A 57,671-nucleotide genomic window follows, 5' to 3' on the forward strand; every position below is an offset into this window, starting at 1 on the left:
AGATGAGTGCTGCCATGGGGTTAACCCAGTAAGGTCACGGGCAGAACACCCGTTGATAGGCTGTAGATGGAAGTGTGGCAACACATGAAGTCGAGCAGTACTAACAGACCGAGGGCTTGACCTCACAGGTTCATGAGATGTGTTCAGTTTATCGGAAGATGACTTCATACTTGATTAATTTATGAGTTACTATGCAGCCTTCAGGGTTTCACCTTGTGTGTGAAGCTCTTACAAGTTTCCTGGTGTCTATGGCGATGTGGACCCACGCTCATCCATCCCGAACTGAGTGGTGAAACGCATCCGCGGCAACGATAGTTGGTGGGTAGCTGCCTGCAAAAATAGCTCGATGCCAGGGCTCTTTTCTAAACAAACAGAGGGAGAGAGGAATGACAGTTCATTGTCACTCTTCTCTCCCTCTCCCTTTGGGACTCGTATTTATTCTCCCTTTTGCTCATTTGCCACAAGTTTTGCGTGCTTGTTTGCTGAGCTGTACGTTTTGGTAGAGATAAAGAGACTAGATAGGCTTTTATCTTTATGCTTGACGAGAGGATTGTTAAAAAAACAATCGTGGTTTCGGTTGTAGCTAGGGATCGTTTTTAGACTGGAGTTAATGTGTTGGTGATTGGTTTAGGCTGAGGTTACTGAGCCGGAGCTCATGCATGAATAATGTTGCACTGTACGGTCAGGTCTTGGGTTTGAAAAGCCAACTTCATGAGTGTTGTTGTGCTTTGGAGCGATCGCACAGGGAATATTCAACAATCGCGCAGCTTTTGCAGGGGATTGTTGGCCATTCAACATTGGGGGTTGTGAGTGTATGGTTGCAAGAAAACGGCTCTTGGGTGCCTAGCTATGTTTCGCCAAGTGGTGAATTGATCTTTGGTTATCGCGATGTTGAGCTGTTGCAGGGTGATGCTTGGCGATCGCACATTTTGGAAGAAGACTGGCTGAGCGTGATAGAACCTGCGCTGGCAGCAGTTTTTGTCGACTTATTGTTGCAGCAACAAGTGACATATCGGTTTTTGCACCCAGATGGAAACGTACATTGGATGTTGGCGCAAATCGAGGCTAGGTGGGATGAGGCAAGCTATGGCTGGGCCGTTGACCTAACCAACATTGACATTAGTCAACTGATGCTTACCCAACAGGGTCTCACACAATCTGAACAACAATACCGCAGTTTGTTTGAGCAAAATCCCAATCCAATGTGGGTGGTAGAGCCCGTCGGTTTGACTATTTTGGCTGCGAATGAGGCCGTAACCCATCTATACGGGTATTCCCCTGAAGAAATGCAGGGTTTGAATTTGCTGAATTTGTCGCCGGTTGGGGAGCGCTCTCAGTTACTCGATTGGTTCCATCATGATTCTGAATTCGCCGAGCCGCCTGATCTGCCTGGTGTGAGTCGGGTTTGGTTGCATTGTGCTAGGGATGAGAATCAAATTTATGTGGATCTGGCAAAACGGGTGATTGTATGGAATGGAGAAACGGCTTGGCTTGTTCTGGCCACTAACGTAACCAAGCGGCAGCAAGCTGAGCAGGCTTTAGTTAGTCGGGAAGCCCAATTGCGAGCCTTAATTGATCATTTGCCCTTTGAAGTATGGGCAAAGGACTGCGAAAAACGAGTGACGCTGCAAAATACGGTTGAGCGGCAGCTTCGAGGGGACATGCTGGGTCAGCTTGAGGATTATGACGCGATTGTGCCAGCTTTGCGAGCGCAATGGGATGAACAAGATCGATGTGTGCTGAATGGAACTGCCATTCGAATAGAGGAGGTTCGGCAGGTTGAGGGTAGCTATCGCTGTTTTGACAAGATGATTGCGCCGATATGGGTGGGCAATCGGATTGAAGGTATGGTTGGCGTGAACATTGATATTACAGAGCGCAAACAGGCTGAGGCAGCGTTGCAGCAGAGCGAAGAGCGATTTCGTGAGATTGCCAATACGCTGCAACAACTGTTTTTTGTGTGTTCGGCCATTACGGGCGAGTATTACTACGTTAGTCCGGCGTATGAACGATTGTGGGGACGCTCCTGCCAGAGTTTGTATGATGACCCAACCTCATGGATGGAGCCCGTTCATCCCGATGATTTGGAACAGGTGATGCAACTGGTTCAGCAGCAAGCGGATAAGCAGGATAGCCATCTCGAATATCGCTTAGTAAGGCCGAATGGTTCGATTTGTTGGATTTCGGCGGATATTACTCCAATTCGCGATGAACATGGCCAGCTTCTGCGCTACGTGGGTATTGCTGAGGATATTACAATGCGGAAGATGGCCGAGGAGGCTCTGCAGCAGCTGAATGCTGAGCTGGAAGAGCGAGTGCGCGATCGCACTGAGGCTCTGCGCCAGAGTGAAGAACAGTTTCGCAATATTTTTGATGTGTCACCCGTTGGCATTGTGTTGGTTCATGTAGGCGATCGCCGAATTGAGCGCAGCAATGAGGCATTTTGCCATTTGTTGGGCTATGCAGAATTCAACGAGCAGCAGTTAGACGCCCTGATTTATCCGGCTGATGTCCCTAAACTGAACGAGATATTTACTCAGTTGCAGAATATTGGGACAACGCACGGCCAGCTTGAGCTTCGGGGCATTAGGCAAACGGGCGATCCCGTATGGATGACCCTGACGGCTACCCTATTAGATCGTGCTCAAGGCAGCAAGAACTACGCCATTGCCATGGTGGAGGATATTAGCAATCGCAAACAGGCAGAGTTGGTCTTGCGACAACAGGCGACTCGGGAACAGCTGCTTCGGGCGATCGCAGAGCGCATTCGACAATCCTTAGATTTGGACGCGATTGTAGAAGTGGCGGTAACGGAAGTTGGCCAAGCGTTAAATGCCGATCGCACACTCATTGTCCAGCTCTACCCAAATGGGGGTGGACGGGTGGTAAGAGAAGCGGCTCAGCCTAGCTATGAGGGAACTGAGGGTTTATATTTTGCGGACTTGGCGCTTTCAGAAGCGTGCTATACCTTTTATGCGCAAGGAAATGCGCGGCTTGTTGCCGATGCGCTGCAAGATCCGTGGGGGCAAGACTGGATTGAGCTGATGAGTGCGTTTCAAGTGCGCTCCAAGATCGTGGCTCCCATTGTGTGCCATACCAGTGATGATGCACGCTCTCTGTGGGGTTTGCTGATTGTGCATGCCTGTCGGGAGCAGCGGCAATGGCAAATGTCGGAGGTCAGTATTTTGCAGCAGATTGCTAGCCAACTGGCGATCGCCATTCAGCAGTCAGACTTATACCATCAGCTGCAAGCAGAGCTGGCTGAGCGCAACCGAATTGAGGCCCAACTACGAGCTTCGCTTCAAGAAAAAGAAGTTCTGCTGAAAGAGGTGCACCATCGTGTGAAAAACAACCTGCAAATGATTTCAAGCTTGCTCAGTTTGCAATCGCGCACGCTGCAATCTCCGGCTATGCTAGAACCGTTTGTAGAAAGTCAGCGACGTATTCAAGCGATCGCCCTCATCCACCAAAAGCTCTACAGCTCCGAAAACGTGGCAGACGTGAATATGGCTGACTATATTCACAACTTGGCAACCGATTTGTTTGGTGCATTCAAAGCAGCCCAAGTGCGTCTACAGCTTAGTATTGAGCCCGTCACTGTATCGATTGACGTGGCGATCGCGTGTGGCCTCATCATCAACGAACTGGTTTCCAATGCATTTAAACATGCATTTACCAACCAGCAAGCCGGAACGATTCAAATTCAGTTTCAAGCTCAAAATCTGCAGACACCCCTGTTTACCCTATCTATTCAAGACAATGGCATCGGCTTGAACACCGCGCTAGATCTCAGCCAAGTTCAGACCCTCGGCCTGCGCATTGTTCACGCAATGGTTCACAAACTGAGAGGAACATGGACCATTGATAATACCCAAGGTTGTTCGTTTACCATTGCCTTCTCAGGCTAACCGTCTCGGTTGGGCTGTGTTTTCGGTTTAGCATCCTGTTTCTACCACAACCAGCATCCGGGGTAATTCATGACGTCAACCAACATCCTGGTCGTCGAAGATGAGCTATTAATCGCCATGGATATTGCCGAGCGATTACAGAGTATGGGCTATAACGTGGCTGGGATTGCTGATTCGGCAGAGACTGCGTTGACCCTTGCAGCTCAAGCACGCCCCGATCTGGTGCTGATGGATATTCGCCTGCGAGATGATATGGATGGCATTGCCGCCGCCCAACTGCTGCGCGATCAATTTCGATTACCGGTCGTTTTTCTCACCTCTTATACCGATAAGTTAACGCTAGAGCGTGCAAAAACCGCTCAACCGTTTGGCTATATTACCAAGCCCATTCAAGACAAAGACTTAAGCACCACAATTGAAATTGCATTAGCTCGCTACCAGGTCGAACGGCAAACTCAGCAAACCCTAGAGCAACAAACCCAGCTGAATGAATTGAAATCTCGATTTATTGCCATTGTTTCTCACGAGTTTCGCAATCCGCTCAATAGCATTAAGTTTTCGGCAGAGTTGCTTAATCAACAGGGATCTGACCTCACGGAGGAACGTCGCGCGGCCTACTTTCAGCGAATTCGGTCTGCTGTGGAGCAAATGAACCAGTTGTTAGAGGAAGTATTGCTGCTGAGTGAGCATGAGATTGGGGCGGTAACGCTAAATTGTGTGCCCGTTGATGTGGTGTGGTTCTGCCGAGATTTGGTCGAAGAAATGCAGTTTCAAATTTCCCATCACATTTCCCTCACGTTTCTTCCTGCGGTGCCTGAGCCTCAAGCCATTTATTACCTGCTCGATACGCGGATGCTACGGCATATTTTGGTGAATTTATTGTCGAATGCGGTCAAGTATTCGCCCCATGGGGAATCGATTCAGTTTGAAGCTATCTGCGAGGCGGATCAGCTAACGTTTCGAATCATTGACCAGGGAATTGGGATTCCCGAAGAAGAACAGGAGCTGTTGTTTGAGCCGTTTTATCGAGCGAGTAATGTTGCTTTTATCGCTGGGACAGGATTGGGTTTGGTGATTGTCAAACAATGTGTGGAAGCATGCGGTGGAGAAATTTTGCTGGAGAGTTGTCTCAACCAAGGAACGACGGTGACAGTACGATTGCCGATTTCGCAGGAGGTGTTGGTGCCAGCTCAGCCGTTGGGGTCTTAATGCGGCCTCATGGATATAGACCTGGTGCATGAATCCTTGCGCGGCGGATCTGCAAAATGATTCATGTTGATAGGGGGTTGAATTTCTTTGGAACTTAACTCTAAATCGCAGAGTTGACCGTGCGCTCGTGGGATAGCGGGTTTAGCGCGATCGCCTAAAATCGAGAGAGTACGTGTGGCTTGCCCAGGTCGTTCATTCTCCGGTGTGGTTATGCCGTTGTTTATTATTCTTGCGCTGGCAATTGCTCTATTTGCGGTGCTATTTGCATTGCAAAATACGGCTCCAGTTACGATCGCATTTTTTGGGCTACAGTTTCGCGATCCGTTGGCCCTCATTTTGTTGATTACGCTGGTGCTGGGAGTGATTGTGGGATTGTTGTTGGCGGTGCCATCGGTCATTCGACGCAGCCTGATTATTGGTAGCCAAAAGCGCAAACTGCAAGAGCTGGAGTATGAACTTCACCAACGGGAGCAGGCGATCGCTACAGAGCGAGGCGTTGTGACCACAGTTCAGCAAAATTCTCAAGAGTTGCTGAGGGCGCTCACCATGACCGATGCCAGCACTGGTTTGTTGAAAGGGGAGGGAATGTTGCCTGCTGTGGGCTATTTGCTGGAGCGCAGAGCTGCAAATCCTGAGTTGGCCAGGGATGGGGCGGTATGTGTATATGTGTTGGAGGTTAGCCCTGCAGAGTCAATGCCACTGGATCAGGGGCTTCAGGTGCCGCTGTATCAGGCGATCGCCACTCGTCTCCAGCAAGATAGCGTACCCAGTAGCTGGCTATTTCATGATGGGGTGGGGCGCTTTGGCTGCGTGGTGGTTGGACTGACTGCGCGCGACGCATCGGACTTGGGAGAAACGCTGCGGGCGAGCTTTGCGAATACTCCACTAGAGCTAGAGGGGGGACTGGTGATGGCGGTAACGGTTGCCATTGGAGGGGCGATCGCTCCCTCTGCCAATTTTGACTGCTATACATTGCTACAGCAGGCAGAAGTTGCGCTCGACCAGGCCAAAAAGCGCGGCAGAAATCGATTCAAGCTGGTGGAAGCAACCGCTTAGATTTCTGAGTGAGCCACTAGGGTTGGCTAGATTTTGAAATATCAGGATCAAGGTCAGGATCGATGACGGCTTCGACTTCAACGGCGGGACTGGCACTGGCCCCAGAGTTGAGGTCAATGGATTCTTGAATGACTCGCATCGTTGGTGCGTCGGTGGGCGTCTCGCTGGGCTGCTCTTGGCCTTGGCTAGACGTTATCTGTTGAGATGCTTCTGCCAATTTTTCTTTACTCTGCTCAACGAGCTGCTGAGTTTTGTCGAAGATGCGATTCGCGATCGCCTGGGTACCTTGCAGCAGCCACGACATATCTTGCTTGGTGCGTTCCAAATCTGCCACCAGAAATGCCTGAGTTTGTTGGCGAATATTGCCAGAAAATAACCCCACATTTTCTACGGCAGATTGATGCACCATTAGCCGTCGGCTGCCCATGCTAACGATGGTTTGAGTGGGCAGTAGATAGGTGCCTTTAGCCAAGCCGCCCCAGTTGTCGTTAATGAATAAGTAGCCCACCACATCCCCCGTTTCTAGCTCCAGGCAAAAGTCTTGCACCTGCCCAATGCGATCGCCCCCCTCCGTCCATACTTCATGGCCCAGTACGGTTTCGGCTGTTTCGGGTTTATGCACCTCTACTCCATCTAGCACGCTCACCACAACCGCTTGCGCGCCAATGCTTTCAATTTGCGACCAGTTAAAGCTTTGCCGCTTCAACCCAAGCAGGCCCGATTCACACACCAAGCCCAAAATTTGGTGCTGCTTCACATCGACCCAAAAACCATCCACCTTGCCCAATTCTTCGGCGGTATTGCGGTTGAGCACGCGACGGCCTATGAGATCGCTCTGCCGAACAATCGAGGACTGGGGGGAATTAGGGGAATTGGTCATCGAAGCAACCTACCGTGGCGAACAGATTGAGAAATGTGGGAGAAAGCTTAAACAAGACTTACGCAGTTGACTGATGGTTGGAACGCTAAGCGTTCCAACCATCAGTCAACCCCCTGGTTTTTCGGATGACGTGCGTAAGTCCGATTAAATTTTAGAGCTGGCAAAGATGAATATTGTTAAGTTTTGAACAACGAAAATCTTTGTAGAAATGGCTCTAGCTGTATTGTGACGGGTCGTTCGTGGAATCGCAATGGCGATCGCAACGCTGGGTTCGTGCATTTGCTGGGCTGGAAGTGGGCACTCTGGAACTATTAACAGTCCTAAATGAATGACTACCTGACCTATGGCAGGAGTCAAGTGCCGAGTGTTTAAGGCTAGGTCGTATGTTGTCTGCCAACCGTTTCACCCCTGAACTTCCCCCTCCTGTGTGCCATCAGGCCAGCCGCGAGGTGCTGTATTTAGAGTCGACACTGGCGCAGCTTTCTCAGTACGAGTTTTCGGTGGATATGGCCTGTCTGGGCCGAGATGTCGCACAGCAGTTCGAAGCCCACCCGCATCTGCCAGGAGTGATTGTGCAGCAGCATGGCCAGTTTGTGGGTATGATTTCGCGGCAGCGACTGCTGGAATACCTGCTGCGGCCCCATGGAGTGGATCTTTTCTTATCGCAACCCTTGACGGTGTTGTATAGCTACGCCCGCACGACATCGCTCATCCTGCCGCAGCAAACGTCGATTGTATTGGCGGCTCAACAGGCCTTTCGGCGATCGCCCGAGCATCAGGCCGAGCCAATTGTGGTGCAGGTCGATGCGGATCATTTCCGCGTATTAGATGTGCATGAGCTACAAATTGCTTATTGGCAAATTCGCGGCATTGAAACCCAGGTGCGATACGAGCGAACCCAAGCCATGATGATTCAAAGTGAGAAGATGGCTGGATTGGGGCGCTTGGTGGATGGGGTCGCCCACGAAATTTTGGATCCGGTGGGATTTATTTGGGGAAACTTGGCCCATATCTCGACCTATACTGCGCAGGTGTTGGAGCTACTGGCGGCTTACGAGGCTCATGTGGTGCAGCCTCCGGCGGCGATCGCCCAACTTCAGCAAGAGATTGAGCTGGACTATGTGCGGCATGACCTGCCCCGAGCGATCGAGAGTGTGCGCGCTGGGGCTGATCGCCTTAAACGATTGGCCAGCAGCTTGCAAAACTTTTGCCACATTGACGATGTATATCCTAAGCCAGCCAATTTGCATGAATGCTTGGATAGTATTGTGCTGCTGCTGAAGGAACGCCTGACGGGGGAAATTGAGATTGTGCGGCACTATGGGCAGCTGCCGCCTGTGCAGTGCTACATTGGGCAGCTCAGTCAGGTGTTTATGAACATTTTGACAAATGCGATTGATGTATTGCTGAATCAAGCGGTGTACGAAAAGTGGACACGCGACTACCGCGATCGCGTTCAGGCTGATGGCATGGATGCGACGACCAACAAGCCGCAAATTACGATTACGACTCGGGTGCGATCGCTCACGTTGAATGCACCTCCGGTATCGCGTTGGGTGTCTATTTGTATTACCAATAATGGCCCTAGCCTATCCGAAGCCGAGCGGCAGCGGATTTTGGATTCCTTTACGGTGGAGCGTCGGGCCGAAAAGGAAACCAGCCTCGCAGTCAGCTACCAGATTATCACGGCAAAGCACGGGGGCAAATTCAACCTGCGATCGCCCGCCATCTTTATGCCCAGCGAAGAGAGCGTTGGCATGGGTACCGAATTCGAGATTTTGCTGCCTCTGCTTTAGGTTCCGTTGGTAAAGCGACGCGGAAACCAATTCAACAACTTCACACCGAATTTTTCTATCGGCTTGAATCGTTCACGATGGAATTCCCGTAAAAAAGCTCCCAGGAGTCTGACCTTGTTTCGACCCTGAGAGCTTTTTTGTATACTCCTCACACTTGAATACAAGAATAGCCACAACCCTTGGCAAGCTCGCGGCAATCAGTGACACTTCTATGGGTGGCATATTTCGGGAAATGCGGAGCAAGTCTCGGTTGCCACTGGATTGGTCCTCTTTTGCTGGCGCGAGTGTGAACAGCTATCAAGTCATTTACGAAGTGGTGCGGCAAATTCCTAGGGGCCAGGTCGCGACGTATGGCCAGGTGGCTGGATTAGCAGGCCTGTACGGCAAGGCGCGGCTGGTAGGCTATGCGCTGTATCGGGTGGTGGATGGGGATGATGTGCCGTGGCAGCGAGTGGTGAATGCCAAGGGCCAGGTATCGGAATCTCCGTTTCGCAATGGCAGTGATGATTTGCAGCGATCGCTCCTAGAAGCCGAAGGGGTTGTGTTCAGTGCAAATGGCACGATCGATCTCCGCCGCTATCGTTGGCAGCCTGATCCCACCCAGTTTTTGCCAGATATCCCTGTTGAAGGTTAGCTGGCTTCTTCTCAATGTTTTGAAGGTTTTTGAGATGCGCATGATACATCGGTTTCTAAACTTGAGGTGGCTGTTGAGCCTGCTGCTAGGAGCATGCTTGTGGGTGGCTGTGCTGCCTACCCCGGCCTATGCGGATGTTGCGACCTTGGAGGCTCCGGTTGCAGAAGCGGGGTATGAGTATCGCGCACTGCACAACCCCGACGGTATTGGTAAGTTTTACATGGGGCGCGAGATTGCTCAGGTGATGGGGCATCGCGGTGCGGCGTGGTTGGAGCGTCCTAGCCGCTTGCGAGAGGAGCAGCCAGATAAGTTGATTCAAGTGTTGCCGCTGCACCCCAATGATGTGGTGGCGGATATTGGTGCGGGAACGGGCTACATGACGTTTCGCCTGAGTGCGCGCGTGCCCCAGGGCAAGGTATACGCGGTGGATGTGCAGCGGGAAATGCTTGAGATGCTGTCGATGATTCAGCAACGGCTGCGGGTGGCAAATGTGGAGCCAGTTCTGGGCACGGAGACTGATCCTGGATTGAGCGATCGCACCATTGACCTCGCGTTGATGGTGGATGCCTATCACGAGTTTGAGTATCCCAAGGAGATGATGGAGCACTTAGTGGATGCGCTCAAACCGGGCGGCAAGGTCGCCCTGGTGGAATATCGCGGCGAGAATCCGCTGATCCTGATCAAGGGACTGCACAAAATGACGCAGCAGCAGGCGATTCGGGAGCTGGAAGCGGTGGGTTTGGTTTGGGATGAAACGCTGGATGTTTTGCCGCAACAACACATCATGTTGTTTCACAAGCCTGTCGTTTGAAATTCTGTCGCTTGAATCGAGGCGTGGCGATCGCCAATTAGAAGAGCAAATTCAGGAAGTACCATTGGTGTAAACGGCCTTCTAGAAAGGGGAACCATGGGCGCTTTGGGAGCCAATCTGGTTCGCTGAATAATTGATGATTATCACACCAGAGTTTTTTGTGATGACGGCTCAGGGACGGCACCGGGTTCGTCCGGCGAAGCCAATCACCATGCCAGCTCAGTAGATTATTAGGTGATGAGTTTGCGCGATTGCCAACTCATGTTAAACCTAACATTATCAAGGAGCTAGAAAAGAATACTAGGATCAGGACATGGAGATCGAGATTCTTTCGTCAGTAGAAGCGGTACGTCGTCGTCCTGTGCTATGGCTGGGTGACTTGAAGCGGGAGAATTTGTTTGAGGATTTAATTTTTGAAGCCCTTTGTCATGCACTTGATGAAGCGTTGGAGCATCGTTGCAGGCATATCCAGATTAGCATTGAACCCGCTGGAGAAGTGTTCCTTCAATACGATGCAGGAATTCCTTTAACCATTCACCCTAAAACAGGGAGACCTGCTGCTGATGTTTTCTTCACCGAGCTTTCAGCGTGTCACAATCTGAAAAAGCATATTGAAGTAGGCTCAAACTATTGCCAATATGGTTTAGCCGCTTTAAATGCAGTATGTTCTGAGTTTCGGGTAGATACGGTTTGTGATGGTCAGCACGGTAAGCAGGTATACATTCAAGGAAAGACAGCGCAGGACTTTATCATCTCTGCATCTAACGACAGAGATCAAACTCAGCTCCGCTTTATTTTTGACGAAGTGCTGCTTGGACATCATGAGATACAGCTCGCTCGTCTACTAGTTAAGGCTGAAAAGATCGAGCAGGATTTTGCAGTGAAGTTAGACATTGTTTATGGCTCAACTACGGTTTAACAAGTCCTCTGCACACTGACTGCTGAAGTTGCTCGGTTGATACAGACAGTATCTACGGCGGATGAGCGGTAGCGCTCTACCGCAATCCCAACGATGGAGACTACACCTGGGAGCAACGGCTTACGGCTGGCATCGTTTCACCGTTGGCATTTCCCGACATGGCTGTGGATGTTTCGCTATTTTTGGCTTAGAGATTCCTTTTAGGGTGGGCATTGCCCACCCTACGTTATGGTGCAGACTAATGGCTGTAGTCTTGCAAGGCTTTCACATCTAATGGTTGTGCTTGCAGGGAGCGGATAGCGGCAGCGGTGGCCTTGGCTCCGGCGATGGTGGTCACAACTGGGATCTTGTAGGCCAGGGCGGTGCGGCGAATAGCGCGATCGTCTTCCAACGCGGTTTCTCCCAAGGGGGTATTCACCACCAGTTGAATTTGCTGGTTCTTGATCGAGTCCATCACGTTGGGACGACCTTCGTGCACCTTCAGCACCAGCTCTACATCGACGCCGTTTTCTTTGAGAACTCGGCGCGTTCCCTCGGTGGCCACCACATGCAGCCCCAACGAAAGCAGATCTTGCACCACGGGAACGGCGGCTTGTTTATCGCGATCGTTCATCGACACAAACACGGTTCCTTTAAGGGGCAACTCTTGCGATGCTGCCAGTTCTGCTTTTGCAAAGGACTTTCCGAAGTCGGTATCGATGCCCATGACCTCACCGGTCGAGCGCATTTCGGGCCCGAGGATGATGTCGGTGCCGGGAAACTTGGAGAAGGGCAGCACGGCTTCCTTGACGGAAATGTGCTGAGGAATGACTTCTTCGGTGTAGTTGAGTTCAGGCAGGGTTTTGCCCGACATGACGCGGGAGGCAATTTTGGCCAATGGCTTGCCGATTGCCTTGGAGACAAACGGTACCGTACGCGAGGCGCGGGGGTTTGCTTCCAGGATATACACTTGGTCGCCCTGCTCGGTGCCCTGAATGGCGTACTGTACGTTCATGAGACCGATGACATTCAACGCTTTGGCCAGTTTGGTTGTCCAGGTGCGAATGGTTTCCAAGGTTTCGGGCGAGAGGGTGACCGTGGGAATGGAACAGGCCGAGTCGCCGGAGTGAATTCCGGCTTGCTCGATGTGCTCCATAATGCCGCCAATGACGACATTTCCGCTGGCATCGGCGATCGCATCCACATCCACCTCGATCGCATTTTCCAAATACTGATCCACTAGGATGGGGTGATCGGGCTCTACCTGCACGGCATAGGCCATGTAGCGCTCCAGGTCTTTGTCGGAGTAGACAATTTCCATGGCGCGGCCGCCCAGGACATAACTGGGACGCACCACGACGGGGTAGCCAATCTTTTTCGCTACATCGAGCGCTTCGGCGGTGCTGCGGGCAATGCCATTGGCGGGCTGACGGATATCCAGGTCGCGTAAGATCTTCTCAAACCGCTCGCGATCCTCCGCTGTGTCGATAGAGTCGGGTGAGGTGCCCCAGATTTTGGTTTCGGGCGAGTCGCAGATGGGCAGCGCCTTTTGCAGGGGGACTGCTAGTTTCAGCGGGGTTTGGCCGCCAAACTGAATGATGATGCCCACGGGAAATTCCGCCTCAATAATGTTGAGCACATCTTCTTTCGTCAAGGGTTCAAAGTAGAGGCGATCGCTCGTGTCGTAGTCGGTAGAGACGGTTTCTGGGTTGGAATTGACCATGATGGTTTCGTAGCCATCCTCACCCAGGGCAAACGAGGCGTGACAGCAGCAATAGTCAAACTCAATTCCCTGACCAATGCGGTTGGGGCCGCCACCCAAAATCATCACCTTGGGGCGGTCGGAGGCCAGAACTTCGGTTTCTGTGAGCGCCTCACCGGGGGACTGGGGCCGTGATCCCGGCTCTGTATTGCCCGCCAGTAAAATGATTTCCGACTCGTAGGCCGAGTAATAGTAAGGAGTCAGGGCCTCAAACTCGGCGGCGCACGTATCCACCGTTTTGTACACAGGCACTACATTAAGCGATTTGCGATAGGTGCGCACCTCGTCTTCGGTGGTTTTGGTGGCGTAGGCAATTTGGCGATCGCTAAATCCTTGCTGCTTCACGGCCAGCATTTGCTCGGCGCTTAGGCTGTTGAGTGGGGTGCGCTTGAGAAACTTTTCGGTTTCCAAAATGGCCTGCAGCTTATCGAGGAACCAGGGATCAATATTGGTAAGTTCGTAGATTTCTTCAACCGTCATGCCCATCAGCATGGCGTGACGCACGGTAAAGATGCGATCGGGATTTGGAGTGCGCAACCCTGAGCGAATTTGCTCCAGGCTGGGCAGCTTTTCGGAGCGATCGCAACCCCAGCCAAACCGCCCTGTTTCGAGCGATCGCAGCGCTTTCTGGAACGATTCCTGGAAAGTGCGGCCAATGGCCATGGCTTCGCCCACTGATTTCATTTGTGTGGTCAGGTAGGGTTTGGAGCCAGGGAATTTTTCAAACGCAAAGCGGGGAATCTTCGTCACCACATAATCAATCGTGGGTTCAAAGCTAGCGGGCGTTTTCTTCGTAATGTCGTTGGGGATCTCGTCCAGGCTGTAGCCCACGGCCAGTTTTGCCGCCATTTTGGCAATGGGGAATCCGGTTGCCTTGGAGGCCAGCGCCGAACTGCGAGAGACCCGTGGGTTCATCTCAATGACAATCAATTCCCCCGTCATGGGGTTCACCGCAAATTGGATATTGGAACCGCCAGTTTCAACCCCAATTTCACGAATGATCTTGATTGAGGCATCGCGTAGGCGTTGATATTCCTTGTCGGTCAAGGTTTGCGCCGGGGCCACAGTAATCGAGTCGCCCGTGTGAATGCCCATGGGGTCAAGGTTTTCGATGGAGCAGATGATGACCACGTTATCTGCCAGGTCGCGCATGACCTCCAGTTCGTACTCCTTCCACCCCAAAAGCGACTTCTCTACCAAAATTTGGGAAACGGGGCTGGCATCCAATCCAGACTGGGCGATTTCCTCGTATTCCTCCTGGTTGTAGGCGATGCCGCCGCCAGTACCCCCCATGGTGAAGGCTGGACGAATGATCAGCGGATAGGAGCCAATTTCCTGCGCGATCACCTTTGCTTCCTCCATGGTTTCGGCTAGCCCAGAGGGACAGACATCGACCCCAATTCGTTCCATCGCTTCTTTAAACAGTTTGCGATCTTCAGCCATTTCGATTGCGGGCAGCTTTGCGCCAATCAGCTCAACGCCATACTTCTCTAGCACGCCGTTTTTAGCCAGAGCCACGGCCAGGTTGAGTGCGGTTTGCCCACCCATGGTTGGCAACAGAGCATCGGGGCGCTCTTTTTCGATCACTTTTTCGACAATTTCGGGAGTTAGCGGCTCAATGTAGGTGCGATCCGCTGTTTCGGGATCGGTCATGATCGTGGCCGGGTTGGAATTGATGAGCACCACTTCGTAGCCCTCGTCGCGCAGGGCTTTGCACGCCTGTGTGCCGGAGTAGTCAAATTCGCAAGCTTGCCCAATTACGATCGGGCCAGAGCCAATCAACAGGATTTTGTGGAGGTCGTTACGGCGCGGCATAGCAGTTTGGATACGTGCAATTAAATCCAGACCATTTTAGAGTCAATTCTGCCAATCTTGTTGTGTCTTTATCATCAATGAACGAGTTTGCTGTAGGATGCTGAGAAATCGTTGCGATCGCCCTGACTGAAGCAACCGTTCAGTTGGTTTTAAGAACTTGGCCAAGTCTTGATCCCACATCAATGGGCACGATAAAGGGACACACAGAGACTTCGGTTCCAGCCAATTCTAGGAGTGCATGCGCCAAAAGTACCCATGAGAGTACCTGACAGAGTGCTCTCACTCCAGCACAATAATCACGGTGCCAGCCGCTGGTGCATCATGAGCGCTGAGAGCAACGTTTCGATGCTGGCACCTTTCTTAACCGATTGACGCAACGTTTGTGGGCAAGTCCCCAAACTCAGCATGACTCAGCATTGCCAAAGGCAGAAATCGCTTTGGCAATAAAGGATGAAGCTGAATAGCGGCTTATGGAACCGAAATCCGTAGCTGATTTTCAGTTTCGCCAACTTCGGTATTGGGGCGCAGAATCAACGTTTCGTAATTGATTGCCGCCGCTGCGGGACGCTCGTTCGCAGTGCGCGAATTAATGTTCTCCGAGACCTCGTTCAAATCAACGGTGTCGCCGCCGCCACCGCCCTCATCATCGGGTGGAAACAACCGCTGAAAGTCTTCGAACCCGCTGCGCTCTTCTGCGCCTTCTTGTAGCAGAGCGGCCGGGTCTTGCACTGGGTCTGCCTCTTGCGCATAGGTGGCGATCGCCCCCATGCTTGCCCCCATGACTACTAGCGAACCCGAAGCGATGATTACACGTGTTAGCTGAATCATAATTTTGCTCCTGCTATTTGCCTGAACACTCGTTTGCTAAAACTGTATGGATGAACTGGAGTGCACCACGATTCACGGGAGGCGTCACAAGCGACAAGACGATCGACAATTAGGGTTGGGACAATTAGGGTTAGGACTCTAGGACGAGATCGAGAAGCAAGGGCAAGCTGTAGGGCAACTTGTTTTATGGGCTAAACCTCAGGATCGATCCTTTCTCCTTTTTAAAGTAATGCGAGTTTTTGAGCTGTTGTGAAAAACACGGGAAAGGTTTTATGGGAAAAGTTTTCACAAGACGGTACACTCCTACCTAACTTCTCAGCTCTCATTAGTTCAACCGCAGTCCAACTGCATTGGGCCAACCTTGGATGACTCGGAGGGCGGCCGGCTCAGGCGGTGCTGCCTGTTGCTACCCGTAGCCTGCGTAAAATGAGTCCATCCGGCTGAAAGTTATTTAATCGTATTCATGAAGCATTGCCCCACAGCCTATGCGTGTTCTTTTTCTGCATAACAACTTTCCGGCCCAGTTTCGTGAACTGGCGCGTGCCCTAGCCCAAGATCCAAACAATGAGGTGGTATATGGGACAAAGCATACTGATCCGGTACAGTTGGCGGGAGTGCGCAAAGTTAACTACGCCCCAACTCGCGAGCCACATCCTGATGTGCATCATTATGTGCGCAGTTACGAGAGTGCGGTGCTGCATGGGCAAGCGGTTGTGAGAATGGCGCTTCAGCTGAAGCAGGCTGGATTTGAGCCGGACGTGGTATGCAGCCATTCTGGTTGGGGAAACGGCATGTTTATTAAAGATGTGTTTCCTAAAACCAAGCTGCTGTCTTACTTTGAGTGGTTTTGCAATGCCGAAGGGGCCGATGCTGATTTTGATCCGGCCTATCCGCTGAATATGGATGACTATTTGCGGATTCGGGCTAGCAATGCTCCGATGTTGGTGGATTTATATAGTAGCGATCGCGGTATTTCTCCCACATACTGGCAGCGATCGCAGTTCCCAACCGAATTTCACGACAAAATTACGGTGCTGCACGATGGGGTGGATACCAACTACTTTTATCCAGAACCAGGCGCCAAGCTGGTGCTGCCAGAGTACGGCTTGGACTTGTCTCACGTGGATGAACTGGTAACCTATGTGTCGCGAGGCATGGATGCTTATCGGGGATTTCCTCAATTTATGGAGGCGATCGCCCGTTTGACAGAACGCCGCCCCAACTGTCATGTGGTAATTGTAGCGGGCGATCGCGTCGCTTATGGTCCTGCCGCCCCCAAGGGCAACAGCTTCAAAGACATCATGCTCGAAAAGCTGCCCTCGCTGGATCTCAGCCGAGTTCACTTTGCTGGAACCATGCCCTACGGCCACTACAAACAAGTGCTGCGAGCCTCGAAGGTGCATGTTTACCTAACGCGACCCTTTGTGCTGTCGTGGTCGCTCATGGAGTCGCTTTCGTCGGGCTGTGTGGTGGTTGCTTCCGATACGGCTCCTGTTCGGGAAGTGATTCAAGATGGCGTGAATGGCTTTTTGGTTGACTTCTTCTCTCCAGACAAAATCGCTGATCGCATTGAAGACGCCCTGATTCACCAGACCGATCTCCAGCCAATGCGTGAAAAAGCACGGCAAACCGCGCTCGATCGCTATGCCCTGTCCACCCTGTTGCCGCAGCACATTCAACTTCTTGAGGAGTTAGCCGGGCCGATGAAGGACTCCCCTGCCAAAGTTACACAGCCGATTGCTAAATCAGCCAAACCAGCGAAACCAGCCAAATCCAAAAGTGCTCCCAGCAAGGGATTTGGTCGAGTTTAGCATCAAGCAAGCCGCCAAACTCTGGGCTTGCTAGAAGGGCCGGATTAGGCCCGCCATGACCAAAGATTTGCCCATGCACTGAACCCTGAACCCTACATAATTAGGAGCCTATGAGAGGGGCAGGATGTAACCTTCGTGCCTATCCCTTTTTGGGCATGGGCTTGACGAGATTGGGGCGCTTGGGAGGTGTTGTGCCTGGGAATAGGTTGGGGTCTAACACTGAGGTATGGGTTTGCGGAGGCGGATAGCTGGCATCGGGCGAGCTGCGCAATATGGATACGCTGGGGCTCGGCATTTTGGGCAGCAAATTCTCGGGGAGGATTGACTGCTGAGTGTGCAGTGCCTCATCAACCCGCAATGCCGATGGCATTAAAATGGTGGTGCCTTGCTGAGGAGTCATGGCCTGTAGGGTGTGATCTGGCAAGACGGATGTGCCTACTTGGGCAGACAAGGTTTCATTCACTGGAGTGGAACCACGAGGCGGCAGAGAATGGTCAGTATCCATAAGCAACAAACCTCCTGAGCGATCGCCCCTGGCAAGGGTTTGGCGAGAGGGCAGTAGAGCATTTGATCCCCAAATCCAGCGTCTCGATTGGCATGTTGAATGGATCAGCATGGGCGCGATTGGGGTGCGCGATCGTGAGCTGGGTGGAGATATAGCCCGAATGCCGCCGTGAAAATTCCTTACCGAACGGGATGTTTATTCACTATAGCTTTCAGGGTTCAAAAAGATTATTTCGTTTTCTAATGCAAATACTAAGACTGACGCAGCCTTAAGGCATGCCTGCCATAAGCTGACGCAGCTCGTCCTCGGTCATTGGCTCGTCAGTTTTAAGATAACGGGTGCCGCTCGGTGTAGAAACAACGCTCAGGTAATATTCCACCGCTTCATCTTTGGCCACAGCATAAACGCGCACACCAGTATCCAAGTTCAGCGCCAGGACTTCGGTGCTGTAGCCCTGAGCCGCTAAGGATTCCTCAAGTCCACGGGCTAGCGATCGCCACTGGGTATCGTCTGTTTGCCAGCAGTCTTCGCGGCTGGCGCATCCCTGAGTCGCTCCTTCCACATGGGGAAAAGAGATCTCATCTTCAGCTTTGGGAGACTCGGGCGTATTGGCCACAGTTTGAACCCGCTGATCCAGTTCTGTTTCCAGTGCTGTTGGAGTTTCGCTCGGTGCCGCTGGAGTTGCTTCTGGGGTGGGAACCACCGAAGCAGGCGACGCAGATGGGGTGGGAGTGGGGGTGGATGTCGCAACTGGGGACGGAGTGGGCGATGGCTGTATAACAGGCTGTTGTACATTGGGACGCTGCACAGTCGGTTGCGGCACCATAGGACGGGTTACAGGCATTTGCACGATAGGTTGCGAGGCGGGCCGGGGGGCTGTCACAGCAGATGGGGTGGGTTGTGGAGTCACCTGGGGCCGTGACCTGGGTGTACGTTGTGGGGTTGGGGCAATGGGGGTGAGCGAAACCCTTTCCTCGGGTGGGGGTAGGGGCTCTGGCTGGTTGGGCAGAATTGGCAACACCAAGACAACCCCATGCAGAATCAGCGAAACAAATAACCATGGCCGCAGCACAAACTGTACGGGTGCGGGCAAATTCTTCAAAAAGGTGGGCTGGAGCATGAGAGCGGGATCAGACAAAAACTGCGGATGCGGATGGGCGAACAATTAGGCGATGCTGAGCAACCTCAAGCCTTGGGCCATCGCCCCTAATCCAGGTTCTGGAATCCCTAGTGAGTGCATCTCAACACAGTTTGGGGATCAAGCTACCCAGTTGGGCTATGCATGGAGGGTTCGCTTGCGTTAGACCGTGGGCAACGCGGTCGGCTTATTCAGCTTATTGAAAATAATTTTAGCTGAGGTTAGGACATGCTGTGGTTCGCCTCAGGCGTTATCCTATTCTTTTTGATGGGCAAGGGATAGGTAAAAGGGCGGAAACGCTTTTATCACAAGATCTTGGGCGGTGGATGCTCCGATATCCTTGTCTTGTGATCGATTTCACAAAGTATAAGAAATGTCTATTAAAAGTTGAGAAATCTTGGCTAATTAAGAATTACTTTCAATAATGTACAATACTTCTGGCAACGGAACAGCTTCGCTGTTTTTCTGGGTAATGAAGCCTAGCCGATGCAATGGCCTGTGATAGAGCTGCGCTGTTGTGCGATCGCTCAGCAAGGCTTATCGGAATCATCATCTTTAGCGTGCTCTCTACGCTTCATGGAATCAGTGTTTAGGAGAAAAAACATGAGAAAAATGACTCGGCGCGTGTTTCTCGCATCGGGCGGGGCAATGGCTGCCGTGGCTGCTACCCAGCTGGGGCGATCGCAGCCCAGTCTGGCGCAAAATGCTCCGCGCTTTAATCGGCCTGGTCGTCCTTCCCGGAGCGGTGGCGTCGTCAACCTTTACTCGTCACGGCACTATGACACCGACGATGCGCTCTATCAGAGCTTTGCTGAGCAGACCGGGATTCGGGTGAACTTGGTTGAGGCTGAGGCCGATCAGCTGATTGAGCGGATCAAGAGCGAAGGTCAAAACAGTCCCGCCGATGTGTTGATTACGGTTGATGCTGGACGTTTGTGGCGCGCTGAGCAAGAAGATTTGTTTTTGCCTGTGTCGTCTGCAACGCTGGATTCTCGAATTCCTGCTAGCTTGCGGCATCCCGACGGGCTGTGGTTTGGCTTTACGCGTCGCGCCCGCGTGGTGATGTACCACAAAGATCGGGTGAACCCGGCTGAGCTGTCAACCTACGAAGACTTGGTTGATCCCAAATGGCGCGGCAGACTGCTGGTTCGCTCTTCGACCAATGTGTACAACCTGTCGTTGACGGGATCGATTCTAGAAGTGCATGGTGAGGCCGATACCGAAGAGTGGGCACGCGGTTTGGTGGCAAACTTTGCCCGTCCGCCCGAGGGTGGCGACACGCCCCAAATCTTGGCTGTCGCTTCTGGTGTGGGAGATATTGCAATTTCCAATACCTACTACCTGATTCGTCTGCTGAAGTCGGATAAGCCCGAAGAGCGCGAAGCGGCTGAAAAGATTGGTGTCTTTTTCCCCAACCAGCGCGATCGCGGTGCCCATGTGAACATTAGTGGGGGTGGCGTGCTGAAAACGGCACCCAACCAAGCAGCGGCCATTCAGTTTTTGGAATATCTTTCCAGCCCCGAAGCCCAGCAATACTTTGCCCAGGGCAATAACGAATATCCGGCTGTGGCAGGTGTGCCAGTCGATGAAACATTGGCCAGCTTTGGCACCGATGCAACCGGAGTGAAGTTCGATGACATGAATGCCAGCATTTACGGGCGCAACAATCCCGAAGCGCTGCGCATTATGGATCGCGCAGGTTGGAAGTAGAGACGTTCTGATCCAACGTCTCTACTCCGGTGTGGGGCGGGTGTTGCTAGCCTAAGGGATGCCCGCCTCAACCCCTTGAATTTATCTTAATTCCCTCCCGCGTTTTACTTGCCGCGTCGGCACTGCCAAGTTTGAAGTTGCCGACGCTGTTGAGTTGGCTCTTCGCAGGGCTAGGTTTCTGCCCATTTCCGCAGCAAGTTGGCATGGGTTTTGCTGAGCAAGTCAAATTCTGAGGTTTTACCGTGGGTTTCGAATAGGGTGTGGCGGACAGTGTCGAGGTCAAACAAGATTTCGCGATCGCCTGCATCTCTCACATAGCTTTGCACCCAGGTCACAGTCACGAGCCGCTCGCCAGTGGTGACGGGTTCTACGTGGTGCAAGGTGGTAGAGGGGTACACCACCATCGACCCGGCCTCTAGCTTAAAGGGATGACTGCCTAAGCTATCTTCAATGACCAGTTCTCCCCCTTCGTAGGTGTTGGGATCATTCAAGAAAAGAGTGAGCGATACATCGGTTCGCAAGTTGCCCATGAGGGCGTTGTCAACATGGGTGCCGTAGCTCATGCCGGGTGTATAGCGGCTAATCAGGGGCGATCGCACCAGTTTGGGGCGAACCGCCATTTGAAAAACTGAATTGTTCTGAATCGCATTCAAAATCATCTGTTTTAGCTCAGGGGCGATCGCTGCATCCTCTTTGAGCTGTGTATTGTGTTTCACTTGTCGAGCGTGCCAGCCAGCGGTTGTTTTGCCATCAACAAACGATGCAGCGGCCAGTGCATTGCACAGATAGCTAAGTTCTTCGGCGGTGAGAACGTTTCCGATGCAGAGAATCATGGGCCAAATACTTGAAACAATTGATGGGTCAGGTTTTGAGGAAATTCAAATCGAAATGGAACCGAGCTGAGACGGTTGGATGATGTGTCGTAGGCTGCCACACAACACATCATCTCAAGCTCGGATTGGGATTCTGCACGAGGTGTGTGAATCCTGTGGAATCTAAATTAGTCAAGCATGAGGAAGGAGCAAAATGAAGCGGAGCAGAAAAGTTTGGTTGGGAGTTGGCACTTATGTGGTGGCCAACATGGCTGGTGGGGCCGTGGCCCTTTCGACCGTGGAGGCTGCTGTTCCCGCCTACGCTGAAGAGGGCGTAGAGCTGCTGAGCCAGTCGAGTGTTCCAGACGGTGGCGAAGGCGGTGAAGGCGGTGAAGGCGGTGAAGGCGGTGAGGGCGGTGAAGGTGGTGAAGGCGGTGAGGGCGCTGGGCAGCCTACCTCTGTTGCCCCAATTTGCCGAGCGGTTGCTGTTGATGGCGGTGGTGAGGGGGGTGAAGGCGGGGCGGTGGCAACGCAGCCTGCGTCTACCATTCCTTCGATTAGAACTTATGTGTCGCAAGCTGACCAGGCAACTGCGGCGGCCGCCCAGTTTCGCGATCGCCAGATTCTCGTTGATTTTGTCGATCAGGTCATTGTTCCAACCTATCGATTATTGGGTCAAGAGGCAGAGAGCCTGTCGCAAGCTATTAATGCGCTGGCGGCCAATCCCACCGATGTAACGTTGCACAACGCCCAACAGGCTTGGCTGGATGCGCGATCGCCCTGGGAGCAAAGCGAAGCCTTTGCCTTTGGCCCTGCCGAATCGTTGGGTTACGATGCTGCCCTCGATGATTGGCCCGTAAATGAGGTCGATGTGCAAGCCGTTCTCAACAGCCAAGACACCCTGAATGCAGACTATTTGGGCAATCTGCAAACCACCCAAAAGGGATTTCACACGATTGAGCTTTTGCTGTTTGGCAACAACAACGATAGGGTACTGGCAGACTTTACCCCCCGTGACTTGACCTATTTGCAACTGCTGGGCTCGGCCTTTCAAGACACGGCCAATGCGCTACTCACCAGTTGGACTGAAGGCGTAGATGGGTATCCCCCGTTTCGTGATGAGTTTGTGAATGCGGGCAACGGCAGTACTACTTACCCAACCCAGCAAGCTGCCGCTGAGGAAATGGTGCAGGGAATTTTGGGAATTTTGGATGAGCTTGCCAATGCCAAAATTGGCGAACCGCTGGCTGCACAGAATCCCTTTTTGCTTGAGAGCCGATTTAGCAATAGCTCGCTGCGCGACTTTACCTATAACTTGGCGAGTGTGCGCAACACCTACTTGGGTCAAGTTGCCGATGCAGGAACTCAGGGCAAGGGGCTGAGTGCGTTTGTGGCAGCGGTGAATCCGGTGCTCGATGCTCAAATTCGTCAATACTTAACGGCAGCGAATTCCACGATCGCATCCATTCCAGGGCCAATTGAGCAGTCGTTGTGCGACAGCAGTGCCCGCGTTAAGATTACGGTCGCCCGTGATTCTGTGCTGACTCTGTTCACTCTATTTGAGCAGGAAGTTTTGCCCCTGGTGCAAGATTAGGGTCTGTTTTCAGGGTTGGATTTTTTGGGTGTGCAGCGCACGGAAAATCCAACCCTCGCTCCCACCGATTTGCTGTGCTATTGGGAAAAAGGTTGAGTATGAGTCTTATTCGGCGCAAACGCCATCAAGTTTGGGTGTTGGGAGCCATCGCCGCTTTGGCTGGTATTTGGCTCTCTCTGGGGTTACATACGCCGGTGCGATCGCAGACTGTACCGTTAGCTGGTGGCGATACAACCATTCGCAACCGTACCTCTACCGCCTATAGTCAGCCCGCACCCAACTTGGATGCCGATACCCTGGCGCTGCATTTAGAAGGCGATCGCGTGTTTGATTCGGTGTTTGTAACGCCGCCTGCGCCTGTAAATCCCGGCTTGGGGCCGTTATTTAACAATGCCTCTTGCACGGGATGCCATATCAAAGATGGGCGCGGGATGCCGACAAAAGGGCAACTGTTGGTGCGTGTGAGCCAGGCTCAGATGCCAGATTCTCCGCCTGCTGCCGAACCCCTGGTACTGCGCGAGCACTACCACCCAGAAGCAGCGGTGAGCTTGGGCGATGCAACCTCGGTTCCAGGAATTGGCACTCAAGTGCAAGAGCATGCGGTGTATGGCTTTGAGCCAGAGGCCCAGGTTCACATAAGCTGGCGGACTCACACGGGAATTTATGGAGACGGCACCTCATTTTCGTTGCGATCGCCCCAAATTGCGATTCGCCAGCGCAACGGCCAACCCCTTTCCAGCAGCGTCATGACCTCCCCTCGAATTCCTGCGCCTGTGTTTGGCCTGGGTTTACTAGAAGCGGTGCCAGAAGCCGATATTTTGCAACTGGCAGATCCCGACGATCGCGATGGGAACGGCATTTCTGGTAAGCCGAACTATGTGTGGGATGTGGAGAAACAGGCTGAGGTGCTGGGTCGCTTTGGCTGGAAGGCCAACAATCCTACGCTACTGCAGCAAAATGCCGCTGCCTATGTCAACGATATGGGGGTGACCAACCCTCTGTTTCCCGAACCGGATGGCAGTGTGGAAGTGAGCGATCGCGAACTCACAGCGGCAACTGTCTATGTGCAAACGTTGGGGGTTCCAGCCCGTACCCTGCTCGATAATTCGCAAGTGCAGCAGGGCGAACGACTGTTTGCCAATACCTGCGCGTCCTGCCACATTCCAACCTTGCAAACGGGAAACCATCCCATTGCGGCGCTGGCTCAACAAACCATTCATCCTTACACCGATCTGCTGTTGCACGATATGGGTACTGGCTTGGCCGATCAACGTCCCGACTTTCGTGCCACAGGTACCGAATGGCGCACTCCGCCCCTGTGGGGAATTGGCTTAACCCAAACGGTGCTACCCTATTCTGGCTTTTTGCACGATGGCCGCGCCCGCACGCTCGAAGAAGCTATTCTATGGCACGGGGGCGAAGCCGAAGCCGCCAAGGAACAGTTCCGCACGATGTCTCAAAGCGATCGCGCAGCCCTAATTCAATTTTTGCGATCGCTCTAACTATGGCTTTTTGTACTCAATAAACAAAACTGACGTTAAAAAAAAACAAAAAAAGAGCGTTCAGTGAACACTCTCAAGACTCATAAAACTACGCAAACACTACTGCATAGAACTAGTCAATGGAAACAGCTTTGACATCCACGGGCTGACTGTCTTCAACAGCGTCTACCGATTGTTCACCCGACTTTGTTCTTTGCTCACTTACGCGCTGAATTAACAATTGAGATAGCTCTGTGAACAGAAGCGTGATGACTAAAGCATCATCAAGCTGACCCACCACAGGGATAAAATCTGGCAGAAAATCGAACGGCATGAGGATGTATGCCAACGTTCCTGCAATAATCCACCAGCGATACTTTGGATTGCGAATTGTGTTGCGATACCAGCCGTACAGTCCTTCTAGCGCGTTTGTAGCCATCGGGTGTCCTCTCAATCAATATTCTTATTGTGGCAAACGCAATGGTTGGCGTAGAGGGAAGAAAACCGCCCGCCATTACCGCACAAACCCATCCTTAAAACTTCAGCAAAAGACACGTTCCTTTCACTCCCAGGTTTGTGAGGAGGTGAGGGTCATTTGAGGTCTTGAGACAGCTTTTGTACAGACAACATCGCTGATGTGGTTCAGCCTGCAACCTAAGTCTAGCCTTGGTTTGGTGATCAATGCTGGAAAAACATGAGTTTTGGATAAGCTGAAGTGCCCATTTTTGTGTGCGCGTCGCGCACACAAAACCGCGCAAACCTTAGAAAAGCCCTTAACCGAAACTGACGTTGGAAAAAAATCGAGTTGGTGCATCCAACTCGGCACCTGTGTCGTATCACTAATGACTTTATTCAAGCAGTCACGACCTTGTGCGATCGCCTCTGGTTGCGCAAGGTCATTTATTCCCGTGTCTATTGAGCCACATCACCCTATTCACATTTACCCATGAGTAAGCGACGCAATCTAATAAACGTTCTTGTTGGCTGTTTCACCTGCCTGCTGGTTGTCGTTTTTTCGGCTCCGGCGGTTCAGCCAACTTCTGCATTGACCACCGTAGAGCAATACGCCCAAGCCGACCTGAGGCAAGCCAAATCGGTACTGATGGCGCAGGGTGCCATAGAATCTGGCATGATGCGCTACATTGCCATCCTGAGCAAGGATAACGTTGTGCCGACGGAACCCTCGACCGATGCTTTTGGTACGGCTGGAGCCGTGTTGGCTGGCGATATGCTGGTTGTGCGTGGCGATTTTCGCAACCTGTCGAGCGCCCTGCGCGACTACACGGTAGATCCCGTCGATCCGCCAAATCCCAACATTACCTCTGGAGTCCACATTCACCGTGGCGAGCCTTCTGCCAATGGCCCCTTCCAGTATGCCCTGACCGTTAACCTCGATGACAGTGGCAACAAAGGCCGATTTTCTGGCGAATATCGTCTGACCGATGAGCAAGTGCAAGCCCTGAATAATGGCATGCTCTATCTCGATATTCACACCACGCGCAATCGCGCTGGGGAACTGCGCGGTGTGTTAGCCCCGTATTAATGCGCGATCGCTCGTGCGCATTGCAAGCATGAAGTTAAGGTTTAAGCGTTGTACTTCGTGGCCTTTTTTTGGCTGCTATGCCTGGAAGTACAGCGCAAACGACTCCTTCAACTTTTATAAGCTTTTCCAAGAACATGCTGTTGCAGAATTTTGTGGCTGCAATGCGCCCATTGCACAGGTTTTTGCAACGGTTTCATCAGATGAATTATAAGAACTCGAATCAAACGTTCGTTCTGAATGGGCCAATGCCTTCCTTTTTGCGGATGCACCGCATCCGCAAAAAGGAAGGCTTTACTGAAGGGTAAGCAGTGCAGCCCTCAGAAAAGCCCTTGCCGAACTGACATTAATCGAAGAGTAGTAAGATGAGGGACAGTGCAATCGTCTTTGCAAGTTCTCTGTCCCCTGTGGATGAATGCCAGTTTGTAAGCGATCGCCGATCGAAATCTTTTACCTTCTGCATCATGTCGATTGAGTCCCCGGGTAACATTCCAGCGCCCCTACCTGACCTAAGCGATGCAGACCTTTATTTTCGACTAAAAGCGAACCAGCCTGAAGCACTTGGAATTCTCTACGATCGTCATGCCAGCTTGGTGTATGGCCTTGCGCTGCGAGTATTGGGCACTCAACAAGAGGCTGAAGACTTAACCCAGGATATTTTTCTCAATTTGGTGCGTTCGTCGTTTGACCCAAAGCGGGGGTCGTTGCGAACTTACTTGGCAACGCTAACGCGATCTCGGGCAATCGATCGGGTGCGATCGCGCACAACCGCTACCAACGTGTTGAGGAAGTGGCAACCCGGCAGTGGGGCAACCGAAACCCCCAACTTGCCCTTTGATTTCATTGCTCAGCGCGAGCAAGCTCAGGAAGTTCAGGCTGCACTTGCCGAACTCTCGGATGAGCAACAAACGATTTTGAGGATGGCTTACTACGATGGATTAAGTCAGTCTCAAATTGCAGAGCGGCTCAACATTCCGCTAGGAACAGTCAAGGCCAGAGCCCGTCGGGGATTGCTCAAGCTGCGCCAAACCCTCACAGATTACATCGGTTAAAGGCACTATGGCTCCATCCATGCCATCAGAACAGATTCAAGAGTTGATCGCGGGCTATGTGCTGGGCGATCTAGAACCCGACGAGGCAAATGCATTTGAGCAGTTGTTGACGACTGATCCGGCGATCGCCCATGAGGTGGCCCAGGTTCAGCAGGCTCTAGAGCTAAGCTACAACCCCACACCTGTAGAACCGCCTGCGCACTTGCGCATGGCCATTGTGCAAGCGGCAACTCAGGACGTGTCCACAACTTCTGCTGCAACTCCTGCTGCAAACCCATCTGCAACGAACACCATGCCGTTGCGATCGCGCACCGTGCAGTGGAATCGTTGGCTAGGCGTAGCGGCGGCTGGGCTGATTGCGGTCTTGGGTGTGAACAATTTGCGCCTGTGGCAAACGGTAAAGGTTCTGGAAGAACGGCAGCAACAGTACGAAACGCTGACCTATTCGCTGCAAAGCTTGGTCAATGCCCAAAATGCGAGCGTAACCATTACGGTTGATCCCAATACACTGCAAGCCAGTTTGGCGGTGGCAAATTTGCCTCCACCACCACCGGGCAAGGTCTATGCCATTTGGACGCTGCCGCAGCAAGGCACGCCCTTTACGACAGATGACAAGGGGGCGATCCTAACCGGAACATTTGAGGTGGATGCCGAGGGCAATATTGACTATCGAATATTGGTGCCGCCGGTGTTTCGCACGGTCGATTTAGTCGATAAAGTCGCCATTTCGCTAGAAGATGCGGAAGCTCCTCAACAGCATCAGGGCACGCCAATTATGATCACCGATTTGTAAGCTGCGATCGCCATGCTGCCCAAACCCTCACGCCTCATACGCCTAACGCACCATTAGACCTCTTGCGTGAATCGTTGTGTGGCACTGCCGCACAACGATTCACCCCTTCAAAAGTGCATTGATGCAAGAAGTCCATTGTTTCGGTAGGTTTGAGTGAGATGTCTGAGAATCAAGAGTTTTACGACAATCTGGATGTCAGAGCAAACTATTTTGCCCATCGTAGGCGACCTGATAACCCAAACGATGCATTAGAACGTCCGCTGTTTTTGGAACTTGCGGGTCAGTTAGCGAATTTAGACATGATTGATTTAGGGTGTGGAGATGCTTCGTTTGGCCAAGAAGCCCTATTTCAAGGTGCCCGCTCATACCGAGGTCTCGAAGCTTCCCAGACCATGGTTGACATGGCCCGCCAAGTACTGGCAAACACACCTGGAGAAGTTGTTCACGAAAGGATAGAAGCATGGCAAGCCCAGAGTGAACAGGCTGATTTGGTATCTTCACGGCTTGCCCTAAATTAACGTCAGTTTCGGTTAAGAGCTTTTCTGAGGGTTGCGCGTCGCGCAACCCTCAGAAAAGCCTATTTTTGCGTGCGCATCGCGCACGCAAAAATAGGCACTTCAGCTTATCCAAAACTCAGGTTAAATTACATTGAAAACCTGACTCCTGTGGTTCAGGAAATGTATAAAGCGCTCCGTCCGGGTGGACGGGTAATTGTGTCAGTCGAGCATCCTGTCATTACATCGAACTTTGCAAGTCTGGCAGAAGGCCGGCGCACGGCCTGGCTAGTCGATGACTACTTTAAGCCAGGGGCAAGAGTGCACAGGTGGCTTGGTTGTGAAGTGACAAAATACCACCACACGCTAGAAGAATATTTTGACTTGTTCACGAATGCTGGATTTGCAATAGAGCGCATACGGGAATCGTGCCCGAATAAAGACAATTTTTTGAGTGAGGAGGAGTACGAACGGCGTTTACGCATTCCATTGTTTTTGTTTATCTCTGCAAGCAAACTGAAGGGATAGGTTTCGTGAACTCAGTTCGAACATTTAGCCCTAGCTCAGTAGGGACTCCACGAGACTGCGATGTGCTTTGGTGTTCCACCAATTCGATAGCTCAAAACACCAAAATGGAACTGTATCGTTTTGCATCGTCCGTTTTGGTGTGAAGGGTTGAGAGAGCTTGAAGTGGTGAATATGAGCGCTTAGAACTGGCTGACTTTGGCATAATCGCCTAGGGAATAGTACAGAGTTCTGAGGCTATCGACTGCCTGCTGTTCTAGCCGCTCGTCTTCCATGGTGCGGGCCACGCTAAGGCGGCGCTCACAGCATTCAATTGCTTTGGTGTAGTTGCCCAGCGCATCGTAAATGACGGCCATGCTTTCCAGGGCTTGTTCTTCGTTGCGGCGATCGCCCAGTTCGTGAGCAATATCGAGCCGCTGTTGGTGGTAGGCGATCGCCTGGTTTAAGTTGCCCAGGGTGTAGCAGGCACTGGCCAAATTTTTGAGGACCTGAGCTTGGGCGTGTTGGTCGCCGAGCTGCTGCATCGTGGCCAGGAGTTGCTCATAGCAGTCGATGGTTTTGATGTAGTTGGCCTGGGCGTGGTAGGCATTCCCCAAGTTGCGGAGCACCTGGCTCTGCACTTGCAGGTCTTCAATCTCGCGGGCCAGCTCAAGGCTTCTTTCGTAATAGGCGATCGCCTGCTCGTAAGAGGCCGTCGCTTTGTATACCATGCCCAAGTTGTTGAGGGCAGCAATTTCGCCCCGTCGGTCATGGATTTGCTCGGCAATGCGCAAACTTTCGATCTTGTACTCAATCGCCTTGTCATAATCGCGCATGTGGCGATAGGCGTTGCCCAGGTTGCCCAGCGCTTGTCGCTCTGTTTTGCGATCGCAAATTTGCCGCGCGATCGCCAGGGCTTGATACGAATAGGCAATCGACTTCTCGTATTGGGCCAACGCATAGTAAGTCAACCCAATGCCGCTGAGCGTCATGCCTTCGCCCTGCAAATCTTGCAGATGGCGATAGCGAATCAGCACTTTTTGAAACGTACTCAGCGCAGAGTTATATTCTCGAATTTGGTAATATTCGATCGCCTTTTCGAGCAATTCATCCAATACAACTTTGGCTGGATTGGGCGGAACATGGGCTTGCCCTGCCTGTTCCCAAACTCGCTCCGTAGGGGGCACAAATGTATCCCGATAGGAGTCGTGTGGTGCAACCATTGACTGACCTCGTTCCATTCTGTGGTTTGATTCCAGATCACAACAATCTAGATGGGAGCAATACACTCCGGAACAACCGTTAACCCTGGTTAGGGTGAGCGATGCAATAGCAATTCGTATGTGTGAAACCCTAAGTTTGTAGATATGGCATCGCTCAACAATCGTGTTCAACAGGTGCGCTCTTCAGCGGCGAATGTGTACCAAAAGAATTGAGAGGATATTGCTATGCAACCAATTTCAAAAGCGATAACCGAACCGAATCAAGCTAGCAACTGAAATGCGTTGCTACTACTGAATCAATCAACTAAACGTCAATAAACAACGATGTAGATGTATCTGTCTTATTTATTCTTTTTAAGGTTTACATAAAACTCTAATGAAGCCACAGGGTAGAAGCGCTGATCTTCCAAAGGCGTAATCCGTGAACGCCTTGAGAAAATATCCGCATATCTTCGGGCTTTTCTTCGAAACTTGTCAACAAAATAGACATAGAGCGGTCGCTATGCTTGTCCAAATTCCGAGTATTCCAGCACAATGTTCTGCCTTTGTGTAGACGTGTAAACTTGACAAAAGTGCAATCGCTCATAGGCTTGCGCCAAACCTATGCCCTAGGTAAGAAGACAGGCATCAATCGTTCGCCATTGGCAATTTGCATCCCCGACCGGCCAGATTACGGTACGGATGCTGCCAAAAGGCCAAAAACACCCATGCCCAAGTGCTAGGCTGAAGAAAATTGCCAGGATATGGATTATCTGTGAGTTCTGTTTTCGCTTCAGAGCGGTTACTGTTTACGCCTGCGGTACCAACCGCCGACGCCATTCCCACCATCTTTGCCTTTCCGAATGAATATAGTATTGGCATTACGAGCCTGGGTTACCAAATTGTTTGGGCAACGCTAGCGCTCAATCCTGCGATTCAGGTGAGTCGGCTGTTTACGAATCTGCAAGAGTCATTGCCAGCTTCGCCAGAGCTGGTGGGCTTTTCGCTGTCATGGGAGCTGGACTATGGCAATGTGCTGGCGCTGCTGGAGCAGTTAGAAATTCCGCTGCGGGCCGAGCAACGAAGCGATCGCCATCCGCTGGTCTTTGGTGGTGGTCCCGTGCTGACTGCCAATCCCGAACCCTTTGCCGATTTCTTTGATGTGGTGCTGCTAGGAGATGGCGAACATCTGCTGGATGCGTTTGTGCAGGCTTATCAAGCGGTGCGCGGAGCCAGCCGAGCCGAAATGCTGCGCCACCTGGCCCAGGTGCCAGGAGTGTATGTGCCCAGTTTGTACGCAGTAGAGTACATCACACCCGATGGGGCGATCGCCACGATTCGACCTCAGGATGCTGCGCTCCCAGCGGAGGTTGAAAAGCAAACCTACCGGGGCAATGTGCTATCTGCCTCAACGGTGGTAACCGAGCACGCTGCCTGGGACAACATTTACATGGTGGAGGTGGTTCGGAGCTGCCCCGAAATGTGTCGGTTTTGCCTGGCCAGCTATCTCACATTACCGTTTCGGACTGCCAGTATGGAGGAATCGTTGATCCCCGCGATTGAGCGAGGATTAGCAGTGACCAATCGCTTGGGATTGCTCGGAGCCTCTATCACCCAGCATCCCGAATTTGATACCCTGCTGGACTATTTAAGTCAGCCCCAATTTGATGATGTCCGCATGACGCTGGCATCGGTTCGGACGAATACGGTGACCGAAAAGCTGGCCCAAATTTTGGTGAGGCACGACACCCGCTCGATCACCATTGCGGTGGAAAGTGGGAGCGATCGCCTCCGTCGCATTATCAACAAAAAGCTGGAGACCGAGGAAATTGTGCAGGCGGCACTTTATGCCAAAGCGGGTGGGCTCAGCAGCTTGAAGCTATACGGCATGGCGGGGATTCCCGGTGAGCAGCCCGAAGACCTGGATGCCACCGTAGAGATGATGCGCTGCCTCAAAAAAGCTGCGCCTGGGCTGCGGCTTACGTTGGGATGCAGTACCTTTGTCCCCAAATCTCACACACCCTTTCAGTGGTACGGGGTACGACCCGATGCCGAAAAACGGCTGAAGCAGTTGCAAAAACAACTGCGACCGCTTGGCGTTGACTTTCGACCTGAAAGTTTCAACTGGTCGGTGATTCAAGCTCTGATTTCTCGGGGCGATCGCCGCCTGTCCTATTTGCTGGAGATGGTGCGCCACTATGGCGATAGTTTGGGCAGCTACCGTCGGGCCTCTAAGGAACTGCGGGGACAACTGCCGGAGCTAGATTTTTATGTCTACCGCGATTGGTCAGTTGATCAAGTATTGCCGTGGGATCATTTGCGAGGCCCTTTGCCCAAGGCAACGCTCATCAAGCATCGAGACAGCGCGATCGCCGAAATGACATCTCCGGCATCTGCCGCCGTTTAAGCTCCACTGCCTAAATCGTTCTCAATCGTTGCTGCTATTCCAACCCCAACTCTCGCTTGAGTAAGGCAATGGACTTGTCGCCAATGTAGTTTTCGCAGGTGACAATGCGGGGTGCCCGAATCAGATCGTCGCGAACGCGCAGAATGGCGGATTTGACGGCTTCGTAGCTCGTCATATCAAAGCAGACGATGGTTTGCGAACTCCGTACCAAGGCATTGAGCTTGAAGGCATCTTCGGTTTGGGCAGTGGTAACTAGCAAGTCATCGCCACGCAGACTGTGGATAATGACTTCTGCCGCGCGCAAAATACCGGTGCTCAAGCTGACTAAGCCAATGTTGGAATGGCCGGGAATGGTTTTGAGCTGCTGCAGCTCTTTGCGGTAGTCGTAAATATCGATGGGGATAACCCTTACCGATTTGGGTGCAGCGATCGCCTCTGCCGTGCCAACAAAGTAGCGACTGGTCACCACCGTGCCACCCCGCGCCTGATCCAGCACATCTGCCAACTCTTCTAATGGAACGAGCTGCACCGGAATTTGCAGTGCCTGCTGAAGCTCGCGCACCATTAGCTCACCTGCACCAATATCTTCACGAGGCGAGGTGACCAGCACCCGAGCACTGCACCGTAGCCGCCAGTCAATTTCGGCCAAAAACAGTTCCCGAGCTTGACTCAGGGTGCAGCCGTGGGCCAGCAGTTCATCCAAACTGCGCTGCACCAGCTTGTACGCTTGGGGATGCTGATCGACGATGGGAGATCGACTGCCGCTACTGCCACCTTCGTCACCTTGAGCCCGCACATAAATGCCCGCTCCAGCCCGCGCATCGACAAATCCTGCGTCTTCGAGTTGGCGGTACACTTTACTAATGGTATTGCGGTGCAGCCCGGTTTGCATGGCCAACTGTCGGGTACTCGGTAGACGATGCCCCGGTGGAAACTGCCGCGAGGCGATCGCAAACCGGATCTGGTTGAACAATTGGCTAGATGCCGGAATCTCGCTTTCGGCCTGAATGTGGAACTCAACCATAGTCACGGTACCCAACAGTTGCGGCGCGCTCAAAAAAGATGCAAGGTATAGCGCACAAGGTATGCCATATCTACACTTAGAACGAAAGATTTTCCAGAAAAACCGCTCATTCTAAATGCTCAGACTTAGTTTACTTCTATATTTCGTGTTGAGACTGAAAACTCACTGAATTATCACCCACTTGGGTGACCACCTGAGTGATAAGTCTGCTCACGACTCGCTCATGGCTGGTCATTGGCAGGCTTCTGCTCTCTTATGCTGGCCGATACGCGTGCTAAAACACTCCCGACCGCTGGCTTTAGTCGATGTATGAAGAAAAACGGCGATCGCCACCTAGCACCATTTGCCAGCCGGAAATCGTTTTTGATCTCGCTAATTTTTTCGATATGAAACCTTATCAACAAATTCCGATTCTGGAGTGTAATGAACCGTTAGTTCCCATTCCATTTGATCAGTTTGCGGTTCAGCAACCGCATCCATACATGCATTTGGGAGCACCCTATGGTCAGCGATCGCCCTACTATTTGCGGCAGGGTGTGGTGGCACGGCTCGTTCATGCCCAGGCTCAACTGCAAACTCAGTACCCCCATTGGCGCATTCAAATTTTTGATGGCTATCGCCCGGTCGCTGTGCAGCAGTTTATGGTAAATCATGCTTTTGCCGAGCTGGTGCGATCGCAAGGATTGTCGCCTCAAGCCTTAACCCAGCAGCAAAAGGAAGAATTTCTTAGGCAGGTGTACCAGTTTTGGGCGGTGCCCAATTCCAATCCTGCCACTCCACCACCCCACAGTACTGGAGCCGCTGTCGATGTCACCTTAGTGAATGCCGATGGGCAGGCTGTGGATATGGGGTCTCAAATCGATGAAATTTCGCCGCGCTCCCATCCTGATTACTACGCCATTACGGCAACCGATGCGCCAGATGCAGCCCAGTTTCACCACCATCGCACGTTACTCAATCAGATCATGGCCTCGGCTGGATTTCTGCGGCACCCCAATGAGTGGTGGCACTTCTCATTTGGCGATCAAATGTGGGCATGGCTTAAGAACAAGGACAGTATGGATACGATGATTGTTGCGCGCTATGGTGGCGTTTGACCCAAAACGGCTGAGGGCAGCAAGCCCAATGAAACAGAGCTGCTAGATAAGGGCGATCGCCAGTTTGTTGCGAACCCGTCTTTTTTTGAAGACCTTTCCTCAACACAACTTGCAGAGAAGAAAATCGCCCATCCCCCATCGAGCGCTAGATTTCCATCCAAACATATCCACAAAATAAGGCCGGGTGTGCTTAGTCACACCCGGCCTTATAGTTGACTTGGCTTAAAGCTCGCAGCACCTAAGCGCTAATCAAATCGCGCTCATCTTGCAGTTGGTAAACCTGCTTGTACTGTTCTAATGCGCTCAATGCTTCTAGCTCAGAGGCAAATTTCAGCTTCACCTTGTACAGAAACGGAGAGGTACGCATGCTGCTGACTGGGGCAGGTTCCCAAATACATAGCAGCCAATCTAAACCGGAGCGAGTGATTGAATACTTCATATCCGTAAATTCAACAGGGGCTGTATGAACTGCCTTCATAAAGACTACGCCATCGGAATAATAGCGTAATCTGGCACGACCATTACGTATATGGTGATTCACCAGCCCCGGTTGTGGGCTGAATTGGCATTCAAACTCACACAAGCTTTAAAGTACTGACGAGAAATCTCCGTATTTTCTCGGTGTTACTTTATAGACTGTAGCCATCTGGCTGCATCTTTAGCGTGGTAAGTCAAAATTAAGTCTGCTCCAGCCCGCTTAAAGCTGGTTAGCGTTTCTAGAACGACTTTTTCTTCATCGATCCAGCCATTGAGAGCGGCGGCTTTTACCATGGAGTACTCACCGGACACGTTATAGGCAGCAACAGGCAGATTGGATGCTTGCTTTACCTGCCAAATGATGTCCATGTACGACAGGGCCGGTTTAACCATCAGCATGTCGGCTCCTTCGGCTACATCCAGCTCAATTTCTTTAATGGCTTCGCGGCTGTTGCCTGGATCCATTTGATAGGTGCGGCGATCGCCAAATTGAGGTGTCGATTCTGCAGCATCGCGGAATGGGCCGTAGTAAGCCGAGGCATACTTAGCCGCATAAGACATGATGGGAATATCTTCAAACCCGTGTTCGTCTAAGCCCTGGCGAATCGCGGTGACAAAGCCATCCATCATCCCTGAAGGAGCAATGATATCAGCCCCGGCTTGGGCTTGCGACACGGCTGTTTTCTTCAAAAGCTCTAGGGTGGGGTCGTTCAGCACACGTCCAGTGAGATCGCCCACTTCCAGGTAGCCGCAGTGACCATGCGATGTGTATTCGCACAGGCAGGTATCTACCATCACGATGAGATCGGGAACGGCTTCCTTTACAGCTTGGGTTGCTTTTTGCACGATGCCGCAGTCGTGCCACGCACCTGTTGCATCGGTATCTTTGTCGGCAGGAATGCCAAACAGGATGATACAGGGAATGCCCAAGTCGTAAACTTCTTTGGCTTCTTCGACGATTTTGTCTACCGACAGTTGGTAAACACCTGGCATGGAGCGCACTTCGTTGGCAATGCTCTCGCCGGGAACCGCAAATAGCGGATAAATCAGATCGCTGGTGGTGAGGGTGGTTTCGCGTACCATGCGGCGAAGTTGAGGATGGCTACGCAGACGACGAGGACGATGAGTTGGAAACATAGGATTTCTAAGCGCGGTTGCTAAAGACCAGTGGCATGAACTTTACCAATGCTTAACAGTCTACGGCTTTGGCTAACCCCATAGCTTACTTGGCAGGTTACAAACTGTATACCGTTCAGTAGGCCTCCTGGCTGTAACTGTGGTACGGCTCAGTCGTGCCACGATCGCAAGCTTTAAACCACTATTTGTGCAGGGGGGCTAAATCTATAGAGGGAATTCTTTTGGTTAAGGACTTTTTTGAAGGGCGTGCTGCATACAACCCTTAGGAAAGTCTCATTTTTGCGTGCAAAAAAAATGAGGCTTTCGCGTATCCAGATTTGTCGTGGTTAAAACAAACAGGACTTACGCAGTTGAATGATTTTGGGGCGCTTAGCACCCCAAAATCATTCAACCCCCTAGTTTTTCAGATGAAGTGCGTAAGCCCTAACAAAATAAGGGGATCGCTCGCTTTGAGCAATCCCCTTGTGATTGATTACAGATGATGGAATCAGTGCGGATTCATCATCTCTGAGAAGCCAATTGCCTCAGGCCGAAGTCTTGGCTTCACTAGGATTTTTGAAGTGATGTGGCAGCAGCCTCATGGTGCGATCGCTCACTCATTTAGGAAATTAACTTTGACAGAGCCCATGCTGGTTTTTATATAGAGCAGCAGCGCATAGATAAAAAATACAACGCCCATCTTTTCCAAAAATTCTTCAACTGTCGTTACAAGGGCATACACCAAGTTAAGTTGGCCAATCGATGTGGCGGTAAAGCCGCCAACCATTTCCATGCCCAAAGCCCCAGATAAAAAGATTAAGCCAGAGAACAAGAAGAGGTTGCGAGTGCGGCTGGGGAGCGATCGCCAAAACTTGAAGTACGTAGCAGCAAACAAAAGGACGAATACAACCCCTGGAATTACCCAGGCAAAATAGAGAACCCCGCTCGTGTTGAGCATGTTCCGTAGGATAAGAATGGTGCGCTCGTGCAGGCTCACAATTTCATCCAACGCAAGCATAAAAAATAGGAAGCTCAAGCCAGACCAAGCTAGGGTAAAGCGATCGCGCACACTCGACTTGTGCAGAGCAATAACCCCCAACAAAACGCCGCAGAGTGCTAGGCATAAGCCAGCGTAAGACGTTGGAATGTTGCGTTCTAAATCGAGAATGACGAGCTCAATCAGCTCAAAGCCAAATACGTAGTGCCCAACATGGGATGCTACGCTCAGCGCGGTTAGTGTACAGACTATGTAGGTTAACAATCGAAAAATTGCCTTGGGCGCTACCTTGATGGCAAATTCGCGCTGGCCAAGGCTATCATCGATCGCTGTTGCAGCGGTACTGCCTACAAGGGGCGTTGCAACGATGCTGCTATCTTGAAATGCAAAATGACGGAGCTTTTGAATAGGATTCATGCTGACGGAAGCTCTAGTTAATTTAATCTGCCGTTAATCTAGATTAAATTAGCTTTTTTAATGAACAGTCAGCATAATTATCTATAGTTGATTGAACCTTTATGGAATGAGCCAATTTCTTGACACAAAATTCACTCAAGAGATGTGGATAGTACGCAAATGTTATGAATATCTTAATAATAAGAGCATTTCACTCTAAATATGCTGATTACAGCATGTCAGAATTTGAGATTTTCTCTTAACCTAGTTTAAGTTAATAATTAAACTGATTAATATTCGATTAACAATAAATAAACCCTGCAGCTTGGCTGCTGAATAGTCCTTCTGTATGAATTAGTTAGGCAGTGCTGCCCAACTAATTCATGGTTCAAAAGTCAGGTATACAGAAGGTCTCATTAACGCCAGTTTTGGTGAAGGGCTGTTGTGAAGGTTACGCACTGCGTAACCTTCACAACAGCCCTTTTTTGATATACGTGGCGCGCGCAAAACTGAGTGCTTTGGCTGATCCAAAACAGATATTTATCAATGCTGAATTTCAATTGTTGGAGAATGTTGCGAGCTAGAGGCTTTAGGAGGATGTTTGAAACGTTTCAAATGTTCTGCATTTGCCCCCAACTCTCTGTTTCTGCAGGACTTCCGACCCAGTTTTTCATTCACAGTCCCTTAATTTTGAGGGGTGTGGGGGGCGGCTCGGGTCGCAACTGACCCTTCTAAAACATCCTCTAAAAGCAGATCGTTCTGTGCTGGGCGATCGCTCTGTGACCGCTGTAAAAATGCGCCACGTTTACCCAATTTAGGAAACCGCAATGATGCCAGGACTGACGCAAATCCACCAAACCTAGTGTATCTATATTGAGTGTCAAGTGTTTCTCACCCGATCCCCAACACAAATGTGCAAGTCCTAGACCCTTTGAGCGGCAGATTGAGTGGCAGATTTAAATCGTAGGACGGCACACTGCTAAAGTGTCGTGCAGATTGACCACATTGCCAATGACTGCGATCGCCGGAGCTTCAAATCCGGTTTCTGCAATTTGCTGTTGAATCGTTTGCAAGGTGCCGATCAGCTCCTCTTGTTGAGCGCACGTACCCCAACGAACTAACGCAATCGGAGTGGTGAGGGGGAGTCCGGCGGATTGCAACTGCCCAATAATATAGGGCAGATTGTGGATGCCCATGTAAATGACAATGGTTTCGCTACCTTGGGCGATCGCACTCCAGTTTACAGCCGGGCGATACTTGCCTGCCGACTCATGCCCGGTGACAAACGTAACCGACGAACTGTAGGCGCGATGGGTGAGCGGAATCCCTGCATAGGCTGGTGCTGCAATTCCCGAGGTAATTCCCGGTACCACCTCCACGGGAATGCCAAATTTGACCAGGTCTTCCATTTCTTCGCCACCTCTGCCAAACACAAACGGGTCGCCACCTTTGAGCCGCACCACCACGGCATGGGTGTGTGCTTTGGCGATTAGCAACTGAGTAATTTCTTCTTGCAAAAGCGAGTGCCGTCCGCGCCGCTTTCCAGCGGGAATTTGCTCTGCATTTGGGCTAATCATGGCCAGAATTTGTGGGCTGACGAGCGCGTCATAAATCACGACATCGGCATGTTCCAACAAGGTTTTGCCCTTGAGGGTGAATAAGCCCGGATCGCCAGGGCCAGCGCCAACCAAATAAACTTTGCCGATGGGTTGCTGCATAGAAGGGAACGTAGGAGGTAAGGAAGGGGTCGAAGAAGGCGGAACGGTGGTGGATAGAGCGATTTGAGCATAGAGCGCGAGCGGAGCACCAAATGTTTAGGCGCGATTCCTACCGGCTTTTTGCTGATGGCACGGATCAGATTGCGTGCGGTATAACGGGCACCGGGTGCTCATTAGTATGCATCGTCTGGGTAGCGAGGCCGAGAAAAAGTATTAGCGATCACGAAATAGGGTTGATTATGTGGAAATTGCGTTAAGGATATGCAAAATCTACATCGGGAATGGGCGATCGCGCCATAGATAACACCATATCGGCGAGGGCTACGGATGTGCCGATTGGCGTGGAGTTGTAAAAGCGCACGTAGGGATATTGTTGGCCGATCGCCTCAATCTGTTGAGCGATCGCATCGGTAATGCCACCAGGAAACAAAAAGTAGGGCAACACCGCAATGTGTTGACACCCCTGCATCACCACTTGGGCAACTTGGGCCTCTAAACTCGGCGGAACCGACCAATAGGCCGCAATCGCATTGAGCGACGCGGCGATTGCTTCAATAGGTTGGTTCCCCTGAGGGCGCTTGCTGCCGTGGGAAATGAGGATGCGCTGTGCATGGAGCGGAGCTTGGGTGGGCAGGGCTATGAGACTGGCCAGATGAGGATGGCTCCCAAGATAGGGACAAACGGTGATGGCAATGGCCGAACCTAACGCTTGCTCTGCGATCGCCACCTCATGGGGAATATCCTCCATCACATGAACTCCCGGCAGCAAAAACAGAGGAACAATGTTCAGCCGACCATATCCTTGGGCGATCGCCCGCTGGGCCATGTGCTCAATTTGCCAATGGAGGGGGTGTTCTCCCAGTTCTAAAACTGCCGCCTCAACCAAAGGAGGCACTGTGCTTGTCACCCGGAGCTGCTGAGCAACTAGTCCTGCCAGGTCTGCCATTGCCGACTGGGAACGAGCATCTCGACTGCCATGCGATACCAAAAGATATGCTGCGTTAACCATGAGCAATGAAATAAAAAGCCTCTCCATTGTGACAAGTTTCTGGCATCACCTCCAGTCATGCCGCTTCAGCGATGCCGCAAAGGGGGGCCTTTACAGCCCCCAAAGCCAGCTACGAATGAAATCAACGTGAACGCACCCTTCAATGTTTGGAGGATGACCCAACAGCATGGCGTTACGAGGATTCCGGCACTGCTTTAGTTTCCGTTAGCTGTGGCAAAGGCTGGAGTCAAACTATCGTGGGCCAAGAAGTGGGCCAAGTGGAAGGCGCGATCTTCTGTTTCCAGCAAAATCTTCTCGTAGAGGTAGCGAGTGGCGCGATCGCCCAAACTTTCGGCCTGTCCTGCCTGCCGCCGCAACACCTGAATGATGGCTTGTTCTGCTTCCAAATCATGCTGCACCATTTGGCGACAGGAGTAGCGCCCCTCAGGCTCGGGGGTAAAGCAGCACAACTCGGCTAGCTTGGCAAAACCAGCTGCCGGAACACCGCCTAGTCCATTTAAGCGCTCCCCAATTTCGTGGATGTGACCTTCTACTTCGTCATATCCATCTTGAAAAAATTGATGGAGTGAATAAAATTCAGCGCCTTCGACCACAAAATGATGCTTTTGATACTGCAAATACAAGGCTTGAAAACTTGCTAAAGCAACATTAAATCCATCACAAATTGCTGTTGTAACGCTAACTTCTAACCCGATTGGATTATCGGCAACTTGGCCAAACGGCTGGAGTAATGTTTCGGTAGTAGCCATGATGTGGTCTCCTCTGAAGTCTAACGATCGCTTCAAAAAGTTCTAGTCTTTTTGAGCACCATTAGGTTGGCGAAATATCTGTACTCTCAATCTACGGTACGCCCCTAGTTTTGACAATGTAATGACAGTCGCAAATTATTCAAATCAAGCGAGGCCATTCTGAGAGTTTGATTGAGAATTATTCTTAATAACTTTGAAGGATTTAAATCGTAGCAGACACAACAAAACAGCTTAACAAACGCATGTTTTTAGTCACATCCCTTTATTCGAGGAGAGATAAAAGACATGGCTAAGGGGCTGAGTCCCTTGCCTGCTCAACACTCTACGTTGATTTGGGTGTTGCAAACAGCCGTGAGCCGTGACGCTCGCCTCAAGGATGAGATTTAAGGCTAGTTTGAAGTCGCTGAATTCCTTTTTGCCAAGCCCTTCCTTCGAGATGGAAAAAATATTGGCAAAAAGCGATCGCAGATGACCCCTAAAAAGTTATCAAAATATCTGAAATTGAAAAGTAATTAATCTAAGTTTTGATCCGTATGATGATGAAAATCAATCAGTAACACAAAAAATAAAACTTCAGTTTGCTTGATTACTCCTCAGCAGCGATTGATGCTGGATGAGACTGCGGATTATATGTTTCGCTTGATGGATTAAGTGTCATCAAATCTTCAATATTTCGCAGCATTGTGTTGCAGATTGTGTCCAACGGTAAATCATTTGCATCCCGACCAAAGGGATTTTCAATCTCAACTCCAATCTCTTCAATTCCAAACAACGTAAAGCTGATGAGCATGACGACTGGCCCAGTCCATAGGTTGACCTCTTGCACCAGCTGAAAGGGTAATGTGAGGCAATACAGCAGCAATAGCTGCCGCAAGTGGATGGCATAAGCCATGGGAATGGGGGTTTTGAGAATCCGTTCGCAGCCACCTAGCGCATTCACTAACTCGTTGATGAGAGTTTGCATGGCATTTAGCTGGTAGGCGTTTAGATGCTGGGTTTGAAACTGCTGCTGGAGGTAATCGCTAATCCAAAAGGCAACTTCTAGGGCGGGGTGATTCATGGTTTGCAGCTTTTGCAAGCGGCTGGGAGAGGCGAGTTCGGCAACTTCTAGATCGAGGGGATCGTTGCGGAGATGGCATTTGGTGGCGATCGCAAATACCACCAGCAGCTTAAGAGCGGCCTCCTTATCGGTGCGATCGCTGGGGGCCTCTTCAACCACGCCGACCCAAATTTGCCGAGCCAGGTTGCGCGTGGTATTGACCAGATGGCCCCACAGTTTTCGGCCTTCCCAAAAGCGCTCATAGGCAGTGTTGGTGCGAAACACCAGCATTAAACCCAGCACTACGTTGGGGATGATGGTTGCCAGCGTGGGAATGTAAAGCGGCAAGCCCAGGTGAAATAAGATAGCGATAAATTCTGCAAACAGTCCACACAGCAAGGTACGCGGCAGAATTGCAGGAATGACCGAACCACGCAGTCGCAGCGCCGCACGAAACCAAGGCTTGTAAATGAAGGGCATACAAAATTAGTTGAAGGAATGAAGGCGAAAACTGTGCGAATAGAGGGGGGGATAGAATATGGGACCGTTCCTGTTGGTGGCGATTGGAAATGAGAGGACAATCGCCACGGTGATAGAGCCCGATGCAGCTCAATGAATCCCCCCAGTGTGTTCCTAGAGCATGTATAGCAGTTGCCCCTTGACGTGCCACCAACTTTTTTGTGAAGAAGCTGAATCAATTCACCCGTCACCTATACAGCCTTTGCGGTACAGGCTAAATGGGGCCAGCCACAGACAAACGGCGGCTTAAGCAAGCGCAAGCCTAGTTGCGATTGATGCAGGGATAGCCTTGGTACGGCACGCTAAGGGTGCGATAGTACCGATTGGGATCGGCGGTGCAGGTGGCATTTTGCAACGTTAGGGTGGATGGGTAGGTGGCTTGGCGTAAGTCAGGATTGCCCACAACCCACAGGTTGAGAGGTCGGGGCTGGGACTGGAGCAGGGTCGCCAGGGTTGCCCATACGGTTTGATAATCTGCGTTGGTGCGGGGAATGAACGCAACCTGAACCGGATGGGATGGCTTGGCGCGCTGAAGCCCCAAGCCAAAGCTGAGGCCGAGTGCAATTTCTTGGGGTGAGCGGGTGCTGATGGCTAAGGAAATAGGCGCACTGGCATTTTGCAACAGGTTGGCTGCAACCCGATCGGGGTTGAAGCTTTTGTAAAAGCCGTAGCCGTTGACCACAAAGATGCTGCTGAGCAGGCCCAGCAGAATGACGGTGAACTGAACTCGCTCGGCAAAGGAGAGGTTGTGTTTTGTGAGGGGAAACCGCAGTTTTTTGGGTAGAAGGATGGGGGCTATCGCGCGGGTTTTGCGATGGGGAACCCAGGTTAAGGCGGCTCCCAGCAGGGCGCACATGCCGGGGTAGTACACAAAGTTGTAGCGAGGGGCTAGGGTCAGGTCTTTGCCCAACAGGTAAATGATGGCGAGAAACTCTAGCAGAAGGGTGGCAGTGAAGCCCAACAGCAGCGGTAGCGCCGGATTATGAGTGGCGTACCAGAGCCGCCGCAGCCCCCGAATGGCCAGCCATGCTACCCAGCCTGCAAACGCAATCATAACCAGCCCCAACGGAATGGCGATCGCCAGGGGCTGTTCTTCCACAGGCAGCAAAATGATGGTGATAATCCAACCGGCGAGCCCTTGAACGATGGGCGCAAGCCGAGCCCCCAAACCGGGCGAGAGTGAGAGCCAATCGGTTTCTGGGCGGGAAACATGGCTGAGCATGAGGCGCAGCCACGGGAGGTAGGCCAAAAAGATGGTGGCGATCGCCAACCCCAGCATCAACCACCCCAGGCGAAAGCGATCGCGGCTCCACCCCAGCCATCCCACCAGAGCGGCAATTTGGGCCACCAGCGCCAGTAAAAAGAAGTAGTGGACATACAGCCCCAGCACATTCACGCCAATCCAGCCCATCCATGCCCAGGCTCGAAACTGGCGCGTCTGCAAATCTTGCTGAAGCAGCACCAAGCCCACCAGCCCCAAGCTAATGAGCAGCATGGGCAGGGTGTAATGACGGGCTTCTTGGGATAGGTATACGGCAAAGGGCGATACGGCCATGAGTCCGGCGGCAACCAAGCCAGCTCTGGGCGAAAAGGCAATGCGGTTGAGGGCGTACAGGGCGGCGATCGCCCCCACCCCGCACAACGCCGGAAACGCCCGCAGCAGCCACACCCAGTTTGACGTGAGGGGCTGTAGCCAACTCATCCATGCATACAGCAGGCAAAAGAAGAGCGGTGGATGGACCGAATCAACAGACACACGCTGGGCGATCGCACCACAACTTTGTCCCGGCTGCACGGTAAAAAGCTGCGACAGCTCTGAAAATCCAAAAAACTGCTGCACAGGCACTTCGGCGTAGCTGCGGCCCATGCCAAAAATGGCTGTAATCACCTCGTCCATCCACAAGGGTTTGAGATCCAAATGCCAAAAGCGCAACGCCACGCCCAGCAACAACAAGCCTGCTAGCAGGCCATAGTGAAGGGGCGAAATTGCTTCGGTGGGAGGATGAGATGGTTTGTCGTGCAGCACGCCAAGAAGGGAACGACATCATCAAAAAGCGTACTACATCGAGAGAGGTGGAGGGGCGATCGCCCGCAATCGACCGCCTGCCGTATGGCTGTGCATGGGTTTTGCGGTATGAGCGTTGAAACGCTCTGTGCAGCTGCGGATCAAGCCACCTTTCTAAAAGCATTTGGCCACATGATTTGGCTTCATGATTCGGTGTCATTCGGCCTGATGATGAAGTGTAGCGGAAGTCGGGCAGGGCTGTGGGAACGCGCTACCCTAGGCTTATCGCTGACCGTTTCCTGACCTAATTTCTTGAACTATGGTGTCTTCTGCGCAGGCCAATACCGATCGCCACACGCTCCAGCAAAAGCTCCAGCAGCTGCGGGATGGGTTGCGTCCGGGACAGCAGGCGCTGGCCGACTGGACGGGTGGACCGTTGGCGGTGTCGGCGGTGCCTGGAGCGGGCAAATCGACGGGAATGGCGATCGCCACGGCCATTCTGTTGGGGCGGCGTTATCTACAGGCCATGGCCGGGGAAACGGTTCCTGGTGATCAGATCGTGCTGGTCACGTTTACGCGATCGGCCGCGGCCAACCTGCGGCTCAAAATTCGCACAGAGTTAACCCGATTGGGGCTACCTCCCACAGGATTTGCGGTGTATACCCTGCATGGCTTGGCGCTCAATATTGCCAATCGCCATCCTGACCTATCGGGGCTGAATAGCGATCGCATGACCCTGGTGACACCGGGACAAAGCCATCGACTCATTCGCACCAGTGTGGAACAGTGGATTGCCAGCAATCCTCGCTTGTATCAGCAATTGCTAGAGGGGCTGCAGTTTGATGGCGAGGAAACTGAGCGGCTGCGGCGGCAATCGGTTCTGCGTACCGAGGTGTTGCCCGACTTAGCCAATACGGTGATTCGCGAGGCCAAAAGTTCGGGGCTGTTGCCCCCGGTGTTGCTTCGCTACTCGCAGGAGATGGATGCCGTGGCGATCGCAGAAGGTCAGGAGGTGGAAGGATATAACCTGTTGGCGATCGCGGCTGGGCTGTATGAGCATTACCAAACCCTGCTGACAAAACGTAACTTTATCGACTACGACGACATGATTTTGGCGGCATTGCGGGTGCTTGACCACGAGAGCGCTCGGCAGTCCTGGCAGTCGCAGGTGTTTGCCGTGTTTGAAGACGAAGCGCAGGATTCGTCCCCATTGCAAACGCGCTTGCTGGAACTGCTGGCAACCCATCCTACTACGCAGCAGGTGAACTTGGTGCGGGTGGGCGATCCCAATCAGGCAATTAACTCCACATTTACTCCGGCAGATCCACTGTTCTTTCGAGAGTTTTGCCACCGCTGCGCCCAACAGGACCGGCTGGCTGAGCTAGATCAGGCGGGACGCAGTAGCCCCATCATCATCGATGCGGCGAACTTTATGCTGGCGTGGGTCAATCGACGATATCGCGCTCCTCAGCTGTCTAATTCAGAGCCGAACCAACCCCATGCGCAGCCGCCTCAGCCGTTTCGGCCTCAGCTGATCCGCCCGGTCTCTGCCGATGATCCCCAGCCCAACGCCAACCCCCAGCCAGAGGGGCACGGAGTTGAAATTCGCTATCCCCGCGATATTTACCACTCGGTGGAGCTGATGGCACAGCGGGCGGGCGAGCTGTTTCGCCAAAATCCTGAGGCTCAGGTGGCGGTGCTGGTGCGCGAAAACAAGCAGGGCAAGTTTGTGGCGGATGTGTTGCGCGATCCGGTGCAGCACAAACTGGAGGTCGATCTGCAATCGATGGGCGTCACAATTTATGAGGTGGGAGAGCGCGATCGCCATTCCCATATTCCCGCCGAAATTTTGGCATTGCTGCAATTTTTAGATCGGCCCCATTCGCCAGAGTATCTCAAAGGCGCGCTGCGAGTGTTGGTCGATCGCAAGCGCGTGCCCACCCAAGATTTAGATGCCATTAGCAGTCAGCCAGAGCAGTTTCTCTACCCCATCCCCATTGATCCACCGCAGTCGGAGTCGGTAGCCCAGGCTCGGCGCTATTGCAACAGCCTGCTGAATGCTCGAATCGAACTGCCAGCCTATCAGCTCATTCCATTTTTGGCGCTGACGTTGCAATATACCCAGTCAGAACTGGCCACCGCCGACAAGCTTTCGGCGCGGGTGGCGCAGCAAACTTCTGCCCATCAATGCATGGCTGCGATGCTGGAGGTATTGGGGGAAATTGTGCGCAGTGAGCGATTTGAGCCAGTGGAAACGGAATCGCTCGATTCTCGCTACACGCGCCCTGGCCAGCTCACCATCATTACCATGCACAAGGCCAAGGGCCTGGATTGGGATGCGGTGTTTATTCCGTTCTTGCAGGAGCAGTCAATTCCTGGCAGCACTCGAATTTTACCCCAGGCTCGGTTTTTGGGTGAGTTCAACCCGTCGGAGGTGGCTCGTGCTCAAATTCGGGCGATCGCGCACAACAACTTGCCGATCCCTGGCGTGATGAATGCGTGGCATCAGGCAGGATACCTGAAGCTGGCGGAGGAATATCGCCTGCTGTACGTTGCCATGACTCGGGCCAAGCGGCTGCTGTGGATGGCGGCTGAACGCAAAGCGCCCTTCAGCTGGAACAAAATCGGCAATCTGGATGACAAGGTGCCGTGTCCGTGTTTGCCAGCATTAAGCCAGCAGTTTTCGCTCAAGTAGCCGCTAGGCTGGCTTTCAAACCCGCAGTTGCAAACCGTTTGTGGAAGACTGGTTGTGCAGGACTAGCTATCGAGATATTGAGTGATCGAACCCAGATCTAGATAGGATTCCACAACATCGGCGAGGTTGTCGAGCATCATTTCTCGCTGCTCGCGGTAGTTGGCAACGCCAGTGGGAAGGGACTTGAGACCCCGCTGCTGGCGCAAGCGGTTGAGCCATGCGCGCCGCCATGCTCCGTTGTCGAACACGCCATGCAAATAGGTGCCCCACAGCGATTGGGTAGAGTCCACAATGCCCAGGGTGCGATCGTCGAACATGGGCTGATAGGATACGCCTTCCGGGGCTTCTTCTTCGGCTAGATGGCTGCGGCCCTGGTGAATTTCGTAGCCGGTAATCGGCAAGCCTTCTTGGGGAAAGTTGGACGAGGCTTGGCGCTGTCGGGTGACCTTTTGCCCGGTAATCACCGTTTTGAGCGGAAAGAGGCTCAGCCCTTTGTAGCGGCCTTCTTGCCCTTCAATGCCTTCGGGATCGGCCAGGAGCTTGCCCATCATTTGGTAGCCACCGCAAATGCCCATCACGGTTCCACCAGCGAGGGCATAGTTTTGAATGGCTTCGGCAATGCCCGTTTTTTGCATGGCAACCAGATCGGCAATGGTGGTTTTGGAGCCGGGAATGATGACGGCATCGGGATAGCCAAGATTATCCTTTAGCCCCACGTAGCGCAGGTTGACGGTCGGCTCTGCTTCGAGCGGGTCGAAGTCGGTAAAGTTGGCGATGCGCGGCAGCCGAATGACGGCAACGGTGATGTCGCGGTTGTTGTTGGGGGTGGGGCGATCGAGCAGCGAAAGCGAATCTTCGGAAGGGAAGGGCGAGTCAATCCAGGGAATGACGCCGAGGACGGGAACTCTGGTGCGCTCTTGGAGCCATTCAATTCCAGGCTGAAGGAGCGATCGCTGTCCTCGAAACTTGTTGATAATCACGCCTTTAATCAGGGCTCGCTCATCGGGGTCTAGCAGCTCCAATGTGCCGACCACCTGGGCAAATGCTCCACCGCGATCGATGTCCACCACCAGCAGGGTTGGAGCGTTGAGGTACTTGGCCACACGCATGTTGGTCAGGTCTCGGTGTTTAATATTCACCTCGACAGGACTGCCAGCTCCTTCGCACACGATCACGTCAAACTCATCCCGTAGCCGATTCAACGATTCTTCTACAGCTTGCCAGCCCGTTTCAAAAAACTGTTCGTAATAGTCGGCAGCGCTGATGCGGCCAATGGGACGCCCCTTGAGCACCACTTGCGAGGTCATGTCGCCCTGGGGTTTTAGCAGAATGGGGTTCATTTCCACTCGGGGAGGGATGCCCGCTGCCCAAGCCTGCACCGCCTGAGCATGCCCAATTTCGCCACCATTGGCGGTGACGTAGGCATTGTTGGCCATGTTTTGAGCTTTGAACGGTGTGACCTGCCATCCACGCCGACTCAGAATTCGACACATTGCAGCGGTAAGAAGCGATTTCCCAGCGTGGGAAGTCGTTCCAACAATCATGATGGCTTTCATTCAAATCCTCCGAGAAACCGAGGGCGATGGGGCATGGTGGATGGGTTTTCCGGTTCTAAAGCGGTTGAGATAACGTCCAGATACCTGGGTGAGTGGGCAAAGGGCGATCGCTCATATCAGCGAAACATCCCCAACTTCTTGAACAGTTTGTGACCAAATTTCTCATTGTATCCAGCGCAGCCAGCGCCAAAACCGCAGCAGCCGATTGACAAGACGATCGCCTAGCGATGGAGCGGGTAGCTTGCCAACAGATTCCCATCGTTGCACCAATTGGCGACCCAGCGGCGTGAGCCGAAAACTATCGGTGAGACCTTGGCCATCCACTTCGCGGCGCAGCAAGCCAACTTGCATGAGCCACAGCAGCTCTTGCTCAGCGACAAACTCATTTAAGATGCGGCGCGCGTAGCGGTTTTGAATGCCTGTGGTGCCTGCGATCGCCAACAGCGACACCCCTTGCCAGCGCATCGTGGCAAACAAGTTCAGCAAAAACGGAGCACAACGTACGGCCCGCTCAGCTCGTTCAAGGGTCGAGCGGGAATAGAACGTGGACGGTTGAGAGTTGGCAGTCGTCATGCGTGGCGGCAAATCGCAAAGGTGAACACGGCGGTTGAATAAGCAACCTTTTGTCTATCTTAATTCTCACGTTGAAAAAAACACGCTAAGAATGCGGCGATCGCAGATTTGACCCCGTTTTGAGCGTGAATTTTGTCTCCATGCTGGCAACATAGCCATGGCGAAAATAAAGCCGGGGAAAAATAATGAGGATTCGTACAGCGTCCGAACGAACCCTCGACCTTTGAACTCACGTTGTTTTAGGGTTGTCACCAGATGGCCGACCGCCTCAGGAAACCGATGGATATGCTGTGAAGTTGACTCAATGATTTTGCTGGGTTGGGTCATCCATGTATCGTTTAAGACGTAAGGTGTATTGGTTCGCGAAAGCGGTATCTTGGGCGATGAGTTCTACAATTCGAGATGAAGCGTTTGGCATGATTCCCATTTGGTTGGCTCCTGCCAATGAGGGAGAGCCAACTGGGGATGCTTACCGAGTGCTGCTGATTCAGCACCATGCAGGCCATTGGAGCTTTCCCAAAGGTCATGCCGATCCGGGTGAAACGGCGATCGCCACGGCCTGCCGCGAATTTGAAGAAGAAACTGGCATTACCAACTACACCGTTTTGGATGGGGGCGAAACCTCGTTTACCGAGCACTACACCTTTACCCAATGGGGCAAAACGGTGGAAAAAACGGTGACCTACTTTCCTGCCTTGGTCAACTCCCACCAGGTTACGGTGCAGGCAGACGAAATTCAAAACTATGACTGGCTAAACTATGAGGCCGCGCTAGAGCGCATTACCTTTGAGCAGGCGCGGCTGTTGCTACAGCGGGTGAATGCTTACTTGGTGGCGCGATCGGCCAATTGAATGGCATGAATCGGCGCGATCGCAACTGCATCAGCTCGATTCGATTAAGCTCCTTCGTTAAGCTACCGTCAAGCTTTGAGATTCATCGGGAATACTGAGGGCAACGGATGAGGCTAACCAAAAGACACTCATCCAGCACTTTGTCCTATGACCTCTTCTATCATGGCGAGTCCGGCTTCCTTGGTTGTCGATGCAGCGTCTCCATCCTGGCAATGGGCTCAAACGTTGGTGGGGCATGCTTCGTGGGTGCGATCGGTGGCGATTAGCCCCAATGGTGAGCTGTGGGCCAGCGGCAGCGGCGACAAAACGGTGCGGATCTGGTGTGCTAAGACGGGCCAAGTTCTACACACGCTGAGGGGCCATACAAGCTGGGTGCGGGCGATCGCCATCAGTCCCAATGGTCGCCTGTTGGCGAGTGCCAGCAACGACAAAACCGTACGCTTGTGGAACCTGCAAACGGGACAGCTACAGGGCATTTTGACGGGACATACCGACTGGGTGCGGGCGATCGCTTTTAGCCCCGATGGGTACACGTTGGCCTCGGCAGGACAAGACAAATCCATTCAGCTTTGGGATATGGCCACCCAGCAGCCTCTGCAATCCATTCAAAAACATCAGCATTGGGTGGTGGCGTTGGCCTTTAGCCCCGATGGCACCCTGCTGGTGTCGGGTAGCCGCGATGCATCGTTGGGCCGTTGGCTGTGGCAGTCGCGCCAGGGGTTGCCGTACTTGAGGGGCAACACGGCCGAAGTGTTGGCGTTGGCGATCAGCCCCTGCGGAAACTATGTGGCCAGTGGCAGCGCCGATTGCACCATTCGGATCTATCGCCTCAAGAGTGGTCGTTTAGTGCACCAGTTCACCGCCCATGCGGGAGCCGTGAATACGCTGGCCTTTAGCCCCGATGGAACGACGCTGGCTTCGGGCAGCCACGACAAAACGGTACGGATCTGGCACATGCCCACGGGCAATTGCCTCGCCACCTTGACCGGACATCGCAGTTGGATCTGGTCTCTGGCCTTTGCTCCCGATAGCCAAACGATCATTAGTGGCAGTTGGGATGAAACGGTGAAGGTGTGGAAACGCATTGGATAACGACCCAGCGCGATCGCCATTTTCATCAGGACAGTTTTGAGAGCGGCTTTGCTGTCCTCAAAACTGTGTCTGTCCTAACGATGCTGGCGATCGCCATAACGACCCAGCGCGATCGCCAGAGTGAGGAAGATAGGCGCTTGAGCAACCATCACGCTTCAAGGTTTCCAAGCTAGCCACTCACCTACACATCGAGCGCTATGCAAAGCGCTATACAATCTGTAACGGACCTTTATTTAGAAGGAATGAGCGATCATGCCGCTTTCTGTTGGTACCCAAGCCCCCAACTTTACCGTGAAAGATACCCACGGCAATTCGGTTTCCCTGGCCGACTTTGCAGGCAAAACTGTTGTGCTTTACTTCTATCCCAAAGATGACACGCCCGGTTGCACCAAAGAAGCATGCAGCTTCCGCGATTCTTACGCGGCCTACCAGGGCAAAGATATTGCGGTGCTGGGCGTAAGCCTAGATGACGAAGCCTCGCACCAAGCCTTTACAACCAAGTTCAATCTGCCGTTTCCTTTGCTGGCCGATACAGATGGTGCGATCGCCACTGCCTATGATGTCCTGGGTGAAAAGAATGGCTTCCGCTATGCAACTCGCGTGACCTATGTCATTGATGGCAGCGGCACGATCACCCATGTGTACGACAGTGTGAATACCGAAACTCATGCGGCGGATATTCTTGCTGCTGTAGGTGCCTAAGCATTGGTCGGCACGGCCTGAGCTAGCCAGCCAGTGGGGCGATGGAGCGATCGCCTTCCCCTGTTAAAACGCGGGTCGTTAAACGCAGGCTAAATCGAATCCGCAATCTGATCCGATATCGGCTCGGATTGCGGATTTTGATTGAAAGATGCGGTTAGATTGGCTGCCCCAGTGGGAAAGCGATAATAAACCGTGGCATCTTCTCCAGTTTGAAAATTAGCGGTGAATTCGTTGGCTTGCTCGTCTAAGTAAGCTTTGGCCTGGTCGCCACTCAGCCCAGATGCGATCGCAAAATCCATCACACTCAAAACGCCCTGCTGTTGCTGAACCAGCTGATAGAAAATTTGCATCAGGCGATCGCGCTCCTGCTTTTGGGTATCTTGCCGTAGCCCATAGGCCAGCCATCCGCCCAGGAGGGAACCCGGCACCCCAATGATTAAAAATCCCAACGCTGCATCGGTTGATTCCTTCTTATCGGCAGGAGTTTGGTTGCGCAGTAAAGCCTCGGAAGCCAGCACCAACGTAAGGATAAGGCACGTGCCGCCAATCCCCAAACATGTGTTCGATATAATGCGCCGGAGAAGTCTCATAGGTTCCGTGTGCCTCAGAAGCGCTCGCTAAAGCATAGCAACGAATTCGATCTTCAGAATTCCCGCAGGCGATGACAATTCAACATTGGGAAAATTCGCTCTCTGAGTTGAAGAATACCATTCAATATCCGTTCAACATGCGTGCGATCGCAGTTTGCAGGTCTCATTTACGAAACCGCGACTAACGTTATCCATCAACCCCGGTGACGATAGGGCCATCCAAAAGCGCGATCGGCTTGTTATCCCAGCGCGATCGCGCTCCATGCTCCACCAGGACTGACACATTTATGTTGCGAGTGAAATGCTCAGCACCCCACTCACAACACAAACCCTCGAGAGCGAGACGATGGTGGACTTATGCAAGCCCTGAACTGAGTTGACCTTGCGGACTTACTTTGTTAATTCCAACAAACGAGCAAAGTAAAAACGAGTCTTGATCATGTCGTTGCGCTGTAGCTTCCAACCGCCGGCTTCCAACGCCTTTAGTACATCGGCTTCTCGGTGCAAATAGGCGCGAGTAGCCTTACTGGGGCCAGGAAAGAAATCCCCAATTTTCTTCAGCAAGCTGTAGCCCAGCGTTTTGGGAGCAAAGCTCAGAATCAGGCGCGACTCAGCCAACGAGCTGAGATGTTGAATCATTTCGGCCGCTTTGTCTTGGGGATAGTGAATCAACACATCCAAGCAAATGACGGTATGGTAGCGACCGCTCAGAGTTTCCAAGTCCTTGACTTCGAAGGTGGGGTTGGTTTGCTGACCGAGGGTTGCCGCAGCGCGATCGCGCGCCTCGCCCACCATCTTTTCGGAAATATCGCTGGAATAAACGGTGGCTCCTGCTTCTGCCAGTGGAATGCTCAGGCTACCGACGCCACAACCCGCATCGCAAATGGTTAGGCCCGACAAATTATCATCAGCATGCAACCAGCTCAGGACGGTATCGACCGTTTGCTGATGGCCTTTGCGAATGTCGAGCTGAACTTTGTTGACCTCGCCATCCCCATAAATACGCCGCCAGCGATCGAACCCGGTGGCGTTGAAATACTCTCGAACAACGGTCTTGTCGTCTACTGCTGTCATATAGCGAAATATTAAGCTCATCCCAACAACTCATCATATAGCGCTCAATGCGCGGATGGATGATTGGATTTTTGGGTTGTGTTTCACATGTCTAGACCATTACCGATTTTTGGAGAGGTCTTGGGTTGGTAAAGGTGCCCAAAGCAATAAACGGGTTCACCAATCTGGCAATAACCTCGCGCAAGCCTAATGCGTGGAACCGCCAGGTAGCAGAAAATTGGGGCTTTCCTTTTCTAACCAAACGCCAGGTCTAACAAAAATCCCGTAGGCCAACCTACGGGACACTAAGGGATGAATGGGAGATAAGCGCGATCGCGCAACTCTATCGAGGCTGCTAATGGCTTCTGAAAGCTGCTGAAAGCTGCTGAACTGCACGCTAGAGGCTACTTGGCCCCACCCATGCGGATTTCGGAACAGAAAGTGGCCATGCTAAAACCACCAAACCGCTTCAAAATACTGGAGCGCAAACGCAGGTTTGGGCTCGCAAACCAGAGCCTTTCTTCGGAATACATGGTGTCGTATTCGGTAATAAGCGTCAGTGCGCCATCGTCGCCCATGACATAGCGGCCCGCCACAGGGGCTTTTTCGGCATAGCCCATATCGCGCAGCAGTTTACCCTGGTTAGGATTGTTTTCATCGGCGATGGGGACTAGTACGGCGGTGCCACTGTGCTTTTCTTCATCCCATTCCATGGTGCCGTCCCAGGTCACCCGTGCCCCGCAGAGCGCTAGTGCCGGATCCATCTCGTACTGTTCACACAGCTTGACGACTTCGGGATCGTCTTTGTCAATCATCTCAATACGAATATCTGATTTGCCGCTTTCAGCTTGTTTGAAGGCGAGGTGGTGGCTGGTGCGCTGCGAGAACCACTTGCCAGCGCTTTGTTCAAAAAACTCAGTAATGTTCATGGACGAATACTATGGGCTGCGATGTAAGAACGAGGTCAGATAAAGAGTTGAACGATGAAATGGGGAGCTTATCTGCGAGTGCGTCGTCAGCCGCCATCAGAAGCGGCAAAACCCAAGTTAGGCACCTAGTCAACGCGCACTTGGCATCAAAGCACTAACATTCTTCATCTTACGGCAATCGACTCGCCCTTCGCGATCGCCGCCCCAAGTCAAGCCTGCAAGCGCCTTCAATAACGTTGGTTAAATATCACCTAAATATCACCCGCATCGGTTGCGCCCGATGGCTGATTGCTGCCATTGGGCGTTGTAAGGCCCGAGGGGGAATTGCCGCTGGGGCTATTGGCACCAGAGCCGGGTAGGGGTTGAACCGGAACCGAACGAGGGTTACCTGTGGGCTGGTCAAAGCCAGGTAACGATTGAGGGTTGGGCGTAAGCAAGCCATCGGGGCCGGGTGTGAGGCTGTTCGGATCATTCAGGTCAAAGGTTGGGGAGGGTAATGCCTCCAATGCACCGCTTTCGGGCAGAGTTGCCAAGGCAACGCGATCGCCCCCAACCGAGCGCAACGTATCCAAAACGCGCACCACGTCGTTATAGCTGGCTAGGCGCGATGCATACAGCACCATAACCCCATCGGGATTGACCGTACGAAAGTTGACCAGCTCTTGCCGGAGTTGCTCTTCTAAAACGGGCTCTTTTTCGATAAAGACTTGGCCAACTGGATCCACACTCACGATCAGCATTTCGCGCATTTGCGTAACGCCAGATTGTGCCCGTGGCAAATCTACGTTGATACCCGACTGCCGAGTCAGAGTAACCGCTGCCAAGATAAAAAACGTAAGAATACAAAACACCACGTCAATTAGCGGCAGTAACTCAATCCGAACATCTTCTGAATTAATAGGGGTGCGAACTTTCATGGGGCGATCGCGCAGGATAGGTGGATAAGGGTGGAAAATTCAACGGTAGCAAAGGAAGCCTTATTCTGGCGTTGCTTCGGTAATTTCAGGAGACACATTGGCATCCGAAGATCCAGGAAGCGCATTGAAGCCCGATGTGTGGGTGCTGAGTGGACGCTTGCCCATGGCCCAATCGCGACGGTACAGCAGTTCTAGCTCGTTGCCCGCCTGCTGAAACAGCTTTGCCTGCCCCGACAACAATCCCTGAAATACACGGTAAAACGCAAGGGCAATAATCGCCACAATCAGCCCGGTTGCAGTCGAAATGAGCGCTTCTGAAATGCCCAGGGTAACTTCGCCAGTGGCGCTGGTGCCAATGTCGCCCAGCCGAATGGTGCTGAGAGAGCTAATCAGGCCGAGCACCGTTCCCAACAAACCCAACAATGGGGCGATCGCGATCGTGGCTTCCAAAATTTTGTCGCCTCGGCGCATAGCGGCCAGTTCCTCATCGGCAGAGGCTTCTAGGGCCAGCTTAAAAACTTCTGGGTCGGGAGTTTGCATTCCCAGAGCCGAGTTCAAAAAGCGGCCAATGGGCTGGTCGGTGGCGCGGCTGGCCACATCGGCGGCGGCATCCCAATCGCGGCGGGCAGCTTCGAGCACCCGTCCTGAAATTTCACGTTCGCGGGTTAGCATCTTCCACCAAAACCAAACCCGCTCAATGATGACGCTCAGCGAAAGGAACGACAGCAAGAGCAACGGGTACATTGCAATGCCGCCTTTGGCAAATGTGTCAGCGATGTTCACAGTATGGTTTTCCTCCGTACCTTATCCCTTTGGGGCTTACTGGCAATATGGTCAAAACTTACGCCCGTTGTACAGCATCCTCAGATCTGTGGATGATGGGTCGTAGTCTTGGCCAACGACCCGTCTCTAACTGGTTCAGTTCGAATGATTTTGGTGTGCAGAGGCCATGTTACCAAACGCGTAAAGACGGCTGGCAAACGCGACCTGCTGCATGGATGACCGAGGCGGTTCAACCCAAAACAACTCAATTTTAGAGACTAACTGTTGCATTAACGCAGGTTTCTACAAAGTTGTTCCCGAAAACCTGGACGGACTGCGATCAACGATAAGCCACCTCAAGATGGATCGTCGAGTCAGCCATGATGGCGATCGCCTCGGTGAACCCACTGGTGGCACTCGTCTATTTCTATCCGTTGAGTGCGATTTGTTTGGGCAATACGAGGTGCGCTTGGCGGGGTGGGTGCCTAGTCTGAGTACTCTTCGCGCTAGTGTAACCTTCGCCCTGTCCAATCGACGATCCGAAAAAAATCGCTGCACAGCTCAGCCATGCAGCGATTCTCACGTTCCCAAGGATTTGGGTAATTACCGGATTTGGGTAATCATACGAGCTAAACAAGCACAAGCTAGGCCGTCAACACTTTGGCGGCTGCGCTAACGCCAGCCCCAGGATTGAAGCTGTCAAATCCTAACTCTTGTAGGGTGGCTTCTAAGCCACTGAGGGCCGTCAAAATGTCGCGATCGCACACAAAGCCCAAGTGACCAATGCGGAAAATTTGGCCTTTGAGATGATCTTGCCCGCCCGCCAACAAAATGTCGTAGCGCTTTTTCATAATGGAGCGAATTTGCTCTGCGTCTACCCCAGCAGGGGCCACCGCCGTAATGGCAGGGCTGGCTGCACCATCCGCCGCAAATAGGGGAAGTCCCATAGCCCGCATGGCCGCACGGGTCGCATTCATTTGGCGATGGTGGCGTGCAAAAATGTTCTCCAATCCCTCGTTCTGCATCATCTTGAGTGCAGCTTGCAGCCCGTAGAACAGGGTGACAGGCGGAGTAAAGGGGTTGCTATTTTGATCTGCTGACTTCTTGTACTTGCCGAGATCTAGATAGAACTTGGGCAGCGTCGCAGTTTTGTAAGCTGCCCATG

Annotated in this window: 49 protein-coding genes and 2 rRNA genes (1 of these 51 running past the window's edge); 26 read left to right on the forward strand and 25 right to left on the reverse strand. The window is 52.4% G+C overall.

Annotation, left to right across the window (positions count from 1 at the left end):
* The 5 genes from ACQ4M4_RS15325 to ACQ4M4_RS15345 form a co-directional block, all read left to right on the forward strand.
* Nucleotides 1-124: ribosomal RNA gene (locus ACQ4M4_RS15325) — 23S ribosomal RNA — on the forward strand; the annotation flags it as partial.
* 114 nt (nucleotides 125-238) lie between these two features.
* Nucleotides 239-355 (forward strand): 5S ribosomal RNA (rrf, locus tag ACQ4M4_RS15330).
* Between the two features lie 304 nt (nucleotides 356-659).
* Nucleotides 660-3,908, forward strand: coding sequence for a PAS domain S-box protein (locus tag ACQ4M4_RS15335; RefSeq protein ID WP_430685307.1), 3,249 nt, complete (start codon nucleotides 660-662; stop codon nucleotides 3,906-3,908).
* Between the two features lie 69 nt (nucleotides 3,909-3,977).
* Nucleotides 3,978-5,117 carry a hybrid sensor histidine kinase/response regulator gene (locus ACQ4M4_RS15340; protein WP_430685308.1) on the forward strand — a complete coding sequence of 380 codons (1,140 nt, stop codon included), beginning with the start codon at nucleotides 3,978-3,980 and terminating at the stop codon, nucleotides 5,115-5,117.
* 210 nt (nucleotides 5,118-5,327) lie between these two features.
* Nucleotides 5,328-6,173: a lipopolysaccharide assembly protein LapA domain-containing protein gene (locus ACQ4M4_RS15345; protein WP_430685309.1), complete on the forward strand. Its 846-nt coding sequence runs from the start codon at nucleotides 5,328-5,330 to the stop codon at nucleotides 6,171-6,173.
* A 16-nt stretch (nucleotides 6,174-6,189) separates the two neighbouring features.
* On the opposite strand, the gene ACQ4M4_RS15350 is transcribed toward ACQ4M4_RS15345, so the two are convergent.
* Nucleotides 6,190-7,053 (reverse strand): PRC-barrel domain-containing protein, encoded by an 864-nt coding sequence (locus ACQ4M4_RS15350; protein WP_430685310.1) that lies wholly within the window; start codon nucleotides 7,051-7,053, stop codon nucleotides 6,190-6,192.
* 383 nt (nucleotides 7,054-7,436) lie between these two features.
* On the opposite strand from ACQ4M4_RS15350, the gene ACQ4M4_RS15355 reads away from it, so the two are divergent.
* The 4 genes from ACQ4M4_RS15355 (at nucleotide 7,437) to ACQ4M4_RS15370 (ending at nucleotide 11,213) form a co-directional block, all read left to right on the forward strand.
* Nucleotides 7,437-8,849 carry a sensor histidine kinase gene (locus ACQ4M4_RS15355; protein ID WP_430685311.1) on the forward strand — a complete coding sequence of 471 codons (1,413 nt, stop codon included), beginning with the start codon at nucleotides 7,437-7,439 and terminating at the stop codon, nucleotides 8,847-8,849.
* A gap of 286 nt (nucleotides 8,850-9,135) precedes the next feature.
* Nucleotides 9,136-9,483: an MGMT family protein gene (locus tag ACQ4M4_RS15360; protein WP_430685312.1), complete on the forward strand. Its 348-nt coding sequence runs from the start codon at nucleotides 9,136-9,138 to the stop codon at nucleotides 9,481-9,483.
* Between the two features lie 40 nt (nucleotides 9,484-9,523).
* Nucleotides 9,524-10,294, forward strand: a complete 771-nt coding sequence (locus ACQ4M4_RS15365; RefSeq protein WP_430685313.1) for a class I SAM-dependent methyltransferase — start codon at nucleotides 9,524-9,526, stop codon at nucleotides 10,292-10,294.
* Between the two features lie 313 nt (nucleotides 10,295-10,607).
* Complete coding sequence (locus ACQ4M4_RS15370) at nucleotides 10,608-11,213, forward strand: hypothetical protein (protein WP_430685314.1); 606 nt, start codon at nucleotides 10,608-10,610, stop codon at nucleotides 11,211-11,213.
* A 238-nt stretch (nucleotides 11,214-11,451) separates the two neighbouring features.
* Here the strand turns inward: ACQ4M4_RS15370 and carB are convergent, their stop codons facing one another.
* Together carB and ACQ4M4_RS15380 are read right to left on the reverse strand one after the other, a co-directional pair.
* Nucleotides 11,452-14,769 (reverse strand): carbamoyl-phosphate synthase large subunit, encoded by a 3,318-nt coding sequence (gene carB / locus ACQ4M4_RS15375; RefSeq protein WP_430685315.1) that lies wholly within the window; start codon nucleotides 14,767-14,769, stop codon nucleotides 11,452-11,454.
* Between the two features lie 468 nt (nucleotides 14,770-15,237).
* Nucleotides 15,238-15,597, reverse strand: coding sequence for a hypothetical protein (locus tag ACQ4M4_RS15380; protein WP_430685316.1), 360 nt, complete (start codon nucleotides 15,595-15,597; stop codon nucleotides 15,238-15,240).
* A gap of 485 nt (nucleotides 15,598-16,082) precedes the next feature.
* Between ACQ4M4_RS15380 and ACQ4M4_RS15385 the strand changes: the two genes are divergently transcribed.
* Nucleotides 16,083-17,408 carry a glycosyltransferase family 4 protein gene (locus ACQ4M4_RS15385; RefSeq protein ID WP_430685317.1) on the forward strand — a complete coding sequence of 442 codons (1,326 nt, stop codon included), beginning with the start codon at nucleotides 16,083-16,085 and terminating at the stop codon, nucleotides 17,406-17,408.
* A 139-nt stretch (nucleotides 17,409-17,547) separates the two neighbouring features.
* Here ACQ4M4_RS15385 and ACQ4M4_RS15390 read toward each other — a convergent pair whose 3' ends face one another.
* Both ACQ4M4_RS15390 and ACQ4M4_RS15395 read right to left on the reverse strand, forming a co-directional pair.
* On the reverse strand, nucleotides 17,548-17,913 hold the full coding sequence (locus tag ACQ4M4_RS15390; protein WP_430685318.1) for a hypothetical protein: 366 nt from the start codon (nucleotides 17,911-17,913) through the stop codon (nucleotides 17,548-17,550).
* A 268-nt stretch (nucleotides 17,914-18,181) separates the two neighbouring features.
* A complete protein-coding gene (locus tag ACQ4M4_RS15395; protein ID WP_430685319.1) occupies nucleotides 18,182-19,051 on the reverse strand; it encodes a hypothetical protein in 870 nt (289 codons plus the stop codon).
* 603 nt (nucleotides 19,052-19,654) lie between these two features.
* On the opposite strand from ACQ4M4_RS15395, the gene ACQ4M4_RS15400 reads away from it, so the two are divergent.
* Entirely contained in the window at nucleotides 19,655-20,761 is a 1,107-nt protein-coding gene (locus tag ACQ4M4_RS15400; RefSeq protein ID WP_430685320.1) for a Fe(3+) ABC transporter substrate-binding protein, read from the forward strand.
* Between the two features lie 170 nt (nucleotides 20,762-20,931).
* On the opposite strand, the gene ACQ4M4_RS15405 is transcribed toward ACQ4M4_RS15400, so the two are convergent.
* Nucleotides 20,932-21,594: a Fe2+-dependent dioxygenase gene (locus ACQ4M4_RS15405; RefSeq protein WP_430685321.1), complete on the reverse strand. Its 663-nt coding sequence runs from the start codon at nucleotides 21,592-21,594 to the stop codon at nucleotides 20,932-20,934.
* A 193-nt stretch (nucleotides 21,595-21,787) separates the two neighbouring features.
* On the opposite strand from ACQ4M4_RS15405, the gene ACQ4M4_RS15410 reads away from it, so the two are divergent.
* Both ACQ4M4_RS15410 and ACQ4M4_RS15415 read left to right on the forward strand, forming a co-directional pair.
* Nucleotides 21,788-23,167: an imelysin family protein gene (locus tag ACQ4M4_RS15410; protein ID WP_430685322.1), complete on the forward strand. Its 1,380-nt coding sequence runs from the start codon at nucleotides 21,788-21,790 to the stop codon at nucleotides 23,165-23,167.
* Between the two features lie 98 nt (nucleotides 23,168-23,265).
* Nucleotides 23,266-24,669: a di-heme oxidoredictase family protein gene (locus ACQ4M4_RS15415; RefSeq protein ID WP_430685323.1), complete on the forward strand. Its 1,404-nt coding sequence runs from the start codon at nucleotides 23,266-23,268 to the stop codon at nucleotides 24,667-24,669.
* Between the two features lie 112 nt (nucleotides 24,670-24,781).
* Here the strand turns inward: ACQ4M4_RS15415 and ACQ4M4_RS15420 are convergent, their stop codons facing one another.
* Nucleotides 24,782-25,087, reverse strand: coding sequence for a YkvA family protein (locus tag ACQ4M4_RS15420; RefSeq protein WP_430685324.1), 306 nt, complete (start codon nucleotides 25,085-25,087; stop codon nucleotides 24,782-24,784).
* A gap of 507 nt (nucleotides 25,088-25,594) precedes the next feature.
* On the opposite strand from ACQ4M4_RS15420, the gene ACQ4M4_RS15425 reads away from it, so the two are divergent.
* The 5 genes from ACQ4M4_RS15425 (at nucleotide 25,595) to ACQ4M4_RS15445 (ending at nucleotide 29,055) form a co-directional block, all read left to right on the forward strand.
* Nucleotides 25,595-26,191, forward strand: coding sequence for a CHRD domain-containing protein (locus ACQ4M4_RS15425; protein WP_430685325.1), 597 nt, complete (start codon nucleotides 25,595-25,597; stop codon nucleotides 26,189-26,191).
* Nucleotides 26,192-26,652: 461 nt separating this feature from the next.
* Nucleotides 26,653-27,240 (forward strand): sigma-70 family RNA polymerase sigma factor, encoded by a 588-nt coding sequence (locus tag ACQ4M4_RS15430; protein ID WP_430685326.1) that lies wholly within the window; start codon nucleotides 26,653-26,655, stop codon nucleotides 27,238-27,240.
* A gap of 19 nt (nucleotides 27,241-27,259) precedes the next feature.
* Nucleotides 27,260-28,033, forward strand: coding sequence for an anti-sigma factor (locus ACQ4M4_RS15435; RefSeq protein ID WP_430685327.1), 774 nt, complete (start codon nucleotides 27,260-27,262; stop codon nucleotides 28,031-28,033).
* Nucleotides 28,034-28,191: 158 nt separating this feature from the next.
* Nucleotides 28,192-28,551, forward strand: a complete 360-nt coding sequence (locus ACQ4M4_RS15440; RefSeq protein WP_430685328.1) for a methyltransferase domain-containing protein — start codon at nucleotides 28,192-28,194, stop codon at nucleotides 28,549-28,551.
* A gap of 159 nt (nucleotides 28,552-28,710) precedes the next feature.
* Nucleotides 28,711-29,055: a hypothetical protein gene (locus ACQ4M4_RS15445; protein WP_430685329.1), complete on the forward strand. Its 345-nt coding sequence runs from the start codon at nucleotides 28,711-28,713 to the stop codon at nucleotides 29,053-29,055.
* 179 nt (nucleotides 29,056-29,234) lie between these two features.
* Here ACQ4M4_RS15445 and ACQ4M4_RS15450 read toward each other — a convergent pair whose 3' ends face one another.
* Nucleotides 29,235-30,254, reverse strand: coding sequence for a tetratricopeptide repeat protein (locus tag ACQ4M4_RS15450; protein WP_430685330.1), 1,020 nt, complete (start codon nucleotides 30,252-30,254; stop codon nucleotides 29,235-29,237).
* A 754-nt stretch (nucleotides 30,255-31,008) separates the two neighbouring features.
* On the opposite strand from ACQ4M4_RS15450, the gene ACQ4M4_RS15455 reads away from it, so the two are divergent.
* Nucleotides 31,009-32,640: a B12-binding domain-containing radical SAM protein gene (locus ACQ4M4_RS15455; RefSeq protein WP_430685331.1), complete on the forward strand. Its 1,632-nt coding sequence runs from the start codon at nucleotides 31,009-31,011 to the stop codon at nucleotides 32,638-32,640.
* Between the two features lie 34 nt (nucleotides 32,641-32,674).
* On the opposite strand, the gene ACQ4M4_RS15460 is transcribed toward ACQ4M4_RS15455, so the two are convergent.
* Nucleotides 32,675-33,664 (reverse strand): GntR family transcriptional regulator, encoded by a 990-nt coding sequence (locus ACQ4M4_RS15460; RefSeq protein WP_430685332.1) that lies wholly within the window; start codon nucleotides 33,662-33,664, stop codon nucleotides 32,675-32,677.
* 305 nt (nucleotides 33,665-33,969) lie between these two features.
* Between ACQ4M4_RS15460 and ACQ4M4_RS15465 the strand changes: the two genes are divergently transcribed.
* Entirely contained in the window at nucleotides 33,970-34,761 is a 792-nt protein-coding gene (locus ACQ4M4_RS15465; protein ID WP_430685333.1) for a M15 family metallopeptidase, read from the forward strand.
* A gap of 238 nt (nucleotides 34,762-34,999) precedes the next feature.
* Here ACQ4M4_RS15465 and ACQ4M4_RS15470 read toward each other — a convergent pair whose 3' ends face one another.
* The 8 genes from ACQ4M4_RS15470 to ACQ4M4_RS15505 all read right to left on the reverse strand — a co-directional run bounded on the left by ACQ4M4_RS15470 (nucleotide 35,000) and on the right by ACQ4M4_RS15505 (nucleotide 44,807).
* Nucleotides 35,000-35,200, reverse strand: coding sequence for a hypothetical protein (locus ACQ4M4_RS15470; RefSeq protein ID WP_430685334.1), 201 nt, complete (start codon nucleotides 35,198-35,200; stop codon nucleotides 35,000-35,002).
* Nucleotides 35,201-35,385: 185 nt separating this feature from the next.
* The gene (gene hemB / locus ACQ4M4_RS15475) at nucleotides 35,386-36,375 is read right to left on the reverse strand and encodes a porphobilinogen synthase (RefSeq protein WP_430685335.1); all 990 of its coding nucleotides are present in this window, start codon (nucleotides 36,373-36,375) and stop codon (nucleotides 35,386-35,388) included.
* 592 nt (nucleotides 36,376-36,967) lie between these two features.
* On the reverse strand, nucleotides 36,968-37,768 hold the full coding sequence (locus tag ACQ4M4_RS15480; RefSeq protein ID WP_430685336.1) for a hypothetical protein: 801 nt from the start codon (nucleotides 37,766-37,768) through the stop codon (nucleotides 36,968-36,970).
* Nucleotides 37,769-38,703: 935 nt separating this feature from the next.
* Entirely contained in the window at nucleotides 38,704-39,465 is a 762-nt protein-coding gene (gene cobA, locus ACQ4M4_RS15485) for a uroporphyrinogen-III C-methyltransferase (RefSeq protein WP_430685337.1), read from the reverse strand.
* A gap of 253 nt (nucleotides 39,466-39,718) precedes the next feature.
* Entirely contained in the window at nucleotides 39,719-40,474 is a 756-nt protein-coding gene (locus ACQ4M4_RS15490) for a sirohydrochlorin chelatase (protein WP_430685338.1), read from the reverse strand.
* A 194-nt stretch (nucleotides 40,475-40,668) separates the two neighbouring features.
* The gene (locus tag ACQ4M4_RS15495) at nucleotides 40,669-41,223 is read right to left on the reverse strand and encodes a Dps family protein (RefSeq protein WP_430685339.1); all 555 of its coding nucleotides are present in this window, start codon (nucleotides 41,221-41,223) and stop codon (nucleotides 40,669-40,671) included.
* 586 nt (nucleotides 41,224-41,809) lie between these two features.
* Nucleotides 41,810-42,742, reverse strand: coding sequence for a bestrophin family protein (locus ACQ4M4_RS15500; protein ID WP_430685340.1), 933 nt, complete (start codon nucleotides 42,740-42,742; stop codon nucleotides 41,810-41,812).
* A 301-nt stretch (nucleotides 42,743-43,043) separates the two neighbouring features.
* Nucleotides 43,044-44,807, reverse strand: a complete 1,764-nt coding sequence (locus tag ACQ4M4_RS15505) for a glycosyltransferase family 39 protein (protein WP_430685341.1) — start codon at nucleotides 44,805-44,807, stop codon at nucleotides 43,044-43,046.
* On the opposite strand from ACQ4M4_RS15505, the gene ACQ4M4_RS15510 reads away from it, so the two are divergent.
* Complete coding sequence (locus ACQ4M4_RS15510) at nucleotides 44,784-45,089, forward strand: hypothetical protein (RefSeq protein ID WP_430685342.1); 306 nt, start codon at nucleotides 44,784-44,786, stop codon at nucleotides 45,087-45,089. The two genes, ACQ4M4_RS15505 and ACQ4M4_RS15510, sit on opposite strands and share 24 nt — an antisense overlap.
* A gap of 16 nt (nucleotides 45,090-45,105) precedes the next feature.
* The gene (locus ACQ4M4_RS15515) at nucleotides 45,106-47,481 is read left to right on the forward strand and encodes an ATP-dependent helicase (RefSeq protein ID WP_430685343.1); all 2,376 of its coding nucleotides are present in this window, start codon (nucleotides 45,106-45,108) and stop codon (nucleotides 47,479-47,481) included.
* 62 nt (nucleotides 47,482-47,543) lie between these two features.
* On the opposite strand, the gene cobQ is transcribed toward ACQ4M4_RS15515, so the two are convergent.
* Both cobQ and ACQ4M4_RS15525 read right to left on the reverse strand, forming a co-directional pair.
* Nucleotides 47,544-49,037, reverse strand: a complete 1,494-nt coding sequence (gene cobQ, locus ACQ4M4_RS15520; RefSeq protein WP_430685344.1) for a cobyric acid synthase CobQ — start codon at nucleotides 49,035-49,037, stop codon at nucleotides 47,544-47,546.
* Between the two features lie 162 nt (nucleotides 49,038-49,199).
* Nucleotides 49,200-49,610 carry an Npun_F0494 family protein gene (locus ACQ4M4_RS15525; protein ID WP_430685345.1) on the reverse strand — a complete coding sequence of 137 codons (411 nt, stop codon included), beginning with the start codon at nucleotides 49,608-49,610 and terminating at the stop codon, nucleotides 49,200-49,202.
* Between the two features lie 383 nt (nucleotides 49,611-49,993).
* On the opposite strand from ACQ4M4_RS15525, the gene ACQ4M4_RS15530 reads away from it, so the two are divergent.
* The 4 genes from ACQ4M4_RS15530 (at nucleotide 49,994) to ACQ4M4_RS15545 (ending at nucleotide 52,255) form a co-directional block, all read left to right on the forward strand.
* Nucleotides 49,994-50,461 (forward strand): bis(5'-nucleosyl)-tetraphosphatase, encoded by a 468-nt coding sequence (locus tag ACQ4M4_RS15530; RefSeq protein WP_430685346.1) that lies wholly within the window; start codon nucleotides 49,994-49,996, stop codon nucleotides 50,459-50,461.
* Between the two features lie 147 nt (nucleotides 50,462-50,608).
* Nucleotides 50,609-51,553: a WD40 repeat domain-containing protein gene (locus tag ACQ4M4_RS15535; protein ID WP_430685347.1), complete on the forward strand. Its 945-nt coding sequence runs from the start codon at nucleotides 50,609-50,611 to the stop codon at nucleotides 51,551-51,553.
* A complete protein-coding gene (locus tag ACQ4M4_RS15540; RefSeq protein WP_430685348.1) occupies nucleotides 51,535-51,726 on the forward strand; it encodes a hypothetical protein in 192 nt (63 codons plus the stop codon). Before ACQ4M4_RS15535 ends, ACQ4M4_RS15540 begins: the two co-directional genes overlap by 19 nt.
* Nucleotides 51,727-51,805: 79 nt before the next feature.
* Complete coding sequence (locus tag ACQ4M4_RS15545; RefSeq protein ID WP_430685349.1) at nucleotides 51,806-52,255, forward strand: peroxiredoxin; 450 nt, start codon at nucleotides 51,806-51,808, stop codon at nucleotides 52,253-52,255.
* Between the two features lie 89 nt (nucleotides 52,256-52,344).
* On the opposite strand, the gene ACQ4M4_RS15550 is transcribed toward ACQ4M4_RS15545, so the two are convergent.
* The 6 genes from ACQ4M4_RS15550 to ACQ4M4_RS15575 form a co-directional block, all read right to left on the reverse strand.
* Nucleotides 52,345-52,845: a hypothetical protein gene (locus tag ACQ4M4_RS15550; RefSeq protein WP_430685350.1), complete on the reverse strand. Its 501-nt coding sequence runs from the start codon at nucleotides 52,843-52,845 to the stop codon at nucleotides 52,345-52,347.
* A gap of 390 nt (nucleotides 52,846-53,235) precedes the next feature.
* On the reverse strand, nucleotides 53,236-53,940 hold the full coding sequence (bchM, locus tag ACQ4M4_RS15555) for a magnesium protoporphyrin IX methyltransferase (RefSeq protein ID WP_430685351.1): 705 nt from the start codon (nucleotides 53,938-53,940) through the stop codon (nucleotides 53,236-53,238).
* Between the two features lie 362 nt (nucleotides 53,941-54,302).
* Nucleotides 54,303-54,827 (reverse strand): phycobiliprotein lyase, encoded by a 525-nt coding sequence (locus ACQ4M4_RS15560; protein ID WP_430685352.1) that lies wholly within the window; start codon nucleotides 54,825-54,827, stop codon nucleotides 54,303-54,305.
* A 251-nt stretch (nucleotides 54,828-55,078) separates the two neighbouring features.
* A complete protein-coding gene (locus ACQ4M4_RS15565) occupies nucleotides 55,079-55,744 on the reverse strand; it encodes an ExbD/TolR family protein (RefSeq protein WP_430685353.1) in 666 nt (221 codons plus the stop codon).
* Nucleotides 55,745-55,804: 60 nt separating this feature from the next.
* Entirely contained in the window at nucleotides 55,805-56,527 is a 723-nt protein-coding gene (locus ACQ4M4_RS15570) for a MotA/TolQ/ExbB proton channel family protein (RefSeq protein WP_430685354.1), read from the reverse strand.
* Nucleotides 56,528-57,150: 623 nt separating this feature from the next.
* Nucleotides 57,151-57,671 carry the end of a pyridoxal-phosphate-dependent aminotransferase family protein gene (locus tag ACQ4M4_RS15575; RefSeq protein WP_430685355.1) on the reverse strand. It continues 628 nt past the right edge of the window, so 521 of the gene's 1,149 nt are visible here — the last part of the coding sequence; its start codon lies beyond the right edge, outside the window; its stop codon occupies nucleotides 57,151-57,153.

It is taken from the genome of Leptolyngbya sp. AN02str (genome assembly GCF_050565595.1).
Lineage (GTDB): Bacteria > Cyanobacteriota > Cyanobacteriia > Elainellales > Elainellaceae > Kaiparowitsia.

Bases quoted from the DNA above. Each gene is read 5' to 3' on its own strand.
- ACQ4M4_RS15385 (WP_430685317.1), top strand. From the start codon at position 16,083: ATGCGTGTTCTTTTTCTGCATAACAACTTTCCGGCCCAGTTTCGTGAA.
- ACQ4M4_RS15470 (WP_430685334.1), bottom strand. From the start codon at position 35,200: ATGAAGTATTCAATCACTCGCTCCGGTTTAGATTGGCTGCTATGTATT.
- ACQ4M4_RS15400 (WP_430685320.1), top strand. From the start codon at position 19,655: ATGAGAAAAATGACTCGGCGCGTGTTTCTCGCATCGGGCGGGGCAATG.
- ACQ4M4_RS15390 (WP_430685318.1), bottom strand. From the start codon at position 17,913: ATGGATACTGACCATTCTCTGCCGCCTCGTGGTTCCACTCCAGTGAAT.
- ACQ4M4_RS15565 (WP_430685353.1), bottom strand. From the start codon at position 55,744: ATGAAAGTTCGCACCCCTATTAATTCAGAAGATGTTCGGATTGAGTTA.
- ACQ4M4_RS15340 (WP_430685308.1), top strand. From the start codon at position 3,978: ATGACGTCAACCAACATCCTGGTCGTCGAAGATGAGCTATTAATCGCC.
- ACQ4M4_RS15480 (WP_430685336.1), bottom strand. From the start codon at position 37,768: ATGAATCCTATTCAAAAGCTCCGTCATTTTGCATTTCAAGATAGCAGC.
- ACQ4M4_RS15560 (WP_430685352.1), bottom strand. From the start codon at position 54,827: ATGAACATTACTGAGTTTTTTGAACAAAGCGCTGGCAAGTGGTTCTCG.
- ACQ4M4_RS15495 (WP_430685339.1), bottom strand. From the start codon at position 41,223: ATGGCTACTACCGAAACATTACTCCAGCCGTTTGGCCAAGTTGCCGAT.
- ACQ4M4_RS15410 (WP_430685322.1), top strand. From the start codon at position 21,788: ATGAAGCGGAGCAGAAAAGTTTGGTTGGGAGTTGGCACTTATGTGGTG.
- ACQ4M4_RS15500 (WP_430685340.1), bottom strand. From the start codon at position 42,742: ATGCCCTTCATTTACAAGCCTTGGTTTCGTGCGGCGCTGCGACTGCGT.
- ACQ4M4_RS15545 (WP_430685349.1), top strand. From the start codon at position 51,806: ATGCCGCTTTCTGTTGGTACCCAAGCCCCCAACTTTACCGTGAAAGAT.
- ACQ4M4_RS15445 (WP_430685329.1), top strand. From the start codon at position 28,711: ATGTATAAAGCGCTCCGTCCGGGTGGACGGGTAATTGTGTCAGTCGAG.
- ACQ4M4_RS15425 (WP_430685325.1), top strand. From the start codon at position 25,595: ATGAGTAAGCGACGCAATCTAATAAACGTTCTTGTTGGCTGTTTCACC.
- ACQ4M4_RS15440 (WP_430685328.1), top strand. From the start codon at position 28,192: ATGTCTGAGAATCAAGAGTTTTACGACAATCTGGATGTCAGAGCAAAC.
- ACQ4M4_RS15345 (WP_430685309.1), top strand. From the start codon at position 5,328: ATGCCGTTGTTTATTATTCTTGCGCTGGCAATTGCTCTATTTGCGGTG.
- ACQ4M4_RS15430 (WP_430685326.1), top strand. From the start codon at position 26,653: ATGTCGATTGAGTCCCCGGGTAACATTCCAGCGCCCCTACCTGACCTA.
- ACQ4M4_RS15370 (WP_430685314.1), top strand. From the start codon at position 10,608: ATGGAGATCGAGATTCTTTCGTCAGTAGAAGCGGTACGTCGTCGTCCT.
- ACQ4M4_RS15510 (WP_430685342.1), top strand. From the start codon at position 44,784: ATGAGATGGTTTGTCGTGCAGCACGCCAAGAAGGGAACGACATCATCA.
- carB (WP_430685315.1), bottom strand. From the start codon at position 14,769: ATGCCGCGCCGTAACGACCTCCACAAAATCCTGTTGATTGGCTCTGGC.
- cobQ (WP_430685344.1), bottom strand. From the start codon at position 49,037: ATGAAAGCCATCATGATTGTTGGAACGACTTCCCACGCTGGGAAATCG.
- ACQ4M4_RS15460 (WP_430685332.1), bottom strand. From the start codon at position 33,664: ATGGTTGAGTTCCACATTCAGGCCGAAAGCGAGATTCCGGCATCTAGC.
- ACQ4M4_RS15380 (WP_430685316.1), bottom strand. From the start codon at position 15,597: ATGATTCAGCTAACACGTGTAATCATCGCTTCGGGTTCGCTAGTAGTC.
- ACQ4M4_RS15490 (WP_430685338.1), bottom strand. From the start codon at position 40,474: ATGGTTAACGCAGCATATCTTTTGGTATCGCATGGCAGTCGAGATGCT.
- ACQ4M4_RS15355 (WP_430685311.1), top strand. From the start codon at position 7,437: ATGTTGTCTGCCAACCGTTTCACCCCTGAACTTCCCCCTCCTGTGTGC.
- cobA (WP_430685337.1), bottom strand. From the start codon at position 39,465: ATGCAGCAACCCATCGGCAAAGTTTATTTGGTTGGCGCTGGCCCTGGC.
- ACQ4M4_RS15530 (WP_430685346.1), top strand. From the start codon at position 49,994: ATGAGTTCTACAATTCGAGATGAAGCGTTTGGCATGATTCCCATTTGG.
- ACQ4M4_RS15420 (WP_430685324.1), bottom strand. From the start codon at position 25,087: ATGGCTACAAACGCGCTAGAAGGACTGTACGGCTGGTATCGCAACACA.
- ACQ4M4_RS15415 (WP_430685323.1), top strand. From the start codon at position 23,266: ATGAGTCTTATTCGGCGCAAACGCCATCAAGTTTGGGTGTTGGGAGCC.
- hemB (WP_430685335.1), bottom strand. From the start codon at position 36,375: ATGTTTCCAACTCATCGTCCTCGTCGTCTGCGTAGCCATCCTCAACTT.
- bchM (WP_430685351.1), bottom strand. From the start codon at position 53,940: ATGAGCTTAATATTTCGCTATATGACAGCAGTAGACGACAAGACCGTT.
- ACQ4M4_RS15335 (WP_430685307.1), top strand. From the start codon at position 660: ATGAATAATGTTGCACTGTACGGTCAGGTCTTGGGTTTGAAAAGCCAA.
- ACQ4M4_RS15550 (WP_430685350.1), bottom strand. From the start codon at position 52,845: ATGAGACTTCTCCGGCGCATTATATCGAACACATGTTTGGGGATTGGC.
- ACQ4M4_RS15535 (WP_430685347.1), top strand. From the start codon at position 50,609: ATGACCTCTTCTATCATGGCGAGTCCGGCTTCCTTGGTTGTCGATGCA.
- ACQ4M4_RS15465 (WP_430685333.1), top strand. From the start codon at position 33,970: ATGTATGAAGAAAAACGGCGATCGCCACCTAGCACCATTTGCCAGCCG.
- ACQ4M4_RS15450 (WP_430685330.1), bottom strand. From the start codon at position 30,254: ATGGTTGCACCACACGACTCCTATCGGGATACATTTGTGCCCCCTACG.
- ACQ4M4_RS15405 (WP_430685321.1), bottom strand. From the start codon at position 21,594: ATGATTCTCTGCATCGGAAACGTTCTCACCGCCGAAGAACTTAGCTAT.
- ACQ4M4_RS15365 (WP_430685313.1), top strand. From the start codon at position 9,524: ATGATACATCGGTTTCTAAACTTGAGGTGGCTGTTGAGCCTGCTGCTA.
- ACQ4M4_RS15515 (WP_430685343.1), top strand. From the start codon at position 45,106: ATGGTGTCTTCTGCGCAGGCCAATACCGATCGCCACACGCTCCAGCAA.
- ACQ4M4_RS15435 (WP_430685327.1), top strand. From the start codon at position 27,260: ATGCCATCAGAACAGATTCAAGAGTTGATCGCGGGCTATGTGCTGGGC.
- ACQ4M4_RS15525 (WP_430685345.1), bottom strand. From the start codon at position 49,610: ATGACGACTGCCAACTCTCAACCGTCCACGTTCTATTCCCGCTCGACC.
- ACQ4M4_RS15350 (WP_430685310.1), bottom strand. From the start codon at position 7,053: ATGACCAATTCCCCTAATTCCCCCCAGTCCTCGATTGTTCGGCAGAGC.